Here is a 55797-nt window from a genome sequence, read left to right as displayed (position 1 = left end):
GGGCGACGCCTCTCTGACCGGAAGATGACAAATTCGTCATCTGGCTGCATGGCGGCTGAAGGCATGGATCGCGCACAATGCGGCCCATGAAACTGCTGGTCGTCGAGGACGAGATCAAACTGGCCGAGTACCTGCACAAAGGCCTGACCGAAGAAGGCTTTGTGGTCGATGTGGCCCACAACGGCATCGACGGGCTGCATCTGGCCACCGAGCTGGCCTACGACCTCATCGTGCTCGACGGCATGCTGCCCGGCATCGACGGCCTGGCCGTGCTGGCGGCGCTGCGCCAGTCCCGGCAGACCCCGGTGCTGATGCTGACCGCGCGCGGCCAGGTCGAGGACCGCGTCAAGGGCCTGCAGGGCGGCGCCGACGACTACCTGGTCAAGCCCTTCGCGTTCTCGGAGCTGGTGGCGCGCATCCATGTGCTGCTGCGCCGCGGCGCAGCAGCCCAGGCCGTGCCCGAGGCCACGGTGCTGCGCATGGCCGACCTCGAGCTGGACCTGATACGCCGCCGCGCCACGCGCGCCGGCCAGCGCCTGGACCTGACGGCCAAGGAGTTCAATCTGCTGAGCCTGCTGCTGCGCCGCCAGGGCGAGGTGCTGTCGCGCACCGAGCTGGCCTCCCAGGTCTGGGACATGAACTTCGACAGCGAGACCAATGTGGTCGAAGTGGCCGTGCGGCGCCTGCGCCTCAAGCTCGACCAGCCCTTCGAGCGGCCGCTGCTGCACACCGTGCGCGGCATGGGCTACGTGCTGGAGTCGCGCGCGCCGTGATGCCCTGGCAGTCCGACGTTCCCCACCTGGGCCGGCGCCTGTCGCGCTGGCTGGCGCTGCAGACCATGCTGGGCCTGGGGCTGGTGTGCGTGGCGGTGTACGTGGTGATCGCGCTGGCGCTGGCGCTGCGCCAGCAGGAGGTGCTGGACCACAAGCAGCAGGCCGTGCAGCACCTGCTGGCCGAGGGGCGGGCGGTGCATGGGGCACCCGAGCTGGCGCACATGCTCGACGACTTCCTGACCGGGCACGACGAGCTGTCGCTGCGCATCCTCGACGCCCAGGGCAGCCCGGTGTACGAGCATCCGCGCCACGGCGCCGGGGGCGATGGGCGCCCATTGCACCGGCGCTTCGCGGTGCGGCTGCCCGGCAGCGGGCAGCCGGTGCAGGCCGACCTGCAGCTGGACCGCAGCGATGACGACGCGCTGCTGCGCCACCTGGCCTGGACGCTGGGGCTGGCCGCGGTGATCGGCACGCTGCTGGTGTCGCTGGCCGGCATCTGGCTGGTGCACCGCGGGCTGGCGCCGCTGCATTCGCTGGTGGAGCAGACGCGCCGGCTGTCGGCGCAGGACCTGCAGCGCCGGCTCGACGACAGCGGCCAGCCCCAGGAGCTGCGCCCGCTGATCGCCCAGTTCAACGCGCTGCTCGAGCGCCTGTCCGTGGCCTACCGGCAGATGGAGGCCTTCAACACCGATGTGGCGCACGAGCTGAACACGCCGCTGACCACGCTGATCAGCAGCTGCGAACTGGCGCTGCGCAAGCCGCGCGGCGAGGCCGAGCTGCGCGAGGTCCTGTCCTCCAACCTCGAGGACCTGCAGCGCATGGCCGGCATCGTGGGCGACATGCTCTTCCTCTCCCAGGCCGACCGCGGCCAGGGTGCGCGCCTGAGTGCCGTGGCCAGCCTGGCGGCGCTGGCGCACGAGGTCATCGAATTCCATGAAGCGGCGCTGCAGGAAGCCGGCGTGCAGGTGGTCGTGCGGGGCGATGTCCCGGCGCAGGTCGACGCGCGGCTGCTGCGCCGCGCGCTGTCCAACCTGCTGGGCAATGCCACGCGCTATGCCGCGCCGGGCTCGACGATTGCCGTGCAGATCAGCCACCACCCCTGCGCCCGCCATGAAGGCGCAGGCGATGTGGAGCTGGCCGTCATCAACCAGGGCCCGCCGATTCCTGCGGAGCATCTGCCGCGATTGTTCGACCGCTTCTACCGCGGCGATGCGGCGCGCAGCCAGGCCGACCGCAACCATGGCCTGGGCTTGGCCATCGTGGCAGCCATTGCACGCCTGCACGGCGGCCGCACCTTTGCCGAATCGGCCGGCGGTCAGACGCGCATCGGCCTGCTGCTGCCGCTGCCCGGCGCCATCCCCGCAACATCCTGACACCGGCCTTGCCGGGCGCTCACAACGCGCGGCACCGGTTCACGCAGGTTCCGGAACGCAACAGGGCGCCGGACCACGCCCACAGCAGCGGACAAAGCCAGACGACAGCCGGGCGCTGCCCGGTGCGCCACCATAAGCCATGCCTTGCACGATGAAAGGATGCACCATGCTTCACGCACCCCACAACACGGCCCGTGCGCTGCTGGCATCGGCACTGCTGGCAGCCGCCGCTCCTTTGGCGCTGGCCCAGTCCGAGGCCGGCAGGATGCCGCCCCTGCACGAGGAAGGAAGCCTGCAGTACAGCTGCGGCGGCATCGGCCTTGACGAATCCACGGCCATGCGCGCGGCCATGAAGGACTATCCGCTGTCGCTGCTGTTTGCCGCCCGGGAAGGCGAGTACCTGGCCGACATCACGGTGGAAATCAGGGGCGCCAGGGACAGCTACCGCTTCGTGGCCGGCGGCCCGGTATGCCTGCTCCGGCTGCCCGAGGGCGCCTATACCGTGCAGGCCACGACGCGCAACGGCCGCACCCAGAGCCAGCAGACCCATGTGGGCAAGGGCAGCCACAGCCTGGACTTCAGGTTCTAGCCAGGGAGGCGATACGGCAACGGCCGCGGGCCTATGCACCTGCGAAAACCTGAGATTTGGCGCAATGGCGACAATCGCCCCATGCCCCAAGACAGCACTTCCCCCCACCATCACGCCCAGGACTATGGCGCCCACCTGCAGGCCGGCAATGCGCTGGTAGCCCAGGCGCAGGCCCTGGCCACCAGCGACTTCCAGCAGGCCCGCGCGCTCTGGCAGGCCGCCGGAAAGCAGTTCTATCTTGCACACAAGGCAGACATGGACGCGCCCGAGGCGGCTTTCCGCCTGGCCCAGGCCTGGATGGCCGAAGCCCATGCGCTGCAGAAGGAACACTCGCCCAACGCTGCCGTGATGTGGGCCAATGCCGCCGCCCAGTGCGAGCTGGCCTTCGACCTGCAGCCCGAGGACGGCCGCGTGGCCATGACTGCGGCCAGCTGCCATCTGTTCGCGGGCCAGCACGATGCGGCCAAGGCCTGGCAACAGATCGGCCAGCACCTGCTGCAGCCGGCCGCGCCACAAGGCGGCGAAACCGGCGCATGAAAGCAGGGCCGTCGCCGGCGAAGCACGTCCCCCGGCAATCGCGGGGACGCCTTCAGCTTCCGCAGGCATTGGCCGTGTACGCGCAAGACGGTTGCTATTTTTTCAGGAGCTTGCTGCACCTTCCGTGTCGATGATTCGAAAGCATGGAGCTTGCAGATCATGGCGGAGCAGGCGCCGCAAGCTCTCTTATGCATAGCAGGCATGTTCGGCCGCTCCCCCTGGCACCGGCCCGCCTGGGTCCATTCGCCGCTCAGAAGCGGCTGTTCAGCCCCACCCACAGGCGGCGGCCGTCGCCCACGGTGTTGTAGGTCTCGGCATCCAGGCGCTTGTCGCCCACGTTGTAGAGCGCCACGTTGAGCGTGGTGCTCTTGGTGAGCTGGTAGCTGCCGCCGATGTCCAGGTAGTTGTACGCCGCATATTCGCGCACGCCGTTGGCCACCAGCGCGCCGTTGCTGCCGATGCGGGCGCCCGCATTGATTTCCTTGCCGTGGTGGTTGAACGCCGTCCAGAGCTTGAACCGGGGCGCGGCCTGCCAGTCCGCGCGCAGCGTGAGCTTGTGGCGGGGCGTGCGGGCCAGCGCATGGCCATCGTAGGCGCCGCCTTCCTGGCGCGACTGCGTGTAGGTGTAGTTGCCCTTGAAGCCCAGCGTGCGCGTGGCCTGCCATTTGCCCGACAGCTCCACGCCGCGGATCTTGGCGCGGTCGATGTTGTAGTTGTACCAGAGGCGGTAGTTCGGGTCTTGGGACCAGCGCGCATAGCTGCCGTCCGGGTTCATCACGATGGCATTGGCCACCTTGTCCTTGAAGTCCGTGTAGAACAGCGTGGCGCTGGCCTGCAGGTCGCGCCGGTTGTTCCACAGCGCGGCCACTTCGTAGCTGGTGCTCTTTTCGGCGCCCAGGTGGGGGTCGGCGATGATGACGCCGCAGGTGCCGCCCGGCCCGTAGGTGCAGTTGCCGCCGCCCGTGGTGTAGGCATAGCCGGGCGTGATGGAGCGCACGTCGGGCGCGCGAAAGCCCCGCGAGACGCCGCCCTTGAAAGTCCAGTCGTCGCTGGCATGCCAGACGGAGTACACGCGCGGGCTCCAGTGCTTGCCATAGACCGGATGGTCGTCCAGGCGCAGGCCGCCCGTCACGGCCCAGCGCCCGGTGATGCGCCATTCGTCCTCCAGGAACAGGGCCTTCTGCGTGATGCCGTAGCTGCGCACGATGTTGTCGCGCAAACCGGGGTTCACGTCCTCCAGCTCGGCGCGGTTGACCTGGCCTCCGGCCACCAGCAGGTGGCTGCCCAGCGGCATGGTCAGCTTGGCATCGAGCACGGTGTTGGTGATTTCGGGCGCGCGGGCATTGCGCGTCCACTCCTGCGACTGGCGCGGCAGCGTGAAGTTCTGGCGCCGGGCCTGTTCGCGCGACAGCGACACTTCCGATGTCGCCCAGCCCCAGCGGCCCGTGTGCGAGAGCGCGTAATGGTCGCGGCTGTTCTTGTTGTAGGCCGGCGTGCCGCTGGCCGCCAGCGTCTTGCCGGGGCTGCTGCCGCGCTTGACCTCGGTGGTGCCGGCCTCGAGCAGGATGTCGTGGTATCTGCTGGGCGTGATGGCCAGGCGCGCCGTGATGTCGCGGTCGGAGGCATCGTTGGTGCCGTTCAGCGTCCTGTCCTCGCCGCGGTGGTAGCTGCGGCCCCAGACCTGCAGGCCCGCCAGACCCTGCTTGATCGGCCCGCCCAGGTAGAACTGCTCCTGGTGCGAGTCGCCGAGGTCGCTTTTCTGCAGCGTGTAGTCGGCGCTCAGCGAGCCGCCCCAGGCGGCGGGCACCTTGCGCGTGATGATGTTGATCACGCCGCCCATGGCGTCCGAGCCGTACAGCGAGGACATGGGGCCGCGCACCACCTCGATGCGCTCTATGGCCTCCAGCGGCGGGATGAAGCTCTGCTCGAAGCCCGCATTGCCGTTGGTGCGCGCCTCGCGCGTGCTCTGGCGGCGCCCGTCCACCAGGATCAGCGTATAGGCGCCGGGCAGGCCCCGGATGAAGATGTCCTTTTCATTGTTCACGCCGGTGACCGACACGCCCTCGATGTCGCGGATGGCATCGGTCAGGTCGCGAAACGGCTTGCTCTGCAGCTCCTCGCGGGTGATCACGCTGACGGACGCAGGCGCATCCTCGATGGCCTGCTCGAAGCCCGATGCCGTCACTACCACGGTCTCCATGCTGCGCTCGGGCGCGGCTTGCGCGGCCCGCGCCGCGCCCGGGCCCGCCAGGACGACCAGGCCAGCCAGGCCGGCGACGGCCAGTGCCACGGCTTGGCGCTGCAGGCCGGGCTGCGGCCACCCGGCGGCACCGGCTTGAAGCGGGGAAAAAGAGGGACGGACCTGCGCAGGGCGGTGCGCATGCCTGGGCGTGGATTGGTGATGCATGGGATAGCTCGGAAGACTCGACACATACGGCCACGCGCCGGCCGACGGGAACGCGCAGGGCGCACCGGTGCCGGCCGGCGCAGGGACCGGCAGGACATTCGCGAATGATGTTGTGCGTGAGGCCGCCGCAACGGCCGTGGGAAGGCCGTCCTGGCTATGCCATGCCGGGCTGTGCGGCATGGCGGGCCTGCGCTGCGCGCCAGCTGCATGGAAGCTGGCCGAGGCGGGCCCGGCTGGGGAGAGAGTGCGTGAAGCGCCTATTTATTGCGAATGGTTCTCATTGTAAATATAGATGGCGGCATTGTGCAAATCTGTAAGCCCGACATGCACCTGCCGCCGGCCCTGCGGGCTTCATGCCAGCATCTGCCGCAGGCTGCGCCACAGGCTGCCCGCGTGCGAAAGCAGGAACAGCGCCAGGCCGATGGCACCGCCCACCAGCGTGCCGTTGATGCGGATGTACTGCAGATCCTTGCCGATATGGGTCTCGATCAGCTCGGACAGCTGCTCGGCATCCCAGCGCTTGACGGTGTCCGCGATGTGCTGGCCTATGAACTGCGAGACATCGGGCGCCAGCGCCGTGGCCCAGCGCTTGAGCCGCTCGTTCATGGAGCTGCGCAGCGCCTCGTCGTGCGCCAGCGACTGGCCCAGCCAGCGCCCCATGGCCGTGGCCTTGCGCGCGATCTGCGAGTGCTCGTCGGCCAGGTCTTTCTCGATCTTGACGCGCAGGCCCAGCCACAGCTCGCGCAGATAGCTGGCCAGCTTCTCGTCGTGCAGCAGGTAGTGGCGCAGCTTTTCCACGCGCTGCTCGTATTCGGGGTCGTTCTGCAGGCGTTCGATCAGGCGGCGCACCGAGGCATCGAAGGCCTCGCGCATGCGATGGTCGGGATGGTGGGCAATGTCCTGCAGCAGGCCGTCCAGCGCCGCGGCGATCACGCTGGCCCCCTTTTCGCCCAGCCAGTCGGTGGGCAGCATTTTTTCCTTGAGCGGATGCTCGCGCTTGAGCCAGGCCACGATGGTGTGCGCGATCAGCACATGGGTCTGTTCGTTGCGCAGCACGCTGCCCAGGCGCGCCAGCACATCGTCGAGCACGGCCTGGTGGCGCCCGCCCTGGGTGAGGCCGGTCAGCAGCGAAGCCGCAGCCCCGGTGAGATTGAGCTGGGACAGGATGGCCTTGAGCGACTGGGTGAGGAATTTCTCCACCTGCGTGTCCTGCACCATCTCCAGCGCGGCCAGCGCCAGGCGCGCGACCTGCCTGCCCAGCAGCGTGCTGTTGGCGGGCGTGGTCAGCCAGTCGCTGAGCGCGCGGGCCGGGTCGTGGCGCCCGATCAGCGCCACCAGCGAGGGCGCATCCAGGAACTTGTCGCGCACGAAGACGGCCAGGTTCTCGCCGATGCGGTCCTTGTTGCGCGGAATGATGGCCGTATGCCGGCCCACCCACGGCAGCGGAATCGGCCTGAACAGCGCCGTCACCGCAAACCAGTCGGCCAGCGCGCCGACCATGGCGGCCTCGCAGATGGCGCGCAGGCAGGCCAGCCACAGCGGCACCTCCTGCCCCGCGATCGCCCAGCGCGTGCCGGCCAGCGCCGTGGCGACGAATCCTGCACTCACCAGCAGCAGCAGGACCAGCGGCATGCGCTTGGCCTGCTGCAGTGAGCGGCGTTGTTCAGGCGTGAGCATGCGCTAGAGCATACGGCCTCTTGGCCCGGCCGTCTTCCGCCCGGGCCGCCGCCGGGGCGCGGCATGCGTCAGCCGGCCTTGGCGTTTCCTGCGGTATCGGCCAGCCGGGTGTCCTGGCTCCAGGGCCACCAGCTTTCCTCGAAGCGCACGTCGATGGGCAGGCGGTTGACGCGGTGCTCGGCCGGCAGGGCCTGCAGCGGACGCAGCTTGACGACGACCGCGGCACTCTGCGATTCCATCGGGCCCACGCGCTCGGCCGGGATGCGCTGGGTTTCGGAGAACACCTCGTCCACCTCGGCCGGCACCTTCTGGCCGTCCAGGAAGACCAGCGTGGCCTTCTGGCCCTTGCGCGCGTACTTCAGGGACTGGGGCGTCAGATAGGCCTGGACCCAGGGCGCCTTGCGCGTCTGCAGCACCATCAGCTCGTCTCCGGCCACCACCCATTCACCGGCCTTGACGAAGCTGCGCACCACCTGCGATGGCACGGGCGCCATCAGGTCCGCGACCGGCGTGATGTTGCTGGCCTGCGCCAGCCCCACGGCCTGGCGCGTGGCTGCCGCATCCTTGGCCGCCTGCAGGTACAGGGCGCTCTGCTGCTGGCTGGCCGCCAGGATCTCGCGCTGGGTGCGGCCTATCTCGGCCTGGGCCTGCAGCATCTGCAGGCGCGCGCCGTCCACTTCCTGGCGCGTGGCCGCGCCCTGGCGGAACAGCTCGTCCATCTGGCGCACGCGGTCCTGCATCAGGGACAGGCGGCCCTGCGCGGCCTGCAGGCTGGACTGCAGGGCCTTTTGCTGGCCCTGCAGGTCCTGGCGCTGCATCGCATAGGTATGGTCGGCGGAACTGGCCGCCGCGCCGGCAGCCTGCACCGCGCCGGCGGCAGGCGTGGGCACCTGCTTTTGCACCACGCGCAGCACGCGCGCGCCCTGCTCGGCGGTCTGCCCTTCCTGGGCCACCTGCTCCACCTGGCCCGTGATCGGCGCGCGCACCACCACCTGGTCGACGACCACCATGCCGGGCGAGGCGCGCAGCAGCGTGCTGCTCACGGCCTTGTAGACGAAGTACAGGGGAATCAGCAGCACGATGCCCAGCACCAGATACCAGCGCCAGCGCGGCACCGTGCGCTTGACGTTGTCGTACTTGACGGGAATGCCATTGCTGACCTCCGCCGAAGCCGGCGGGGCATTGAATTGAATCTTCACGGTTGAGCCTCCATATAGTCTTCCCAGGACTGCACGACGATGCCTTTGAAGCCGGGCACCGTCCGCAGCGATTGCGCCACCCCCTGCCAGTGGGCCAGCGCCTGGCGCCGGCCCACGCGGAACAGGCTCTCCTCCGAGGGCAGTTCCTTCTCGATGCTTTGCGCCACGGCCAGGTCCAGCCCCTGCGGCATGGGCGGCAGCTGCTTGATGACGTTCACCGTGCTCTGCGCATTGGCGCTGTAGATCATGGGCACGACTTCCTTGACGCCGGCCTTCTGCAGCGCCTGCAGGAAGCCGGGGTCGCGCAGTTCGCGGTGGTGCGTGGTCAGCGAGATCGGCAGGCGGCTCTGGCCCACGGCCTCCTTCAGGCTGTCGAGCGCATGGCGGTCCCAGTCCTTTTGCTGCGCCTCGGGCAGCTGGCTGCGTTCCAGGTCCAGGTGGACCATGCCGAACGGCATGGACTGCACCTTCTGCAGCAGCGCCAGCATGTTGCCGCGGCCCTGGGGCAGCACCCAGGTCGGCTCGCCCAGCAGCAGCTCCAGCCCGATGCCGCGCTGGCGCGCCCGCTGCGCGAGCTGCTCCAGTCCCTGGCGGGCGTGCCCGTCGGCCGCCAGGCGCTGCAGCTGCTCCTCGGTGAACGACACCAGCAGGCGCTGCGTGCCTTGCGGCAGCTGGTCCACGCGGGCCGGCTGCTGCACCCACTGCCAGCCTTTCCAGGCATACCAGCCGGTGCCCGCAGGCGCGGCCTGCGCGGCGGCTGCAGCGGACTTGGCCGCGCCGGCTTCATCGCCGGGCCCGGCCTTCTGCGCCGCCGCAGCAGGACCGGCTGCAGCCATGGCCGCAGCGGCGCCGGCGGCAGCAGGCGCTGCGGGAACCGCGGCGCCCGTGCGCTGCAGCACGGCGGCCTGCAGCGGATCGTCGTTGCGCGTCTGCAGGCTGCAACCGCGCGTGTAGTACAGCATGTCCATGGCCGCGAGGTCCACTTCTTCGGCGGCGCTGATGTAGCGCACCGCCGCTTCGTAGCGGCCGTTGCCGGCCTTGATGGCCTGCACCAGGCCGTCGCCGTCCAGGCTGGGCGCACGCAGCTGGGCCACGCGCAGCCCTTCGGTGGCCGCCGCATAGCGCTGCGCGCTGCTCCTGAGCTCGTTCTGGTTCAGCTTGTACTGCTCCAGCACGGTCTGCTGCTCCAGCTGCAGCTTGCTCTGGGTCTGCGCGTACTGCTCGGCCGCCTCGTCATACTGGCCCTGCAGCTTGGCCGCCATCGCGTCCTTCTGGCTGCGCCACTGCAAGGGAATGGACACATCCACGGCCACGGCCGTCGCATGGCCGGGGCTGCCCCCGAAATCCTTGCTCAGGCTCTGGCTCAGCTGCACGCCGCCGATCACGCCGCCATAGCGCGTGTGCTGGGCCTGCTCCCGCGTGCCTTCCATCGCATAGCGCGCGGATTCCAGCGCGGGATGCGTGTTGAGCGCATCCTGCAGCACGGCCGGGCTCATGCAGGTCTGCGGCATGGCCAGCGCCGGCACGGGCTGGGGGCGCAGATGGCGGCCGGTGAGGAAACCCATTTGCTGCAAGGCGGCGCGCTGCACTTCCCTCTCCCTGGCCACGCGGTTCTGCGCAGCCTCGTAATAGCCCTGCAGGTCCAGCCCTTCCGAGCGCAGCATGTGGCCGCCGGCCACGCGCTCCTGCAGCTTGGATTCGATCTGGGAACGCGTGGACAGATAGGCCTGCGCCACCTGCTCGCGCTGCTGGCTGCGCAGGTAGCGCACATACAGCCGCCCCAGCTCCGTCACGGCCTGGGCCTGCAGCAGCTGGGTCTGCGCGGTGCTGCTCAGCTGCTCGGTCCTGGCCTCCAGCACGCTGCGCCGGCGTGCTTCCTCGGCGCCCAGAAAGCTCCAGCGCAGGCCGGCCTGGCCCGCCAGGCGGCTGTAGTTGCGGTTCAGGGTGTCCGTCACCGGTTCCTTGGCGCGCGTGAGGCTGGTGGCCGCGACGAGCCGCGCGCCGTTGTCCGACTCGACCAGCTTGAGATTGCTGCTGGCCACATGCTCCTTGAGGCGCGCCAGGCGCACGGCAGGGCCCTGCTCCGCGCTCCAGGCCTGCAGATCGGACCAGCTCCAGGGCTGGCCTGCGTCGGCGGCAGAGGCAGGTGCGGCCGGCGCCGCGGACACCGCCGTCTGCGCGCTCGTGCCCAGCGCGCCGGCCAGCAGGCCCGCGCCGATCAGGCCGCTCAGCGCGCGGACACGGTACGGCCTACCCGACAGGGAATGAAGGAAAAATGGTTTCATGCGTTGGTTTTTAGAATTTGTTCTTGCGCAGCACCCAGCTGGGCGCCATGGACGAATCCAGATGCGAATGGGTCAGTGCCTCCACCAGGATGGCGTAGCCGCTGTGCACCCGCGTCACGAAGGCAAAGAGCGGAAACAGCGGCAGGTACGGCAGGTAGGACAGGTCCAGCCGGACGCGCTCCGACACCGTGGCCAGATAGACCAGGTAATAGGCGAGCAGCAGCACCAGGTAGCCCAGGTACACGAAGGCCAGCGTGCCCAGCACGATGCCCAGCGGCTGGATGAACAGCAGCAGCGCCAGCGAGCCCACGATCAGATAGGGCAGCACCAGCTGCATGAGCAGGCCGTTGACCAGGGTGAACAGGAAGTTCGGCCAGCCCAGCAGCGAAGGCCGCAGGTTGAAGCGGTACTTGCGCACGAACAGGTAGTACATGTCCCCGTCCCAGCGCACGCGCTGCCTGAAGAACACGCGCCAGGATTCCGGCGCGTCGGTATGCCCCATGGCATGCGGTTCGAACTTGATGCGCATGCCGCGGTGGCGGCCGAAGTACTGCTTGATGCGCAGCGTGATGTCCAGGTCCTCCGCCGTTCCCGCATCCCAGCCGCCCAGGTGCCGGACCAGCGAGGTCCGGAACACGCCGAAGGCGCCCGAGATGTTGTTGACGATGTTGAACTCCGACAGCCCGGTCTTGCCGCCGCTGATGGAGAGCATGTATTCCAGCCCCTGCAGCTTGGTCACCAGGTTCTTGCCCTGGTTGCGCACGCGCAGGTTGCCGGCCACGCCCGCCACCCGCGGATCGTCGAAGTGGCGCGTGGCGTTCTCCACCATGTCGTTGTCGAACGAGGTATCGCCATCCAGCGCCATCACCACGTCGCCGGTGGCCAGTGTCAGCCCCGCGTTCAGCGACGAGACCCGGCCGCCGCGCTGCCACTTGGGCAGCACGGCGACTTCGCGCCCCTCGACGCCTTCCCAGCGCCTGGCCTCGGACAGCGCCGCCTGCAGCGTGTCGCTGTTCTTGATGGCTCCGTCGATGATGGGAATGATCTGGATGCGCCCCGCATAGCGCTGGTTCACCAGCGAGCTGATGGTCTTGCGCACATCCTCGCCCTCCGAGTAGCAGGTGATCAGGCAGGACACGGACGGGTACTGCAAACGCCGGGCCGGAGCGCGCCAGTGGCGCAGCCCGTAGCGCAGCATCCCGCCCACGACCAGCGCATAGAACGGCAGCTCCAGCAGGACCACGAACGGGAACAGGTTGAAGGCCAGATCCCATGCGCCCCGCGTGCTGAAGCTGTGCGCCAGCAGCCAGAACGATTCGACAAACTGCTGCCACATGGTCAGGCCTCTTGCAGCGTGCCGGCCTGCATCTTCTGCATCAGATTGCTGGCGGACGGGGCTTCCTTGCCGCCGGTCACGGCCTTGACCTCCATGCTGCGCAGGCGCACGGACAGGGCCAGGTGCTTGGACTCGCCCTCTTCCTGCGCCAGCTTCTCCATGGCTTTTTCGATGCGGCTTTGCAGGCCCTGCGGCATGGTGTAGGGCAGGATCACCCACAGGCTGTGCTCGTCCACGCGGGTGATCAGGTCGGACTCGCGCAGCTGCGCATTCAGGCGCACGGCGAATTCGTCCAGCAGCTCGGTGACCTGCCAGGAGCTGAGCTGCTGGTCCGGCAGGCCGGTGTGCTCGAGCTCCATGCGCATCAGGTGGAAGCTGAACTGGGGATTGCGCGCCTGGATGTCGCTGGCCCAGTCCAGCATGCGCTTGAAGCCCTGCGGGTCCACATAGTTGCGCGCCTTCAGCGGCGGATAGGCCTCGCCCACGCCGCCATTGCGCACGGACTGGCGCCCGCTGGCGCTGAGCATCAGCGTGCCGACCTCGCGCACCTCCAGCTCGTCGGGCGTGCTGGTGCGCGCGCAGTCCAGGCAGCGCGCCTGCACCATGGAGTCGACCGAGGAGCGCTGGCAGCTGCGGCAGTGGTACTGGGCCAGCGGCTTGTCATAGTCCACGCCGATGTGGCGCAGATGCACATGGCATTTGGGGCAGGCCAGCGTGCCGCCCTCGACGAACTGCGATTCGGCGCTGACATGGCCGCAGGCAAAGCAGTGCAGCGTCGGTTCCCGGCGGATGTCCAGGCTCTGGCAATGCGGGCACACGTCCACGAAGTGGATGTGGGCCGAGCCGCAGCCCGAGCACAGCCGGGTGCGGTCCACCAGGCCCTCGGAGCGCAGCAGCCCGCGGCGGCGCAGCTCCTCGAGGGTCTGGGAAACATTCTCCTGCGCGCAGGCCAGCTGCTCCGCCACCGGATAGCGGTAGAGCTGGTCGCTGTCGCGGTCGAGCAGCGGCCGAAAGCCCGCCTGCTGGCCGCGCTCGTAGAGGAAATACAGCAGGCGCTCCTCCAGCCCCAGCACGTCGCCGGGGTCGGGCAGGGTCTGGCGGCGCAGCGCCATGCCTTCGGTGATTTCGCGCGCCCGCTCCACGCTGCACAGCGCATCCACATACAGCTGCGCATCGCGCAGCGCCGGTTCCGCGAAGACCGGCAGGTTCCACCAGTCGCTCTGGCGGATGCGATGAAGCCAGTTGCGCCAGACCTGATGCGGTACGGAGCGCAAGTAAATGCCCTGCGGTTGCACGCCGGAGCGCATCAGCGCGTCCAGATCGGGGTAGGTGACAGACCGCTCTGACTCAGGGGCTGCTGCTGTGGTGAGCGGCCCCAGAAATACCAAGCTGGCCTTGGTGCGGATGGCTGTATCCATCAGACTCTCCTCTGTAGTGTGCGCCGGGCTGTACAAGCCCGGGGCGCGGTTTCGGAGAGGTCATTTTTTCGGCAGTCCGTGACGCTTCGCCTACCGTTTTCATAGGTTTTAAATTTTGAAAACCAAGTTGCCGTTGGCGAACAAACAGGCCCCCTCTCCGTTACCGCTACATCCACATACAGAGTCGAAAAACCGGGGCGTCCGCGGCCCGCCGATCCGGGTTTTCAACCACCCTGCTCCCACTGTGGTCACCATAGTGAGAGCGCGATCCGACACAAAAATCCACCTTCGATACACATGAGCAGCGTTTCGTCGGGAACTGTCGGCCGACATGTAAACATGAACCGCCGTTCTGGCACGCCCGCAGGTAACATTTGCTGCACCCAATAACCCCAGGAATTGCCAAAAGTAGTCCAAGGGCTTGTTTTCATGAAGGAAAAAAGCGCCACCTTCCGGCGCGGGGCTGGCCGGCCAGGCCGCCAAAGCAGGGGACAATAGGCGTTTTTCTGGATTCGCACGACATGACCGACAGCCAACGCCCCGAACTTCCCGACCACCTGTCCATCGACCCGCGCAGCCCCCACCATGTGGCGGCCGTGTTCGAGCACGACATCGGCATCCGCTTCAACGGCAAGGACCGCTTCGACGTGGAGGAATACTGCGTGAGCGAAGGCTGGATCAAGGTGCCGGCCGGCAAGACGCTGGACCGCAAGGGCAAGCCGCTGCTGATCAAGCTCAAGGGCACGGTCGAGGCCTACTACCGCTAGGAGCTCCCCCGGTCTCCGGAGCCCGCGGTACCTTGGCGCGGCAAGGCCGGCGCCGGCCGGGTCCGCGCTCCAACGCCGCGACCGCCCGCTCAGCGCTGCGGCCCGGCCGCCGCATCCGCCGGACCGGCAGTAGCGCGCCGGCTCTGGATTTCCTCCAGGCGCGCGGCGGCCTCCTCGCCCTTCATCTCGCCCACCCTGGCGCGCACGGTGGCATCCATGTACTGGCGGATGAAATCGTCTCCCACGCGCCAGTCCTGGCCTTCCTGCACGAAGTCGAAGCTGCCCTCCAGCATCGCCCACTCGCTGCGCCCCAGGGCGGCCAGCAGGCGGTCGCGGTACTCGGCCTGCAGGCGGCACGACCATCTTCCCTCGCCCAGCGGCCGGCATGCGCCCAGCGGCTGGATGTTGCGCACGGCACCGCGCGCAATGCCTTCGGCCGGCGGCGCGTCCGCGGCATCCTCCCGGCGTTGCCGCTTGTCCATGGGCTGCGCGGGCCGCATCTTCTCGAAGCTTGCCACGCCCTGTTCGAAGGCCTCGGCCAGGCGCCGGGCACCGGCCGGCTGCCCCGCCTCGATGGGGCGGCCGTCGGCATCGACCTGGCTGTAGCGCGCGCGCAGGACGCGCGGATGGCCGCTCTCCACCGCCATCCGCCCTTGCCCGTCCGGCGTGATGGTGTAGGCCATCGTGGAGGATTGCTCGCCGATCTTCACCGTGGCCACGCAGCCGCGCGAACGCTGGGCCTTGAGGTAGCCCAGCTCCTCGACATCCGAGAACGTGGCCGTGAACATGTCCGAGGCGGGCGGCTCGGCGGACAGGAGCTTCTTCATGCGCGCGCGGAACATGCCCATGCGCAGGGCCTGCTGGATGCCGGCGTCGTCGCAGCGCGGCGGCGCGGCCGGCACGAGCACATACCAGGCCACGGCCGCCGCCAGGGCCGCCGCACCGCCCAGGGCCAGCCAGGGCAAGCGCGGGCGCGCCTGCTGCCGAAGCTGCGCGATCTCCTGCTGCATGGCCGCCCGCATTTCCTGCAGCGCCTGCCGGCGCGTGGCATTGCCGGCAAACGTGCCTTGCGACACCGCCAGTTCCTCCATCTCCTCCAGGTCCTGCACCGACAGAATCCGCTCGTGCATCAGCCACAGCAGGAGGCCGCCGAGGCTGCCAGGGGGCTCGCCTTCCAGGTCCTGCAGCCGCGTGCGCGCCTGCGCATGGTGGTCCGGGCGGATCACGCCTTCGGCGAGCAGACGGTCGAGAACGGGAGTGGCGCTGGAATCCATGGGCGAGGAGAAGCAGACAGGCAGGCAGGCCGCAGGCGCGGCTCCGGGACGCGCCATGGTAGCGCCCGCGCATGGGCTGCCATGTAGGCGGGCATGGATGGAATGCCGCAGCTGCCCGGCTCGTTTCGCTTCTTAAAAAAGAGCAGCCTGCGCTGAATCCACAAGGAATCTCTATACAGAATTCTTGAAATTCCTTGCAGGCAGTGCGCAAGCAGCTCTTTTTGCATGAGCAGGCAGCCCCCGCGCCTGCCTGCTTCAGCGCCGGCTCCGCCCACGATCAGGCCAGCGCCTCGGCCGGGCCGAAGAACTCGTAGCGCACCTGCTTGTCGGGCACGCCCACATTCCGCAGCAGGCGGCGCAGCACACGCATGAAGGGACGCGGGCCGAGGAAGTACACATCGGCATCGCGCGAGGCCGGCAGCCATTCGTTGAGCTGCTGCTCGGACAGATAGCCGACGGCATCGGCCTGGTCCTCGGGCACGGCGCGGTCGTAGCAGTAGTAGCGCGTGAGCTGCGGATGCTCGGCGGCCAGCTGGTCGATGCGCTCGCGGAAGGCATGGACCGAGCGCTCGCGCGCGCAGTGGATGAAGGTCACGGGACGCCGGGCCGCCAGCGCCGTGGCCAGCATGGGCAGCGTGGGCGTGATGCCGACGCCGCCGCTGATCAGCACCAGCGGCTTGTCGCTGTCCTGCAGCGTGAAGTGGCCGGCCGGCGGGAACAGCTGCAGCGTGTCGCCCGCCTGCACCTGGTCGTGCAGGAAATTGGACACCTTGCCGCGGGGCTCGCGCTTGACGCTGATGCGCAGGCTCCTGCCGTTGGCCGGTGCCGACAGAGAATAGTTGCGGCGCTGCTCCTGGCCATCCACCATCACGCGCAGGCCGATGTACTGGCCCGGCAGGTGGGCGATGACCTTGCCGCCGTCGGCCGGCACCAGGTAGAAAGACGTGATCTCGGCGCTTTCCTGCACCTTCTTCTCGACGGTGAAGGCGCGCTCGCCGCGCCAGCCGCCTTCGGCCTGGGCCGTGCGGTCGTACACGCTGCGCTCGGCGGCGATCAGGATGTCGGCCAGCTGCTGGTAGGCCGCGCCCCAGGCGGCCAGCACCTCGTCGGTGGCGATCTCGGCGCCCAGCACCTCGCGGATGGCGCGCAGCAGGCAGGCGCCGACGATGGGGTAGTGCTCGGGCTGCACCTGCAGCGCCACGTGCTTGTTGACGATCTGCGCGGGCAGGTCGCCCAGGGCTTCGAGCCGGTCAATGTGCCTGGCATACATCAGCACGCTGTGGGCCAGCGCGCGCGGCTGGGCGCCGCTTTGCTGGTGGGCCTGGTTGAACAGCGGGCGCACCTCGGGGTACTCGCCCAGCATGGTGTTGTAGAAATGGGTGATCAGCGCCTCGCCGCCGGTCTCGAGCAGCGGTACGGTGGATTTGACGATGGCGCGTTGGTTCTCGGTCAGCACGGAAAAACTCCTTGGTCGTGGCCCGCCCGCTGGCGGGATCGGCAAGAACATTGCAATCGCCGTGCCAGCCAATGGCTTCTTCCAGAACAAGGACTTGCGCCATACACAGTCAAATCGACACCATCCAGTTGTAGACTTTATGACATCAATCAGTGTCGTTATGACTACATCCAATATTCTCAACGCCGTCATCCCGCTGGTGGCCGACCTGGCCCAGGACCTGCCCGAGCGCGAACGCCTGCGCCGCCTCCTCGCCGCGCTGCGCACCCTGCTGCCCGCCGATGCCGTGGCCCTGCTGCGCCTGGACGGGGAGTGGCTGCATCCCGTGGCCATCGACGGGCTGGTGCCCGATACCCTGGGCAGGCGCTTCCGGCTGGCCGAGCATCCGCGCTTTGCCCAGCTGCTGGCCGCCGGCCAGGCCATGCGCTTTGCGCCCGACAGCCCGCTGCCCGACCCCTACGACGGCCTGGTGGCCAACCACGGCCAGACCATTGCCCATTTGCATGTGCACGACTGCATGGGCTGCGTGCTGCAGGCCGGCGGCCTGCCCTGGGGCCTGCTCACGCTCGATGCGCTGGAGCCCGGCCGCTTTGCCGACCCGGCTTCGCTCGCGCTGCTGCAGGCCTTCAGCAACCTGGCCGCGGCCACCGTGGCCACGGCCGAGCGCGTGCACCAGCTCGCGCAGCTGGCGCGCTCGGCGCGCGCCCCCGCCTCGGGCCATCCGGCCGCCAGCGGCGAGCGCGAAATGCTGGGCCACAGCCCTGCCATGCGCCAGCTGGCCAAGGATGTGGCCCTGGTCGCGGCCAGCGACCTGAGCGTGCTCATCACCGGCGAGACCGGCACGGGCAAGGAACTGGTGGCCCGCGCCGTCCACGCCCAATCGGGCCGCGCCGGCCAGCCGCTGATCAGCATCAACTGCGCGGCCCTGCCCGACAACCTGGTGGAAAGCGAACTCTTCGGCCATGTGCGCGGCGCCTTCACGGGCGCGCTATCCGAGCGCAGCGGCAAGTTCGAGCAGGCCCACCACGGCACGCTGTTCCTCGACGAGGTGGGCGAGCTGTCGCTGCCCGTGCAGGCCAAGCTGCTGCGCGTGCTGCAAAGCGGGCAGCTGCAGCGCCTGGGCTCGGACCGCGAGCACCATGTGGACGTGCGCGTGATCGCCGCCACCAACCGCGACCTGGCCGAGGACGTGCGCGCCGGCCGCATGCGCGCCGACTTCTACCACCGCCTCAACGTCTATCCGCTCAGCGTGCCGCCGCTGCGCGAGCGCGACAGCGACGTGCTGCTGCTGGCCGGCTACTTCCTGGAGGAAAACCGCTCGCGCCTGCAGCTGGGCGGGCTGCGGCTCGACGCTGGGGCCCAGTCGGCCCTGCTCACGCATGACTGGCCCGGCAATGTGCGCGAGCTGGAGCACCTGATCAGCCGGGCCGTGCTCAAGGCCCTGAGCCGGGGCAACACCGGCAGCGCGCCGGCGCGCGGCGGCTCGCGCCCGCGCATCGTGACGCTGGGCGCCCATGACCTGTGGGATGGGGGAAGCGCGCGGGAGGCGGGCACCGCGCCCGCCGTGGCCGCGTCGCCGGCCCTGCCGGGCCTGGCCGTGACGGACCTGCCTGCCGCAGCGCCAGCCGGCCTGCGCGAGGCGGTGGCCGCCTATGAGCGCGACCTGGTCAGCGCCAGCCTGGCGCGCCACCACGGCAGCTGGGCCGCCGCGGCGCGCGAGCTGCAGATGGACCGCGCCAACCTGCAGCGCCTGGCCAGGCGCCTCGGCATCAGGCGCTGATGCCCGCCGGGCCGGTCAGCGGCTCTTGACGTCCAGTAGCTCCACGTCGAAGTTGAGCGTGGCGTTGGGCGGAATCACGCGGCCCGCGCCGCGGCTGCCGTAGGCGATGGAGGGCGGGCAGGTCAGCTTGGCCTTGCCGCCGACCTTCATCTTCTGCAGGCCCTCGGTCCAGCAGGGAATCACGCCATTGAGCGGAAAGTCGATGGGCTGCTGGCGCGCATAGGAGCTGTCGAACTCCTTGCCCGTTTCGGGAAAGTAGCCGCGGTAGTGCACCTTGACCGTGTCCGTGGCCTTGGGGCTGGCGCCCGTGCCTTCGGTGATGCTTTCGTAGACCAGGCCGCTGGGCGTGGTGACCGGCTGCGCCGCATGCGCGCAGAGGCCGGAAAACAGGGCTGCGGCCGCCAGGGCCCATGCCGCCTGCGATTTCAATGGCAGTTTCTTCATGGAAGTCCTTCTCGTGTTCAGGCCTTGGCCGGTGCAATGCCGATATCGTCCAGCGCCTTGGACAGATGGCCCACGCTGCGGTCCGGCTGGTGCCATTTCTCCAGGCCGAACAGGCCCAGGCGGAAGGTCTGGAAGTCCGGGCCTTCGTCGCACTGCAGGGGCACGCCCGAAGCGGTCTGCAGGCCGACCTTGAGAAAGGCGCGGCCGCTCTGGATCTCGGGGTCCGTGGTATAGCTGACGACCACGCCGGGCGACTTGAAGCCCTCGGCCGCCACGCTCGGGAAGCCCCGGGACTCGAGCAGCGCGCGCACCTTGGCGCCCAGCGCGATCTGCTCCTCGCGCACCTTGGCAAAGCCGTATTCGCGGGTTTCGAGCATCACGTCGCGCAGGCGCACCAGCGCATCGGTGGGCATGGTGGTGTGATAGGCGTGCTGGCCTTTTTCATAGCCCTCGGCGATCTGCATCCACTTCTTGAGGTCGCAGGAAAAGCTGGAGCTCTGGGTATGCTCGATGGCCTCTCGTGCGCGGGCCGAGAGCATGACCATGGCGCAGCAGGGCGAGCTGCTCCAGCCCTTTTGCGGCGCGGAGATCAGCACGTCCACGCCGGTCTTTTCCATGTCCACCCACATGGCGCCCGAGGCCACGCAGTCGAGCACGAACAGCGCGCCGACTTCGTGCGCCGCATCGGCCACGGTGCGCAGGTATTCGTCGGGCAGCAGAATGCCGCTGGCCGTTTCCACATGCGGCGCAAAGACGACCTTGGGCTTTTCGGCGCGGATGGCCGCGGCCACGTCCCCCGCCGGACACGGCGCCCACGGGTCCTGGCTGCCCGGGCCCTGGCGGCGCGCCTTGCACACCACCGAGCCGCCGCCCAGCCCGCCCTCGTCGAAGATCTGCGTCCAGCGGTAGCTGAACCAGCCGTTGCGCACGATCAGCACTTTTTCCTTGTTGGCGAACTGGCGCGCCACGGCCTCCATGCCGAAGGTGCCGCTGCCGGGCACCAGCACCGCGGTATGGGCGTGGTAGACATGCTTGAGCGTGCCCAGGATGTCCTGCATCACGCCGATGAAGCGCTTGGACATGTGGTTGAGCGCGCGGTCGGTATAGACCACCGAGAATTCGAGCAGGCCGTCGGGATCGATATCGGGCAGAAGTCCGGGCATGGGTTATCTCCAGTCACAGGGGCCGCGCTGCGCTTGCCGAAGCCGCGGCCGGGGCCACGCCGGGCGCGGCCGGATATTGAGTCAAGACTTCCAGCTTAGCATGGGAAAGCGGGCGTCCAGCACCAGCAAGCAGCCCCGCGCGCGCGTCGTGGAGGGCGCCCGGCAGCCCCCCAAAACAAGGGCCGCAGCCTCCGGCAAGGCTGCGGCCCTCTTCCAGGGTCCGCCACGGCGGCTACCAGGTATCGACAAACCGCGTGGGCTCGTCGCGCAGGCGCGATCCGGCCAGCCCGCGCGCCAGCCAGGCACGCGTCTCGGCCGGGTCGATCACGGCATCGATTTCCAGCGTGCTGGCCATGTGCATGGCCTCGCCGTGGGCGTATTGCTGGGCCAGCAGCTTCTGGAACAGTACATCGCGCTCGGCGCCTTCGGGCAGGGCTTCGAGTTCCTTGCGGAAACCCAGGCGCACCGCGCCTTCCAGGCCCATGGCGCCGAACTCCCCCGTGGGCCAGGCGACGTTGAAGATGGGCGCATGGAAGCTGCCCGCCGTCATGCCCATGGCGCCCAGGCCGTAGCCCTTGCGCAGCACCACGCTGAAGTACGGCACGCGCAGCTTGGCGGCCGTGACGAACAGGCGGCTGACGTGGCGCACCTGGCCTGTTTTTTCCACCTCGGGTCCGACCATGAAGCCGGGCGTGTCGACCAGGCTGACGATGGCGATGCCGTGCGCATTGCACAGCTGCATGAAGCGCGCGGCCTTGTCGGCGGCATCGGCATCGATGGCGCCGCCCAGGTGCGAGGGATTGTTGGCCAGCAGCCCCACGGGCCGGCCCTCGATGCGCGCCAGCGCCGTGTGGATGCCGGCGCCGAAGCCCGTGCGCAGCATGAGCAGGCTGCCCTGGTCCACCAGGTGCGCCATGGCCGCGCGCGTGTCGTAGGCGCGCAGGCGGTTCTCGGGCACGACATGGCGCAGCAGCCGCGTATCGGGAGCATTCCATTCATGCGTGCGGCCCTGGAAGAACGAGAGATAGTGCCGGGCCGCGGCCACGGCCCCGGCCTCGTCATCGACCAGGATGTCGATCACGCCGTTGGCATGCTGCACGCCGCTGGGGCCGACCTGCTCGGGCTTGAACACGCCCAGGCCGCCGCCTTCGATCATGGCCGGCCCGCCCATGCCGATGGTGCTGGCGCGCGTGGCGATGATGACGTCACTGCAGCCCAGCAGCGCCGCATTGCCCGCGAAGCAGCGCCCGTGCGCGATGCCCACCACGGGCACCTGGCCCGACAGCGCCGCATAGGCAGCGAAGGTGTGCACATGCAGGCCTGCGACCACGGGCGTGTCGGTATCGCCGGGGCGCCCGCCGCCGCCTTCGGCGAACAGCACCACGGGCAGCTTCTGCTGCAGGGCGATGCCCAGCATGCGGTCGGTCTTGGCATGGTTGCGCGAGCCCTGGGTGCCGGCCAGCACGGTGGCGTCATACGCCATGACCACGGCGCGCGCCTTCTCCTCGCCGAACTGCGCGCGATTGATGGAACCCATGCCCGTGACCATGCCGTCGGCCGGCGTGTTGGCCACCAGATCCTCGATGCTGCGCCGGCGCGTCTGCGCGGCGATCGCCAGCGCGCCGTATTCGATGAAGCTGCCCTCGTCGCAGAGGTCGGCGATGTTCTCGCGCGCGCTGCGGCCGCCCTGGGCATGGCGCTTGTCCATGGCCAGGGGCCGCGCCGCGTCCAGCGTGAAGGCGTGGCGGTCCAGGACGCGCTGCAGGTCCGCGCGGATATGGTCCGGGTCCTGCGCCCGCTGCTCGGCCTGGGCATGGGCGGCATCGCCCTCGGCCGGCGCCAGCACCAGCAGCGGCTGGTCCTGCACCACATAGCTGCCGGGCTCGGCCAGCAGCTGGCCCACGGTGCCGGCTCGACTTGCCAGCAGCACATGCTGCATCTTCATGGCCTCGATAATGCCCAGCTCGGCACCGCGCGGCACGCTGTCGCCCTCGGCCACGCTCCATTGCACGACACGCGCCGGCATGGGCGCGAGCACAGCGTTTTCAGGAGCATCCTGCGCTTGGCCCGCGGACATTTCAGATGCATTTCCATTTGGAACCGCATCATGGCTTGCGCTGTCAGCTATTTTTTCGGAAGCACCCACCAGTTCCGGCAGCATCTCCTCCAGCCAGCGCGTATGCACGGCCTGGCTGTCCATCTCGGGGCGCTGCGACAGCGCCCGCAGCAGGGCCAGATTGGTCGCCGGGCCCTGGATTCGGCATTCGTCCAGCGCGCGCTGCGAGCGCCGCAGCACATCGCCGAAGCGCGGCGCGGGGCTGTGCACGACGAGCTTGGCCAGCAGCGTGTCGTAATGCGGCGAAGGGCTGGCGCCCTGCACCGCGTGGGAATCGATGCGTATGCCCGGCCCCTGGGGCCAGCGCAGGCCCGCGATGCGGCCGCTGCCCGGGCGCGAGCGGCCCTGTGCATCCAGCGTCTCGGCGTTGATGCGCCACTGCACGGCATAGCCGCGCGGCTGCGGCGGCGCGGCCGCATCCAGGCCCAGGTCCGTCAGGTGCTCGCCCGCGGCGATGCGGATCTGCGCCTGCACCAGGTCCACGCCGAAGACTTCCTCGGTGATGGTGTGCTCCACCTGCAGGCGCGGGTTGGCCTCGATGAACACATAGGGCAGGCTGGCGGATTTCAGGTCCACCAGGAACTCGAAGGTGCCCAGGCTTTCGTAGCGCAGGCCGCCGGCCATGCGCAGCGCGTCGCGCGTGATGCGCTCGCGCAGCGCCTGCGGCAGGCTGGGGCTGGGCGCGATCTCGACCAGCTTCTGGAAGCGCCGCTGCAGCGTGCATTCGCGCTCGCCCAGCGCCACGGGCCACTCGCTGCCGTCGCCCAGCACCTGGATCTCGATATGGCGCGCGCCCGACATCAGGCGCTCCACGTAGACGCCGTCCACGCCGAAGGCCGCGCGCGCCTCGCTGCGGCAGCGCTCGTAGGCCTCGGCCAGCTCGTGCGCCTGCGTCACCGCGCGCATGCCGCGCCCGCCGCCGCCGCCGATGGCCTTGACCATGATGCCGCTGGCGCCACCGGCCTGCTGCGCCGCGAAGAAGGCCTGGGCCTGCTCCAGCGTCACGGCCTCCTGGCTGCCCGGCATCAGGGGTACGTCGCTTTGCAGCGCCAGCGCGCGGGCCCGGGCCTTGTCGCCCAGCAGCGCCAGCTGCTCTGGCGTGGGGCCGATGAAGCGTACGCCGGCCGCCGCACAGGCCCTGGCGAAGTCCGCGTTCTCGCTCAGAAAGCCATAGCCCGGATGCAGCGCGTCGCATCCGTGCTCCCGCGCAATCCGCAGCAGCCGTTCGCCATCCAGGTAGGCACCCGGGCCGCTGGCCCCAAGGGCCACGGCCTCGTCGGCGGCCGCCACATGCGGCGCCTGGGCATCGTCCTGCGCATACACGGCCAGGCTGGCCACGCCCAGCTCCTGCAGGGCGCGAACAATGCGCAGCGCGATCTCCCCGCGGTTCGCAATCAGTACTTTTTCAAACATTCGATTTCCAGTTCAGGAGTTCTTGCGCAGGCGCGTTCGCTCGGACTTGCATCGGCAGATGTGAGCAGCACGTTTGCTTGAAGGACGGAGGCCGGGGCGGAACCCGGCCTCCGTCCTGAACATCAACATGCGGCTTGACCAGCCAACATGTGCATGCACAACCGAAGACCTCACTCGATATCCCGCAGGAAACGGCGCAGCACCTTGCCCGCGCCCGTCGCCGGCAGCGCATCGATGAAGCGCACCTCGCGCGGCGCCTTGTAAGTGGCCATGTTGTCCCTGGACCAGGCCAGCAGCTCCTCGGCCTCCAGCGCCTGGCCGGGCTTTCTCACGATGAAGGCGCGCACCACCTCGCCCTTTTGCGGATCGGGCACGCCGATCACGGCGGCCTGCGCGATCGCCGGATGCTTGATGAGAATGGTCTCCACCTCCTCGGGGAACACGCTGTAGCCCGAGACCTTGATCATTTCCTTGAAGCGGCCGATGAAGGTGAGGTAGCCGTCGGCGTCGATGCGGCCCATGTCGCCCGTGTGGACCCAGCCATTCTTCAGCGTCTTGGCCGTGGCCTCGGGCTTGTTCCAGTAGCCCTTGAAGTTGCCCGGGCCGCGGATGATGATCTCGCCCACCTCGCCCGTCGGCATCTGCGCGCCGGTCTCTGGGTCGATGATGCGGATCTCGTTGCCCGGCTGGGGCTTGCCGTGCGTGCCCCAGCGGATGGCGTCGCCGGGCATGGAGGTGTCCATGGTGTGGGTTTCGCTCAGACCATATGAGGCCTCGCTGGATATGGCGTTGGGCGTGAAGCGCTTCCACTGCTCGGCCAGCTCCCGGGTATAGGTGATGCCGAAGCTGGTCACGGTATTGCGGCGCAGCGAGCTGAAGTCCATGTTCTCCACGCCGGGCAGCTGCATGACGGCCACGTTCATGGGCGCGATGCTGTACCACCAGGTCACGCGGTAGCGCCCCAGCGCCTGGGCCACGGCCAGCGGATCGAAGCGGTGCAGCAGCACGCAGACCGCGCCCGAGTGCACGGGCATGTTCACGCCCATGGACATGCCGGCGATGTGGTACAGCGGCGCCACGGCCAGCAGCACGTCGGCATCGGTCACGCCGGTGGAGGACGAGGCCGCCGCAGTCTTGCTGGCCGCGTTGCCGTAGCTGAGCATGGCGCCCTTGGGCAGGCCCGTGGTGCCCGAGGTATAGGTCATGAGCGCCACGTCGTCCAGGCAGACGTCCACGGGCGCGGGCCGGGCACCGCCGTGCATGATGTCCCAGACCGACTCCACGCCCTGCGGCAGCGGCTGCACGGGCGCCTGCAGCTCGGCCGGCAGCGGCAGCGTGGCCCGTGCGGGCAGCCAGTCGGCATAGCGCACGGCCAGCACATGCTGCAGCGCCGTGGTGGCGCGCACCTTGTCCACGATGGGCAGCAGCACGTCGGCCGCGATGATGACGCGCGCCTGCAGGTCGACCAGCTGGTATTCGAGCTCGTGCTCCTTGTTCAGCGGCCCGCAGGGGCAGACGATGGCACCTATCTTCTGCACCGCGTAGTGGGCCACGATGTATTGCGGGCAGTTGTTCATGAACAGGGCCACGGGCTCGCCCTTCTTCACGCCCAGCGCCTGCAGGCGCGCGGCCACGGCGTCGCTGGCATCGTCCATCTGGCGCCAGCTGATGTGCTGTCCGTACCAGATGTAGGCATCGCGCCCGGGATGGTTGCGCGCATTGCGCCGCAAGGCCTCATGCAGGGGAATGAGGGACTCAGAATCAGCCATGGTTGTCTCCTGGGTGTCTGGTGGAACGCGAGGCGCGGCGTGCTTTGTAGCGCGCTCTCAGGGATTGCCATAGGCCTTGCCCCGCCTCCATGTCTTGCCAATATATACCCGTCGGTAGAACAATGCTACCTATCGGTATAACTCTAGCGACACACACCAGACGCATGCCCAGCGCCCCCAGAAAAGCTCCGGTCTCGCCGCGCGGCAGGCAGCGCCTGCCCACGGCGGGCTCCGACGAAAAACGCGAACGCATACTCAAGGCCGCCGAAGCCCTGTTCGACCGCAACGGCTATGCCAACACCACGATCGAGCAGATCGTGCAGGCGCTGGGCGTGACCAAGCCCTTCGTCTACTACTACTTCCGCAACAAGCAGGAAATCTTCGAGACCCTGTGCTGGGCTCCCACAGAGGCCTGCTTCACGGTGCTGGACTTCGCGGCCGACGATCCACGCCCCGCGCACGAAAAGGCCATCGACGGGCTGCAGCGCCTGATCGCGGCCACCATCGCCCACTATCCGGCGGGCTTCTTCCCTTACCGGGAGCCCCAGGCCTTCAGCCCGGCCTACCAGAAGGCCTCGCGCACGCTGGCCCGGCAGTTCTACAGGCAGTTCTGCGAACTGCTGGAGCAAGGGCGCGCCAGCGGCCACTTCCATTTCCGCGAGACGCGCATCACCGCCCAGGCCGCCTGCAGCCTGCCCGGCTTTCTCTACAACTGGTACCGCCCCGGCGGACGCCTGGGCGCCGCGGAAATGGTGGCCGAGCTGACCGAGCTGGCCTCGCGCGTGCTGGGTCTGCAAGCCGTGCCCGCCTCTTCCGCCTCTTCCGCCTCTTCCGCCTCCCCGCCGGCGACTTCCGCCAAGCCGGCCCGGGCCAGGAAGAAAGCCGCAGCCAAGCCGCCGGGCAGCCCCGCATAGCCGACCCAGGCGCCATCAACATCCACAGGAGACAAGCCCATGCCCATCCGCATTTCCGCTCTCGCCGCCGCCGCGGCCTGCACCGCCGCGCTGTCGGCGCAGGCTGCCGAGCCGTTCAAGATCGCCTTCATCGATCCGCTGTCCGGCCCCTTCGTCAGCACCGGCGAGCTGATGCGCGACCATGTGCAGTACGCGGTGGATGACGTGAATGCCAAGGGCGGGCTGTACAACGGCGACAAGCTGCAGCTGCTGCAGTTCGACAGCAAGCTCTCGGCCCAGGAAAGCCAGAGCGCGCTGCAGGCTGCCATAGACCAGGGTGCGCGCGTGGTGGTCACGGGCGGATCGGGCTCCTCGGTCGTCGCGGCGCTGGTGCAGGCCGCGTCGCGCTACAACCAGCGCAACCCGGGCAAGGAGGTGCTGGTGCTCAACCACTCCTCCATCGACCCCGACCTCACGGGCAGGTCCTGCAGCTTCTGGCATTTCATGTTCGACGCCAACACGGCCATGCGCATGCAGGCCATTGCCAACTACATCAAGACCCAGCCCGCGATCCAGAAGATCTACCTGCTCAACCAGGACTATGCCCACGGCAAGCAATGGGCCCACTACGGCCGGGACCTGGTGGGCAAGGCGCGGCCCGACATCCAGTTCGTCGGCGAGACCCTGCATCCCATAGGCCGGGTCAAGGATTTCGCGCCCTATGTGGCCAAGATCAAGGAAGCCGGAGCGGATTCGGTCATCACCGGCAACTGGGGCCAGGATCTGGCGCTGCTGCTCAAGTCCGCTGCCGACTCGGGCTACAACCTGCGCTATTTCAACCACAGCGCCGGCGGCTTTCCGGGCACGGTGACCTCCATTTCGCAGACCAGGATAGGCCAGCTGACCTGGGTGGCCGAATGGCATCCGGGCCAGGCCGACCGTCCCCAGGCCGACGCCCGCGCCAGGGACTACAAGGCCCGGACGGGCAAGGACTTTCTCGCCCCCCGCATGGACCTGGTGCCGCGCATGCTGGCCGCAGCCGTCGCACAGGCCCGGTCCACGGAACCTGTGAAGATCGCCAAGGCCCTGGAAGACCTGCAGATAGACACCATCGTCGGCCCCGTGAAAATGCGCGGCAAGGACCACCAGCTGCTGCTGCCCCAGGTGGTCAACACCATCGCGCCCGTGGACGGCAAGCTGGTCAAGACCGGCTGGGAAGGCACAAACTACGGCTTTCGCACCGACGCCGTCTACACGCCGCAGCAGGTGGAGCTGCCGACCGAGTGCCAGATGAAGCGGCCATAAAAATAGAGATAGGCTTTAGTCTCTGCCACTGAAGCTTGCACCGGGCGCGGCCTCACGCCAGAGACAGCAAGCAAGGGCCGCCCCGCAGCGAGGCTGTCGTCCCCCTCCCGCAAAGCGAGAGAGGGGGAAGGCGCGCAGCGCCTCAGGGGGTGGGCGTACCATAGGCGCGCCTTCCAAACACTCCGCTGCCCACCCGCACCATGGTGCTGCCCGCGGCCACGGCGGCCTCCAGGTCGCCCGTCATGCCCATGGACAGGGTGTCGAACTGCGCCAGCCCCGGCAGGCCGCTGGCCTTGATGGCATCGAAAACGGCTGCAGCCTTTTTGTGAACTGCGCATTGCGCTTCGAAACCGGGAGCATCGTCGGGAATGCTCATGATGCCGCGCAGCACCAGGCGCGGCAGCGCCACGACGGCGCGGGCCAGCTCCAGCGCCTGGTCCGGCGCCACGCCGGACTTGGTCTCGCCGCCATCGACATTGACCTGGATGCAGACATTGAGCGGCGCCATGCCCTCGGGGCGCTGGGCCGACAGCCGCTCGGCGATCTTCAGCCGGTCCACGGTCTGCGCCCAGTCGAAGTTCTCGGCCACCAGCCGCGTCTTGTTGCTCTGGATCGGCCCTATGCAATGCCACTGCAGCGCCTCGCCGCCGGGCAGGCCCATGGCACGCACGGCGGCCCTCTTGTCCACGCCTTCCTGGATGTAGTTCTCGCCAAAGCTGCGCTGCCCGGCCAGCACGGCATCGCGCACGGCATCGGCTCCGAAGGTCTTGGAAACCGCCAGCAGTTGCACCGAAGTCACAGCCCGGTTTGCCGTCCCGCAAGCCGCGGCGATGCGGGCGTGAATCTGTCCTAGATTGTTTTCAATCGTCGTCATAATTGCCGCCAGAGTACCAAACAAAAAGGGGGGAGTTCCGTGGACATCACGCAATTGCTGGCTTTCAGCGTCAAGAACAAGGCATCGGACCTGCATCTGTCGGCGGGCCTTCCGCCCATGATCCGCGTGCATGGCGATGTGCGCCGCATCAACGTCGATCCGCTCGACCACAAGACCGTGCATGCCATGGTCTACGACATCATGAGCGATGCCCAGCGCAAGGCCTATGAAGAGTTCCTCGAGGTGGACTTTTCGTTCGAGATCGAAGGCCTGGCGCGCTTCCGTGTCAACGCCTTCAACCAGAACCGCGGCGCGGCCGCCGTGTTCCGTACGATTCCGAGCAAGATCCTGACGCTGGAGCAGCTCAACGCGCCCAAGATCTTCGGCGACCTGGCCCTGAAGCCGCGCGGCCTGGTGCTGGTGACCGGCCCCACGGGCTCGGGCAAGTCCACCACGCTGGCGGCCATGATCAACCACCTCAACGAGACCGAGTACGGCCATATCCTGACGGTCGAGGACCCGATCGAATTCGTGCACGAATCCAAGAAGTGCCTGATCAACCAGCGCGAGGTCGGCCCCATGACGCTGTCGTTCTCGGCAGCGCTCAAGTCCGCGCTGCGCGAGGACCCGGATGCCATCCTGGTGGGTGAAATGCGCGACCTGGAAACCATCCGCCTGGCCATGACGGCGGCCGAGACCGGCCACCTGGTGTTCGGCACGCTGCACACCAGCAGCGCGGCCAAGACCATCGACCGTATCATCGACGTGTTCCCGGCCGAGGAAAAGGAGATGGTGCGCGCCATGCTGTCCGAATCGCTGCAGGCCGTGATCTCGCAGACGCTGTGCAAGACCAAGGACGGCCAGGGCCGCGTGGCGGCCCACGAGATCATGCTGGGCACCAGCGCCATCCGCAACCTGATCCGCGAGGCCAAGGTGGCGCAGATGTACTCCACCATCCAGACCAGCCAGAACGTGGGCATGCAGACGCTGGACCAGAACCTCACCGATCTGGTCCGCCGCAATCTGATCAGCCCGGCCGAGGCCCGCAGCAAGGCCAAGATTCCCGAAAATTTTCCTGGGTAACCCATTACCCCCTGAGCGGCTTTGCCGCTTCCCCCAAGGGGGACGACGCCCTCGCCGCGAGGCGGCTCTTGCTCGGCGTCTCTCACTTGGCTCATGCCAATTTTGACGCCGCGTCAAGGAGTGATCATGGAAAGAGATCAGGCCAGCAAATTCATCAACGATCTGCTCAAGCTCATGGTCAGCCGCAACGGCAGCGACCTGTTCATCACCGCGGATTTCCCTCCGGCCATCAAGATCGACGGCAAGGTGACCAAGGTCTCGCCGCAGCCGCTGACGCCGGTGCACACGCTGACGCTGGCGCGCTCCATCATGAGCGACAAGCAGATCGCGGACTTCGAGCAGACCAAGGAGTGCAACTTCGCCATCTCGCCGGCCGGCGTGGGGCGCTTCCGCGTCAATGCCTTCATGCAGCAGGGCCGCGTGGGCATGGTGCTGCGGACCATTCCGATGACGCTGCCCACCATCGACGGCCTGGGCGTGCCCCAGGTGCTCAAGGAAGTGGCCATGACCAAGCGCGGACTGTGCATTCTGGTCGGCGCCACAGGCTCGGGCAAGTCGACCACGCTGGCCGCCATGGTGGACTGGCGCAACGAGAACTCCTTCGGCCATATCGTGACCGTGGAGGACCCCATCGAATTCGTGCATCCGCACAAGAACTGCGTGGTCACGCAGCGCGAGGTGGGGCTGGACACCGACAGCTGGGAAGCCGCGCTCAAGAATTCGCTGCGCCAGGCGCCCGATGTCATCCTCATGGGCGAAATCCGCGACCGCGAGACCATGGAGCATGCGATCGCCTTCTCGGAAACCGGCCACCTGTGCCTGGCCACGCTGCACGCCAACAGCGCCAACCAGGCGCTGGACCGCATCGTGAACTTCTTCCCCGAGGAGCGCCGTCCCCAGCTGCTGATGGACATCTCGCTGAACCTGCGCGCCCTGGTCTCGCAGCGCCTGGTGCCCAAGCAAAACAGCAAGGGGCGCGTGGCGGCCATCGAGGTCATGCTCAACTCGCCCCTGATCGCGGACCTGATCTTCAAGGGCGAAGTGGCGGAGATCAAGGAGATCATGAAAAAGAGCCGCAACATCGGCATGCAGACCTTCGACCAGGCCTTGTTCGACCTGTTCGAGTCCAACCTCATCACCTATGAGGACGCGCTGCGCAATGCGGACTCGGTCAATGACCTGCGCCTGCAGATCAAGCTCAACAGCCAGCGCGCCAAGTCCCAGGATCTGGCCGCAGGCACCGAGCATCTGACGATTGTTTGATCCTCCGGAAGCGCGGGCGCGCCTTCCCCGGATCAGCCATTGCGGGCAGCCACCGGCATGTGCCGCCCCGGTCTCCATGCACGCGGGCGGTAACATGGCCCGCCTTTTTCGCAACAAGACTTCGAGGATTCCATGAGCACAGCCAGCATCGCCGCCCGCAGCTACGCCGCCACACCCGCGCAATCCGTGGCCTTTCTGGGCCTGGGCGTGATGGGTTATCCCATGGCCGGCCATCTGTCGCGCGCCGGCCACCAGGTCACGGTCTACAACCGAACGCAGGCCCGGGCCCGGGCCTGGACGGCTGAATTTGCGGGCGGCCGCCATGCGCCGACGCCGCGCGAGGCGGCCGCGGGCGCGCATATCGTGTTCTGCTGCGTGGGCAACGATGCGGACCTGCGCTCGGTGGTCCTGGGGCCCGATGGAGCGTTTGCCGGCATGCAGCCCGGCAGCATCTTCGCGGACCACACCACGGCCTCGGCCGAGGTGGCGCGCGAGCTGTATGCCGAGGCGCAAAGACGCGGCCTGCACTTCATCGATGCGCCGATCTCCGGCGGCCAGGCCGGTGCCGCCAACGGTCAGCTGACCGTGATGTGCGGCGGCGACGAAGCGGTGTTTGCACAGGTGGCCCCGGTGGCGCAGGCCTTCTCGCGCGCCTTCACCTATATGGGCGAAAGCGGCTCGGGACAGCTGACCAAGATGGTCAACCAGATCTGCGTGGCCGGCCTGGTGCAGGGCCTGGCCGAGGCCATTGCCTTCGGCCTGCGCGCAGGCCTGGACATGCCCAGGGTGCTGGACGTGATCGGCAAGGGCGCCGCCCAGAGCTGGCAGATGGACAACCGCGGCAAGACCATGGCCGCAGGCCAGTTCGACTTCGGCTTTGCCGTGGACTGGATGCGCAAGGACCTGGGCCTGGTGCTGGCCGAGGCCCGGCGCAACGGCACACGCCTGCCGGTGACGGCCCTGGTCGACCAGTTCTATGGCGACATCCAGGACATGGGCGGCCAGCGCTGGGATATCTCGAGCCTGATCCAGCGACTGCGCTGAACCGGCACGCCCATGAAAAAAGCCGGACTGCTCCGGCTTTTTTCATGCATGCGGCAAACGCCGTGGCCGGGCGCTCAGTTCGCGTCGCTGCCGTCCTGCGTGACGGGCGCCGACTTGGGCTGCATGGCCGCCAGCTCCTCTTCGCTGACCACCTCGAACAGGCGCACCACCTTGCTCACGTCGTTGACGCCGCGTGCGATCTCGGCTGCGCGCTTGGCCTCGCGCGGCGTGACGATGCCCATGAGGTAGACCACGTTGTTCTCGGTCACCACCTTGATGGCCGAGGCCGATATGTCCTTGGCATTCACCAGGCTTGCCTTGACCTGGCCGGTGATCATGGTGTCCTTGGAGCGCTGGCCCAGCGTGGCCGTGAACGGCGCCACCTCGATTTCGTTGTAGACATTGCGCACCGTGGGCTGCTCGCGCACCAGCCGCTCGATGGTCTGCTTGTCCGTGGCATTGCCGGCCTGGCCGGTCAGCAGCACCTGGCGGTTGTAGCTGGTCACCTCCACGCGCGCCTTGTCGCCCATGGTCTCGGCGATGCGGTTGCCCGAACGCAGCTCGATGCCCTGGTCCTCCACCTGGGTCCCCGTGGTGCGCCGGTCTATGGCCGACATGCCGGCCATGGCGGCGCCGCCGCCGACCAGGGCCACGCAGCCGCTGAGCGCTCCGCCCAGTACTGCAGCCAGCAAGGCTGCACAGGCCACACGCTTTTGCAATTTCATAAAGGCATCTCCTGATCACCAAGTAACTGTGCATCCACACCGTCGGCCAGACAGTGCAGTATCAATGTATGGGTCTCCCGCACGCGTGCGGCGCGCTCATGCGGCACGCAGATCAGCACATCGGTCTCGCGCACCATGGCCGCCAGATTGCCGCCCGTATGGCCGCTCAGCACCACCACCATCATGTCGCGCTCGTGGGCGGCATCCACGGCCTCCTGCACGGCCGCATCATTGCCGCTGACCGACATGACCAGCAGCAGGTCGCCGGGCTGGCCCAGGGCGCGCACCTGGCGCGCCAGGTACTGGGTGGCGTTGCCGCCGGAGCCGGTGGCGCCCACCGTGCCCAGCAGGCCGCCGTCCGATACCAGGGCGATGGCCGCCAGCTCGGGCCGGTCGCGCTCGAAGCCGGTCACGCACAGGGAGGCGAACAGTTGCGCATCGCTGGCCGATACCCCGGCCCCGCAGGCCAGCACCTTGCCGCCGCCCGTCACGCAGGCCAGCATGGCCTGCACCGCCGCCGCGATGGGCTGGCTCAGCGCCTGGGCCGCCTGGTATTTGAGGTCGGCGCTGTCGATGAAATGCTGTTGGATTCGTTGCTCTAGCATGGAGGCCCGATGATAACTGCCGGCCGCTATTCCCCTTGTGATCTCTTTGGTAGCCAACCGTTATTTGCGCATCTGTGATTTGCGAGTTGCCGGCCCCGCGGCCGGACGGAACGCCGTGGCTACATGGCGTCGAAGGCCGCCCTGAGCCACTCCACGCCGGCACCGCCGCCGCAAGTGTCCACCAGCACCACGTCGAATCGGCACGGCGGCGGCGCGCCCAGCTTCATCAGATAGTGCCTGGCGGCCAGTACGATGCGCTGCCGCTTGGCGCCGACTATGCTCGCCGCCGCGCCGCCAAAGCGGTCGGTGTTGCGGCTGCGCACTTCGACGAAGACCAGAGACCCGTCGCGGTCGCGCAGGATCAGGTCGATTTCGCCGCCGCCGCGGCCCGGCGTCCGATAATTGCGCTCGACCAGCTTCAGGCCGCGCGCCTGCAGATAGGCCAGCGCCTGCGTCTCCGCAAGCTGCCCGCGCTGCGTTGTGGTTGCCGTAGAAGCTCCAGCCCCGGCAGGCTTTTTTCCAAGGAAATCCATTGACTACCTCTTTCGCCTCCGCACTGACAGCCGCGCGCGATGCGGCCGCGTCCCAGCATTATCCGCAGGGAGCCCTGTATGTGGTGGCGACGCCCATCGGCAATCTGGCCGACATCAGCCTGCGCGCCCTGCATGTGCTGCAGATCGCGGACTGCGTGGCCTGCGAGGACACCCGCCACACCCAGGGCATGCTGCGCAGCTACGGCCTGGACCGCCCGGGCGGCCAGTTGCTGGCCGTGCACCAGCACAACGAGGCCGAAGCCGCCCAGCAGGTGATTGCGCGCCTGCAGCAGGGCGAGCGCATCGCCTATGTCAGCGATGCGGGCACACCGGGCGTGAGCGATCCCGGCGCGCGCCTGTGCGCGGCCGTTCAGGCCGCTGGGCTGCGCGCCATCCCGCTGCCGGGCGCCAGCAGCGTGACCTCGGCCATCAGCGTGGCCGGCGCGGTCACGCCGGCCCAGGGGGAAAACGGCTTCGTGTTCGCTGGCTTTCTGCCCACCAAGAATGCCGAGCGCCTGGCCGCCGTGCAGCAGCTGGCCGGCGAGGCGCGCTGCACGGTGCTGCTGGAGGCGCCGCACCGCATCGTCGATCTGGCGCAGGCCCTCGCACAGCTGGGCCAGCGCCCGGTGACGCTGGCGCGCGAGATCACCAAGCAGTTCGAGGACATTGCCACCATGCCGGCCTCCGAGCTGGCGGCCTGGCTGCAGGCCTCGCCCCAGCGCGTGAAAGGCGAGTTCGCCGTCGTGCTGCACCCCGTGGCCCGGCAGCAGGAATCGGGCGAGGCCGAACGCGTGCTGCAGCTGCTGCTGGCCGAGCTGCCGACCAAGAGCGCGGTCAAGCTGGCCGCCGAAATCACCGGCGCCGGCCGCAACACGCTGTACGAGCGTGCGCTGGAACTCAAGCGTGCGCCCGAAAACGAGTAAAGGCCAAATTCGCATGAAACGCTTGTCCATCAAGCGATTGCAGCTCTTATTTTAGATAAGCATCAGGCGTAGGCCAGCCCTGTGGCCACGCCGCCAAACAGGTCGCCCTCGACCTGCGGCACACCTGGAAACTGCCGCCGCAGGGCATCGCGCAAGGTGCGCAGCGCCGACGAGCCGCCGGTCAGGTAGATGGCATCGGGCGCCGCGACACCGGCCTGCTGCACGCATTCCGCCGCGCAGGCCACGACCTGCTGCAGCAGTCCCTGCAACTGGCGGCCCAGCACTTCGGGCGTGATCTCGGCGGCCAGATCCGGCTCCAGCCAGCCCAGCTCCACCGCTGCGGCCGCATGGCGGCTCGACGCTGCGATCTTGGCCTGCTCCACGGCATTGGCCAGCCGGTGGCCTTCGCGCGCCTCCAGGACCCGCATCAGCCGCTGGTGCAGATGCAGGTCCCGGTAGTCGCTGCGCAGCGCGCGGGCCGAGGCCGGCGCCTTGGGCGAATACAGCCACTGGATCAGATGCCAGGTGGACAGGTCGAAGAACACGCGGCTGGGCACTTCGCGGCCGCTGGGCCCCAGGTGCCGATAGCCCAGCAGCGGCATGAGCTGCTCCACATTGAGCCGGTGGTCGAAGTCCGTGCCACCGATGTGCACGCCCGTGGTGGCCAGGATATCCTGCGTACGGTCGGCATGGCGGGCCTGCTCGGGCCCCAGGCGCACCACGGTGAAGTCCGAGGTGCCGCCGCCGATGTCGACCACCAGCACCACGGACTCGCGCTCCAGGCGCTGCTCGTAGTCCAGCGCGGCCGCGATCGGCTCCAGCTGGAAGCTCACTTCGCCCAGCCCGGCCGTGCGCGCCGCGGCGGCCAGCGACTCCTGCGCCAGGCGATCCCGCTCGGGATGGGCGTCGACGAAGTGCACAGGCCTGCCCAGCACCACGCGCTCGGGCAGACGGCCGTCCAGAGCGTGCCGGGCCTGGTCGGCCACATGCCTGAGGAAGATGCCGATGATGTCCTGGTAGCTCACCAGCCTGCCATGCACCGCGGTCTTTTCCTGCAGCAGGCTGCTGCCCAGCAGGCTCTTGAGCGAGCGCATCAGCCGCCCCTCCTCGCCTTCCAGGTACTGGGCCATGGCATCGCGGCCGAAATGCGTGCGCTGTTCCTCGGTATTGAAGAATAGCGCCGTGGGCATGCCAGTGGCGCCGCCTTCCAGCGGCAGCAGGCGCGCAGCCTGGCCCGGCACCCGGCAGGCTGCGGCCGAGTTGGAAGTTCCGAAATCGATGCCCAGTGTGGCGGCGGAAAAAGCAAACGTCATGGAAGGTGGCGCAGCCCGGGCGGCCGCCATAAAAAATGCCCACCTGCTGTGGGCTGCGCATCGGCAAAGGGACGCTATTCTAGCGTTGCCCCGTTCAGCCCATGCCCGCGCGCTGCATCGGCCCTGCCTGCAAAGGCCCCGGCCCAGGCCTGCGGTGAGGTGCCGGCAGCCCGGCTCAGTTGCCGGGGATGCGGTGGAGCAGCGGCTCGCCGCGCTCGAAGGCGGTGATGCTGCCCAGGGTGGTCGCCATGATCTGGCCTATGGCCTCCACGGTGAAGAAAGCCTGGTGGCCGGTGACGATGACATTGGGGAAGGACACCAGGCGCTGGATCACGTCGTCCGTGATGATGGTGGACGACAGGTCCTGGAAGAACAGGCTGGCCTCCTGCTCGTAGACATCGATGGCCAGGCCGCCGAGCTGGCCGCTCTTGAGCGCCTGCACCGCAGCCTCGGTGTCCACGAGACCGCCGCGGCTGGTGTTGACGAGGATGGTGCCGCGCTTCACCTGCGCCAGCGAGGCTGCATCTACGATGTGATGCGTCTCCTCGGTCAAGGGGCAGTGCAGCGAGATCACGTCCGAGCCGGCCAGCAGCTCGCGCACGGGAACATAGCGTCCGCCCGACTGCTCGAAGGCCGGATCGGTGTGTGTGTCATGGCCCAGCACCGCGCAACCGAAGCCAAGCATGATGCGCGCGAAGATGCTGCCGATCTTGCCCGTGCCGATCACGCCCACGGTCTTGCCGTGCAGATCGAAGCCCATCAGGCCGTCGAGCTCGAAATTTCCCTCGCGCGTGCGCATGCTGGCACGCGCGATCTTGCGGTTGACGGCCAGCAGCAGGCCCACGGCAAACTCGGCCACCGAGTGCGGCGAATAGTCGGTCACGCGCACCACGGCCACGCCCAGCCGTCCGGCCGCAGCTGCATCGATATGGTTGTAGCCCGTGGAGCGCGTGGCCACCAGGCGCGTACCCTGGTCCGCCAGCCGCTGCAGCACCTCGGCATCCACGCAGTCGTTGACGAAGACACAGACGGCCGCACAACCGCGCGCCAGCGCCGCGGTCTCCGCCGTCAGCCTATCCTGGATGAAGAGCAGCTCATGGCCGGCCGCCCGATTGGCTTCGGCCAGCAGGGCCTGGTCGTAGCGGCGTGCGCTGAATACGGCAGTTTTCATACAACGTTCCTCACCACAGGCCCAGCAGCTTCCACCAGCCGCAGCCGACCACGGCGAAAACCAGCAGTTCGAGCATGCACATGGCCGCGCCCACGCGCCACCAGGTGCCCAGCGAGACATAGCCGCTGCCGAAGATGATGGGCGAAGTGCCGGTCGCATAGTGCGTCAGCGTCATCATGATGGCCGAGCCCGCCGCCATCATCAGCATGAACGGGACCACATAGTCCGGCGGTATCAGCTGCGCGCCCACGGTCAGAAAGGCCAGCATCATGGCGCTGATATGGGCCGTGGTGCTGGCAAACAGATAGTGCGAGAACACAAAGACGCCCACCAGGATGGCCGCCACGGACAGCCAGCCAAGGCCGCTGGCGACGATGGCGTTCTTCATGCCCTCGGCGAACCAGGCGACCACGCCCAGCCTGTTGAGCTGCTCGGCCAGCATGACCAGGGCGCCGAACCAGATCAACGTGTCCCAGGCGCTTTTCTCGGACAGCACATCGTCCCAGTCGATGGTGCCCGTGATGATCAGGGTGAACAGGCCCAGGAAGGCCACCACGGTCGGATCCAGCGTGAACGCCGGGCCGAACAGCATCTGCGGCACGTTGGCCCAGAGCAGCAGCATCATGCCGAAGGTGCCCAGCATCACGCGCTCCTTGCCCGACAGCGGCCCCATGCGGGCCATCTCGGCACGTGCATATTCCACGGCATTGGGCGTGGCCCTGAGTTCGGGTGGCGACAGCAGATAGATGGCCAGCGGCATCAGCAGCAGGCACAGCAGGCCTGGCAGCAGCATGTACAGGGCCCAGGTGGTCCAGCTCAGGTGCAGGGACTGGCCTGTGGCCTTGGCCACCAGATCCACGACCAGCGGGTTGGGGGCAGTCGCGGTCAGGAACATGGCCGAGGTGATCGGGTTGGCATGGTAGTTGACCAGCGCCAGGTAGGTGCCGACCTTGCCTTGCGTGCCCTTGGCCGGATCCGACTCGAAGGCATTGGCGATGGATTTCATGATCGGATGCACGATGCCACCGCCGCGCGCCGTATTGCTGGGCGTGAACGGCGCGAGCACCAGCTCGCAGATCGCCAGGCCGTAGCCTATGCCCAGGGTGCGCCGGCCCAGCAGTGCGATGAACATCAGGCCGATGCGATTGCCCAGACCTGTCTTTTTGAGACCCCGCGAGATGAGGACGGCCACCACGATCAGCCAGATCAGCGGATTTGAGAAGCTGCTCAGTGCATCGGCGATCGCGCCCTTGGACGAGCCGGAGGTCACCTGGGACAGCGAAACGATGACGATGGCCATCAAGGCCATCACGCCGATGGGCATGACCTTGAGGATGATGGCCACGATGGTCGTCAGGAAGATGGCGACCAGTTGCCAGGCCTTGGGACTCAGGCCTTCGGGAACGGGCAGCAACAGCAGTCCGACCAGCACCAGGGTTGCCGTCAGGGCGGGCAGCAGGCGAAACGGTACGGCCGACTTGAAGTAGCGGAACAGCGACGCGATATTCCCGATCATGTAAGTCCTTTCTTTGCCGCTGCGGCGCTGGAACCGGCAACTGCCCGAAGCAGAACCCCAAGAGCCTGCACGGGCATTGCGGGCTGCGCCGCATGGCTGACATCATGAGGCAGGCCGCAGGTTCCACGCCCGCCCGCCGGCTTGTGCGCCGCCGAAGGTTGACCCGCATCAAGAGCGCCCCCCCAAAAACCGCTATCGGGTCCTCACGCATGCCAATATCCCGGCACAGGACATGCTGTATCGCATGCCCATGGAGTGAACAGGAGAACCGCCTACATGCCAGCCAACCGCTTCTTGCCCCATGAGTGGGAGAGCCGCCTCGAGGAAATCGACCTGGAGATCGTGCGCCAGGCCGCCATCTGCAAGATTGCACTGCTTGAACCGGGTGCGATTGAGCGCGTGCTGGCCAACGATGCCGGTGTCTGCGGCGCAGAGCACGAGGCATCGTTCCGGACGCTGCGCGGCCTGCTGTATCTGCACTACACCGAAGTGCTGCATATCAGCGAGGGGCTGAGCCCGGAAATCGCCCATGTGATCGCCCAGCGTGTGCGCGAGCACCTGCGTCACCGTGTCGGCACGCAGTTCGGGGGCACGTCTCCCTGAAAGAGGGGCTTCGGCCACCCATGCAATGGGTAAAAAAAAGGTCACGACTCTGTCGTGACCTTTTTCAATTTGGTTGCGCGAGAAGGATTTGAACCTCCGACCTTTGGGTTATGAGCCCAACGAGCTACCAGACTGCTCCATCGCGCGGTAATTCCAAATTATAGCAGGCTTTGGGCCTGCTGCGGCTTATTCAGCCTTGGCTTCAGCTGCTTCTTCAGCGCGCTCGACCAGTTCCACATAGGCCATGGGAGCGTTGTCGCCCACGCGGAAGCCCATCTTCAGGATACGGGTGTAGCCGCCGGGACGCTTGGCGTTGCGGGGACCCAGCACGTTGAACAGCTTGGTCACGCTGTCGCGGTCGCGCAGGCGGTCGAAAGCCAGGCGGCGGTTGGCAACGGTGTCAACCTTGGCCAGGGTGATCATGGGCTCGATGACCTTGCGCAGTTCCTTGGCCTTGGGGACCGTGGTCTTGATCGCTTCGTGTTCGATCAGCGAGTTCATCATGTTCTGCAGCATCGCCTTGCGATGCGAAGAAGTGCGGTTCAGTTTGCGGAGGCCGTGACCGTGACGCATGGTGCTTTTCCTTTGATCTTTCGATCTTTTCTAAATTAAATCGGGCAGCCGTATCAGGTACTGCCCGAGGCACTTGGGCTTCCCGCCAAGACCAAGGATCTCGGCAGAGCCCGCTATTGTAGCAATTAACGCTTTTCCAGGCCAGCAGGCGGCCAGTTCTCGAGCTTCATGCCCAGCGTCAGACCGCGGGAAGCCAGGACTTCCTTGATCTCGTTGAGCGACTTGCGACCCAGATTCGGGGTCTTGAGCAGCTCGTTTTCGGTACGCTGGATAAGGTCGCCGATGTAGTAGATGTTTTCTGCCTTGAGGCAGTTGGCCGAACGCACGGTGAGTTCCAGCTCGTCCACGGGACGCAGCAGGATGGGGTCGAACGAGGTCGCGGCACCGCGGCCACCGGCCGGAGCGTCGAACACGCTGGCGATGTCGCCGCCGTCCAGCTGGGCGAAGACTGCCAGCTGTTCCACCAGGATCTTGGCGGAGGCGCGCACGGCATCTTCAGCGGTGATGGCGCCGTTGGTCTCGATTTCCAGAACCAGCTTGTCCAGGTCGGTACGCTGTTCCACGCGGGCGGATTCGACGGCGTAGCTCACGCGCTTGACGGGCGAGAACGACGCGTCCAGCACGATGCGGCCGATCGACTTGGTCGACTCGTCGCCGTAGCGGCGCACGTTGCCGGGCACATAGCCGCGGCCCTTTTCCACCTTGATCTGCATGTCCAGCTTGCCGCCTTGCGACAGGTTGGCGATCACATGATCAGGGTTGACGATTTCCACGTCGTGGGGCGTCTGGATGTCGCGTGCCGTGACAACGCCTTCGCCGTCCTTGCGCAGGCTCAGCGTGACTTCGTCGCGGTTGTGCAGCTTGAACACCACACCCTTGAGGTTCAGCAGGATGTTGACCACATCTTCCTGGACACCGTCGATCGAGGAGTACTCGTGCAGCACTCCGGCAATCGTTACTTCCGTCGCTGCGTAACCCACCATGGACGAGAGCAGGACACGGCGCAGGGCATTGCCCAGCGTATGGCCGTAGCCGCGCTCAAACGGCTCCAGAACCACCTTGGCACGGTTGTGGCCAAGCTGTTCGACATTGATTGTCTTGGGCTTCAGCAAATTCGTTTGCATGCAGACTTCCTCTCAATACCCCCGGCTCGTTACACCGGTAAGGCTGGTGAAGCACCCACGGCGCGATGCCTCGCGCCGTGGGGACGGTTTACAGAAATGTCGCTGCTAAGGATTAACGCGAGTACAACTCAACGATCAGGGATTCGTTGATGTCAGAGCCGAATTCGTCGCGGTCAGGAGCCTTCTTGAAAGTGCCTTCTGCCTTGTCGGCAGCCACTTCCACCCATGCGGGGAAGCCCACTTGGGAAGCCAGTTGCAGGGCTTCGACCACGCGAGCCTGCTTCTTGGACTTTTCGCGCACGGCAACCACGTCACCCACCTTCACGGAGTAGGAGGGGATGTTCACGGCCTGGCCGTTCACGGTGATGGCCTTGTGCGACACCAGCTGGCGGGCTTCCGAGCGGGTGGAGCCGAAGCCCATGCGGTACACGACGTTGTCCAGGCGCGATTCCAGCAGCGTCAGCAGGTTGGCGCCGGTGTTGCCGCGCTTGCGCTCGGCAGCTTCGAAGTAGCGGCGGAATTGCTTTTCCAGCACGCCGTACATGCGCTTGACCTTCTGCTTTTCACGCAGTTGCAGGCCATAGTCGGAAGTGCGCTGGCCGGAAGTGCGGCCATGCTGACCGGGCTTGGTGTCGAACTTTGCCTTGTCAGCGATGGAGCGACGGGCGCTCTTCAGGAACAGATCGGTGCCTTCGCGGCGGGAGAGCTTGGCCTTGGGGCCGATATAACGTGCCACTTGATTTCCTTTGTTTCATCTGCCGTGCACAAACACGGGAGCCGCCCGCGATGCTGATGCACCTGGGCGGCGGTGGGCTTGGTTGGGATTAGATACGACGACGCTTTTGGGGGCGGCAGCCGTTGTGGGGAACCGGCGTCACGTCCGAGATGGAGGTGATGCGGATGCCCAGGGCGCCCAGGGCGCGGACCGAGGATTCACGGCCGGGGCCGGGACCCTTGATTTCGACGTCCAGGTTCTTGATGCCCTGTTCGATAGCAGCACGACCGGCCACTTCCGAAGCCACCTGGGCAGCAAAGGGAGTCGACTTGCGCGAACCCTTGAAACCCTGGCCACCCGACGAGGCCCACGACAGAGCGTTGCCTTGGCGGTCGGTGATGGTGATGATCGTGTTGTTGAACGAAGCGTGCACGTGTGCAATGCCGTCCGAAATGTTCTTGCGGACCTTCTTGCGAACGCGGGCTGCTGCGTTGTTAGCGGGAGACTTAGCCATAGTGATCTCTCAATCTCTCTTTATTTCTTCAAAGCCGCAGCGCCCTTGCGCGGACCCTTGCGGGTACGGGCATTCGTGCGGGTACGCTGACCGCGCATGGGCAGGCCACGACGATGACGGAAACCGCGGTAGCAGCCGATGTCCATCAGACGCTTGATGTTCATCGTGGTTTCACGACGCAGATCGCCTTCCAGCGTCAGAGGAGCCAGTTGGTCGCGGATCTTTTCCAGATCGGCGTCCGTCAGATCCTTGATCTTCTTGGAATATTCGATGCCGCAGGCTTCGCAGATCTTGCGAGCTGTTGTACGACCGATGCCATAGATGGCGGTCAGGCCGATTTCAGCATGCTTGTGCGGCGGGATGTTAATGCCAGCAATACGTGCCATATTAGTCCTCTAATGCTTTCAATCAACCTTGGCGCTGCTTGTGGCGCTGGTCCGTGCAGATCACGCGCACAACACCTTTGCGACGGATGATCTTGCAGTTACGGCAGATTTTCTTGACCGAAGCCGAAACTCTCATTTCATTCTCCTAAAACTTTCCATCCACTATCGGCCTATCGACCGGGGACTCATTGCCCGCGATAGATCTCGATGGGCGTCTACTAACTTTTGGCAGGCTGCCCACCCGGGCAGCCTTGTCATCAAATACCAGCCTTGAAGTTCGCTTTTTTCAGGAGCGACTCGTATTGCTGCGACATCACGTAGTTCTGAACCTGCGCCATGAAGTCCATGGTCACCACCACAATAATCAGCAGCGATGTACCGCCGAAGTAGAACGGGACGTTGTACTTCAGGATCAGGAATTCGGGCAACAGGCACACGAAGGTAATGTAGATCGCGCCAGCCAGTGTCAGGCGAACCAGAATCTTGTCAATGTAGCGTGCTGTCTGGTCGCCAGGACGGATCCCGGGGATGAAAGCGCCACTCTTCTTCAGGTTGTCGGCTGTTTCCCGGCTGTTGAAGACCAGGGCCGTGTAGAAGAAGCAGAAGAAAATGATCGCGGCAGCATAGAGGATGACATAGATCGGCTGACCAGGGGTCAACGTGCTCGCAATATCCTTTAGCCAGCGCATGGATTCTCCCGCACTGAACCAATTCACCACCGTCGCGGGCAGCAAGATGATCGAGGAAGCGAAGATGGGAGGAATGACCCCGGCCATGTTCAGCTTCAGCGGCAAGTGCGAAGACTGTCCGCCATACACCTTGTTGCCGACCTGACGGCGTGCGTAATTCACCAGGATCTTGCGTTGGCCTCGCTCGACAAACACGACGAAGTACGTCACGCCTGCCACCACGAGAACAATGAAGATCGCAGCCAGGATGCTCATGGCACCGGTGCGCACCAGTTCCAGCAGACCACCGATGGAGTTCGGCAGACCTGCGGCGATACCTGCAAAGATCAGGATCGAGATACCGTTGCCCAGACCACGTTCTGTAATCTGTTCACCGAGCCACATCAGGAACATGGTGCCGGCCGTGAGGCTGACCACCGCCGTGAGGCGGAAGCCGAAGCCCGGGCTCAGAACCAGTCCTGCGGAGCTTTCCAGGGCGACGGCAATACCCAGGGACTGAAAAATCGCCAGGCCCAGAGTGCCGTAGCGGGTGTACTGGGTGATCTTGCGACGACCCGATTCACCTTCCTTTTTCAGCTGTTCGAATGTCGGGACCACATAGGTCATGAGCTGCATGATGATCGATGCCGAGATGTACGGCATGATCCCCAGTGCGAACACCGTGAAGCGCGAGAGCGCTCCACCCGAGAACATGTTGAACAGATTGAGAATGCCGCCCTGCTGGCCATTGAACAGCTGCTGCAGCTGCGCCGGATCGATGCCCGGCACCGGGATATGTGCCCCGATGCGGTAGACGATCAGCGCGAGCAACAGAAAAACCAGTCGACGCTTGAGATCGCCGAATTTTCCGGTTTTTGCAATTTGAGCTGCGCTAGTAGCCACGGATGTCTTCTTTCAGAACTTTAATCAGGCGATGCTGCCGCCGGCAGCTTCGATGGCAGCCTTGGCACCGGCGGTAGCGCCGATGCCATTGAGCTTGACAGCCTTGGTGATTTCACCGCTCTTGATGACCTTGACCACCTTGGCGATTGCACCGACCAGACCGGCTTGCTTCAGGGCAGCCAGATCGACTTCGGCCAGGCCGAGCTGTTCCAGCTCGGACAGCGTCACTTCTGCGTTGAACTTCAGCAGATGCGACTTGAAGCCACGCTTGGGCAGACGGCGCTGCAGAGGCATCTGACCGCCTTCGAAGCCCACCTTGTGGTAGCCACCCGAACGGGACTTCTGGCCCTTGTGGCCACGGCCGGCGGTCTTACCCAGACCCGAACCGATACCACGGCCGACACGGCGCTTGGCGTGCTTGGCACCTGCTGCAGGCTTGATGCTATTGAGTTCCATCATCAATCCTTTCAGAGAACCTTCACCAGATAGGCGATCTTGTTGATCATGCCGCGCACTTCGGGAGTGTCCTTCAGTTCGCTGATGCTGTTCAGCTTGCGCAGACCCAGACCGCGCACGGTAGCGCGGTGATCTTGCTTGGTGCCGATGGGGCTACGCACCAGCTGCACCTTGACGGTTTGTTGCGTTGTCATGTGCTTGACTCCGATCAGGCCGCGAAGAGATCTTCAACGGACTTGCCACGCTTTGCAGCCACTTCCGCGGGGGTCGTGGAGTTCTTCAGAGCGTCGAAAGTCGCGCGGACCATGTTGTAGGGGTTCGACGAGCCATGGCTCTTGGCCACGATGTCGGTGATGCCCAGCACTTCGAAGACGGCGCGCATCGGGCCGCCAGCGATGATGCCGGTACCCTTGGGGGCAGGGTTCAGCATCACGGATGCTGCACCATGGTGACCCATCACGGTGTGATGGATCGTGCCGTCCTTCAGGGACACCTTGATCATGTTGCGACGGGATTCTTCCATCGCCTTTTGCACGGCAGCAGGCACTTCCTTGGACTTGCCCTTGCCCATGCCAACGCGGCCATCGCCGTCGCCGACCACGGTCAGTGCAGCGAAGCCGAGGATACGACCGCCCTTCACGACCTTGGTGACGCGGTTCACCGCGATCATTTTTTCGCGCAGACCGTCGTCACGACCTTCGTCTTGCACCTTGGGGGAAAACTTTGCCATTTCTATCCGCTCCGCTTAGAACTGCAGGCCCGCTTCACGGGCGGCTTCTGCCAAAGCCTTCACGCGGCCGTGGTATGCGAAACCGGCGCGGTCGAAAGCCACTTTCTCAACGCCAGCAGCCTTAGCCTTCTCGGCAATGCGCTTGCCGATCAGCGTAGCGGCAGCCACGTTGCCACCCTTGCCTGCGCCGCCGAGCTGCGAACGCACTTCGGCTTCTGCAGTGGAGGCCGAAGCCAGCACCTTGGTGCCGTCTTCCGAAACCACGGAGGCGTAGATATGGAGGTTGGTACGGTTCACGCTCAGACGCGCCACGCCTTGCTGGGCAATGCGGATGCGAGTCTGACGGGCACGGCGCAGACGCTGCTCTTTCTTGTTCAACATCATGCAGCTCCTTACTTCTTCTTGGTCTCTTTGATCACGACCTTCTCATCCGCATAGCGGATGCCCTTGCCCTTGTAAGGCTCGGGAGGACGAACGGCACGGATCTCAGCAGCCAATTGACCCACCACTTGGCGGTCAGCACCCTTGATCACGATTTCGGTCGGAGTGGGGGTAGCGACGGTGATGCCGGCAGGCATCTCGAAGTTGACGGGGTGCGAGAAGCCCACGGCCAGGTTCAGCTTGGAACCTTGGGCAGCAGCCTTGTAGCCCACGCCGATCAGCGTCAGCTTCTTCTCGAAGCCCTCGGTCACGCCCTTGACCATGTTGTTGACCAGCTGGCGGAAGGTACCGGCCAGAGCGTCAGCTTCACGGGTTTCGTTGGCGGGCGCGAACGACAGCTTGCCGTCGTTGTTGCTGATGACCACTTGGCTGTTCAGGGCCAGCGACAGGTTGCCGCCCTTGCCCTTGACAGAGATGGTTTCAGCATTGAGGGACACATCCACGCCTGCGGGGATGGTCACGTTTGCTTTTGCTACGCGAGACATTTCAGTATTTCTCCTTCAATGTCCGTTAGGCCACATAGCACAGCACTTCGCCGCCGACACCGGTAGCACGTGCTTTGCGATCGGTCATCACGCCCTTGGGAGTGGTGACGATGGCCACGCCCAGGCCGTTCATGACCTGGGGGATTGCGTTACGGCCCTTGTACACGCGCAGGCCGGGACGGCTGACGCGCTCGATACGCTCGATCACGGGGCGACCGGCGTAGTACTTCAGGGTAATTTCGAGTTCGGACTTGCCGCCTTCGGTCTTCACTTCGAAGCCGTCGATGTAGCCTTCATCCTTCAGCACTTGTGCGATGGCAACCTTCACCTTGGAGGAAGGAGCCGACACGGTGGCCTTGGAGACCATTTGTGCGTTGCGGATACGGGTCAGCAAGTCAGCGATGGGATCACTCATGCTCATGTTTAATCTCTCCTGCTTGCTTACCAGCTGGCCTTGGTCACGCCGGGGATGTCACCAGCGAAGGCCATTTCACGGATCTTGGCGCGACCCAGACCGAATTGACGGAAGGTGCCGCGAGGACGACCGGTGATTTCGCAACGGTTGCGCTGGCGGGTGGGGTTCGCGTTACGGGGCAGCTTTTGCAGGCCCAGGCGAGCGGCTTCGCGCTCTTCGTCGGAACGCTTGGCGTCGCCGGCGATTGCCTTCAGTTCAGCATACTTGGCAGCGTACTTGGCAGCCAGTTTTTCGCGCTTCAGTTCGCGCTCGATCAAAGCTTTCTTAGCCATGCGCCACCTCAGTTCTTGAAGGGGAAACGGAAAGCGGCGAGCAGTGCCTTGCACTCGTCGTCGGTCTTAGCCGTAGTCGTGATGCTGATGTTCAGACCACGCAGAGCGTCCACCTTGTCGTATTCGATTTCGGGGAAGATGATCTGTTCCTTGACGCCGACGTTGTAGTTGCCGCGACCGTCGAACGAACGGCCGGAGATACCACGGAAGTCGCGCACGCGGGGCAGTGCCACGGTGACGAAGCGGTCCAGGAATTCATACATCTGAACGCCGCGCAGGGTCACCATGCAGCCGATAGCCTGGCCTTCGCGGATCTTGAAACCGGCGATAGCCTTCTTGGCCTTGGTCACCACGGGCTTCTGACCAGCGATCTTGGTCAGGTCAGCCACGGCGTTGTCCATCACCTTCTTGTCGGCCACGGCTTCGCTCACACCCATGTTCAGGGTGATCTTGGTCAGGCGCGGAACCTCCATGACGGACTTGTAGCCGAACTTTTCCTTCAGTTCAGCCGCGATCTTTTCGCGATAGAGTTTTTGCAGTCGTGCCATGTGTTACTCCTTAGGCGGCCTTGATTTCAGCGCCATTGGACTTGAACACGCGAACACGTGTGCCGTCGGCGTTCACCTTGATGCCCACGCGGTCAGCCTTGCCCGTAGCGGCGTTGAAGATCGCCACGTTGGACTGGTGGATAGGCATGGCCTTTTCCACGATACCGCCGGTCGTGCCCTTCATGGGGTTCGGCTTGGTGTGCTTCTTCACCAGGTTGATGCCTTCGATCAACAGGTGGGAATCGTCCGTGCGAGCCGAGACCACGCCTTGCTTGCCCTTGTCACGGCCGGTCAGCACGATGACTTGGTCGCCCTTGCGAATCTTGTTCATGGTGCTTCCTTTAGAGAACTTCAGGTGCCAGGGACACGATCTTCATGAACTTTTCGGTACGCAGTTCACGAGTCACGGGGCCAAAGATGCGGGTGCCGATAGGCTCCAGCTTGGCGTTCAGCAGCACGGCGGCATTGCCGTCGAACTTCACGAGCGAACCGTCTGCACGACGGATGCCCTTAGCGGTACGCACCACCACAGCACTGTAGACCTCGCCTTTTTTGACGCGGCCACGGGGAGCTGCTTCCTTGATGCTGACCTTGATGATGTCGCCAACACTCGCGTAGCGACGATGAGAGCCGCCCAGCACCTTGATGCACTGAACAGTCTTCGCGCCGGTGTTGTCGGCAACCTCTAACCGAGATTCTGTTTGGATCATTTCAATATTCCCAACTTGCTCCAGCAACGCTCGACAGCCCCAGAGTCTTCTCAAGGGCCGAGCGAGCAGCCAGTCAGTCTTGGGCCCGTCGTCCACGCCACGAACCATTTCGCGGCGCTTCCACTGGGCAGAACACTTCACGCTTTTACACGTGAAGCAGGGGATTGTCGCAGGAATTCCTTTGCGCGTCAAGCGCTTAGCTGTGCAAAAACGAAGTTTTCCCCAGGCGCCGGCACATGCGCACCCAAGTGGCCTGGGCTTTTCCAAAAAACATGGCAAAAAGCGCAAGCAAGTCATTGTCACCAAAGGAAAAATACCCGAACTGCAAGGCACAGCAAGCACCCGATGTTCCGGCATTCATGGCTCCGCCCAGCCATGCGCCGGTGTCGTGTTTTCCACACGCAGCCCTCCCCAGCCCCTGGCCGGCACAGGCGCCGCCGTTTTCCACCCAGGCCATCCCGTGGCCTCGATCCCGCCATGGGAAACGCCCGGTCATGGACATGCCATGCACCGGGCGTTCGGGCGCGGAAGCGCTGCCGCACCCCCTCCGGACCAGGCCGGCCGCTCAGACGGCGGGGAGATACTGCCTGGCCAGCGCCAGGAAGTCGTCGAGATGCACGTCGCGGCCCAGCTCTTCCGCAAGAACGGCCGCCACCCGCGGCGCGATCTCGGCGGCCTTGCGCGCATCGAGGAACAGCAGGCGGCTGCGGCGCGCCAGCACGTCTTCCACGCTGCGCGCATATTCGAAGCGCGCCGCAAAGCGCACCATGGCTTCGGACAGGCCGTCGGCCAGCCAGCTGTCGGCGCCCGGCAACGCAGCGACGGCTGCGGCTTCGGTGCCGTAGGAGTGCAGGCCCTGGGTCTGGTTCATGCGGTGCTGCACGGCCGCTTCGGCAGGCGCGCCCACCAGCGGCAGGTGCACGGTCACGCCCGCCGGACGGCGCGGCAGGCAGCCGGCCTCGAAGCATTCGGCCAGCACGTCCTCGGCCATGGCGCGGTAGGTGGTCCACTTGCCGCCGGTCACGGTGATCAGGCCCGTGCGGCTGGCCATGACCGTGTGTTCGCGGCTGATCTTCTTGGTGTTGGCGCCGTCGTCGTCCTGGGGCTTGACCAGAGGGCGCAGGCCCACCCACATGCTGCGCACATCGGCCAGCGTGGGCTTGCGGCTCAGGTACTTGCCGGCCTCGGAAAGGATGAAGTCCAGCTCCTGCTGGAACGGCATCGGCTCGCGTGCCAGATCGTGGCGCGGCGTGTCGGTCGTGCCCAGGATGACCTTGCCCAGCCAGGGCACGGCGAACAGCACGCGGCCGTCGGCGGTCTTGGGCACCAGCAGCGCATGGTCGGAGGGCAGGAAGTCGCGGTCCACCACCACGTGCACGCCCTGGCTGGGCGCCACCATGGGCTTGACGGGCTTGCCCTGGGCCTCGGCATCCTGCTGGCGGAACAGGTCCACCCAGGGGCCGGTGGCATTGACCACGCATTTGGCGCGCACGTTGAAGCTCTGGCCGGATTCCTCGTCCCTGCAGATCAGGCCGGACACCTTGCCATCCTCGTACAGCAGCTTCTCGGCCGGGCAGTAGTTGACCAGCAGCGCGCCCTTGGCAGCCGCCGTGCGGGCCAGCGCCAGCGCCAGGCGCGCATCGTCGAACTGGCCGTCCCAGTATTTGACGCCGCCCTTGAGGCCGCGCTGCTGCACGGTGGGCAGGTATTGCACGGTCTTGCCGCGCGAGAGGAATTCCGTGGCGCCCAGGCCGGCCTTGCCGGCCAGCGCGTCGTACATCTTGAGGCCGACGCCGTAGAAAGGCGTGTCCAGCAGCCGGTAGGACGGCATGACAAAGGCCAGCGGCTGCGCCAGGTGCGGCGCGTTGTGCAGCAGCGTCGTGCGCTCGTGCAGCGCCTCGCGCACCAGCGAGATATTGCCCTGGGCCAGGTAGCGCACGCCGCCATGCACCAGCTTGGTGGCGCGCGAGGACGTTCCCTTGGCGAAGTCCATGGACTCCAGCAGCACCACCTTGAAGCCGCGCGCCACGGCATCCACGGCCACGCCCAGGCCGGTGGCGCCGCCGCCGATGATGGCCAGGTCATAGGTTTCGGGCTGGGCCAGACGCGCAAGCAGGGCGGCGCGGTCGGTAGTCAGGGGAGTGGCGACTTGGGACATTGATCTTCAACAAAAGAACCGAGGGCGGCATGGCAAGGGCCATACCCGGCCCCTGCGGCGGCGGATACACCACCCATGTTGTGTTCATGGTGGACGCAGGAGATCAATATTTTCACTCGTTTTTGTATTTTTTAATTCGACATTTTTCGTTTTCAAGCGCGAAATGGGGGCATTCAGTGTTTTGCAGCAACGGGCAGAGCGTTTGCCGCGCCCTGCCCGCCGTTTCAGGCGCGGTCAGCGGACCTTGCCGTCCTTCCAGGCCTGCAGCAGGCGGTCGTAGGCAATGGTTTCGCCCTTGGGCTTTTCATTGCCCAGCTTCTTCCAGGGAGCGTGCTGGTCGCTGAGCCATTTGGTCGGGTCGCCCTTGGGGTTGAGCTTGGGCGCGCAGCGCTCCATGCCGGCGCGCTGCAGGCGGGCCATCACCTGATCCATTTCCTCGGCCAGCGTGTCCATCGCGCCTTGGGGCGTCTTCTCCCCGGTCACGGCCTGCGCCACGTTCTTCCACCACAGCTGGGCCAGCTTGGGATAGTCGGGCACGTTGGTGCCGGTGGGCGTCCAGGCCACACGGGCCGGGCTGCGGTAGAACTCGATCAGGCCGCCGTACTTGTTGGCGTTCTTGGTGAAGAAGTCGCTGCGGATGTCGCTGTCGCGGATGAAGGTCAGGCCCTGGATGGACTTCTTGAGCGAGGTGGTCTTGGCCGTCACGAACTGGGCGTAGAGCCAGGCCGCTGCCGTGCGGTTGGCGTCATGGTCCTTGAAGAAGGTCCACGAGCCCACGTCCTGGTAGCCGTTCTGCATGCCGTCCTTCCAGTACGGGCCGTGCGGGCCGGGTGCCATGCGCCACTTGGGCGTGCCGTCGGCATTCACCACGGGCAGGCCGGCCTTGGTCATGTCGGCGGTGAAGGCCGTGTACCAGAAGATCTGCTGCGCGATCTGCCCTTGCGCGGGCACGGGGCCGGATTCGCCGAAGGTCATGCCCATGGCTTCCTTGGGCGCGTATTTCTTCATCCAGTCGACGTACTTGGTGAGCGCGTAGACGGCCGCGGGCGAGTTGGTGGCGCCGCCGCGCGACACGCTGGCGCCCACCGGCGTGCACTTGTCGTCGGCCACGCGGATGCCCCATTCGTCCACCGGCATGCCGTTGGGGATGCCCTTGTCGGCACTGCCCGCCATGGACAGCCACGCGTCGGTGAAGCGCCAGCCCAGCGACGGGTCCTTCTTGCCGTAGTCCATGTGGCCGTAGATGGGCTTGCCGTCGATGGTCTTCACGTCGTTGGTGAAGAACTCGGCGATGTCCTCGTAGGCGCTCCAGTTCTGCGGCACGCCCAGGTCGTAGCCGTACTTGGCCTTGAACTTGTCCTGCAGGTCCTTGCGCGCGAACAGGTCGGCGCGGAACCAGTAGAGGTTGGCGAACTGCTGGTCGGGCAGCTGGTAGAGCTTGCCGTCGGGCGCGGTGGTGAAGCTGGTGCCGATGAAGTCCTTGAGGTCGATGCCGGGGTTGGTGAATTCCTTGCCTGCGCCGGCCATGTAGTCGGTCAGGTTCATGATCTTGCCGTAGCGGTAGTGCGTGCCGATCAGGTCGGAGTCGCTGATCCAGCCGTCATAGATGGACTTGCCCGACTGCATCGAGGTCTGCAGCTTCTCGACCACGTCGCCTTCCTGGATCAGGTCGTGCTTGACCTGGATGCCGGTGATCTCGCTGAACGCCTTGGCCAGGGTCTTGCTCTCGTACTCGTGGGTGGTGATGGTTTCGGAGACCACCGAGATCTCCTTCACGCCCTTGGCCTGCAGCTTCTTGGCGGCGTCGATGAACCATTTCATCTCGGCCATCTGCTGGTCCTTGTTGAGCGTGGAGGGCTGGAACTCGCTGTCGATCCACTTCTTGGCCTCGGCCTCGCCGGCCCACGTGGCCTGCCCCAAAGCCAGGGCCGCGGCGGCGAATGCGATCGCCTTGAACTGCATCTTCATTGCTGTCTCCTCATAGGGAACTCCCCGTCTGCTTGGGAGCGCCGTCCTCGGGGGAGGATCGGGCCGGCGCCGTGATTCACAAAACCATAGCTGCCGACGCTTGTCAGCCGTGGATTTCAAATATCCTCTGCATTAAAACCCTTATCCAACACGCGCTGGCCGCTCTCTTTTTTCAACCCTTGCGCATCACCAGCGCCAGCACCAGCATGGACAGCACGAAGCTGATCCACACCGAGGGCTCGGCCGAAAGCGAGAACCACTGCGCCATCTTCTCGCCCAGGCCCACCCAGGCCAGGTTGATGTAGGCCGCCGTGAGCAGGCCGATGAAGAGCCGGTCGCCGCGCGTGGTGGCGATCGGCAGGAAGCCCTTGCGCATCGCCGTCGGCGACTTGACTTCCCACACCGTCATGCCGACCAGCATCAACACGATGCAGCTGAAGAACACCGCCACCGGCGTGGTCCAGGCCATCCAATCGAACATGTCACACCCTCCCCATCGCGAAGCCCTTCGCGATGTAGTGCCGCACAAACCAGATCACGATCGCGCCGGGCACGATGGTCAGCACGCCGGCCGCGGCCAGCGTCGCCCAGTCCATGCCCGAGGCGCTCACCGTGCGCGTCATCGTCGCCACGATGGGCTTGGCGTTCACGCTGGTCAGCGTGCGCGCCAAGAGCAGCTCGACCCAGCTGAACATGAAGCAGAAGAACGCCGCCACGCCCACGCCGGCCTTGATCAGCGGCAGGAAAATCGTGAGGAAGAAGCGCGGGAACGAGTAGCCGTCGATGTAGGCCGTCTCGTCGATCTCGCGCGGGATGCCGCTCATGAAGCCTTCCAGGATCCACACCGCCAGCGGCACGTTGAACAGCAGGTGCGCCAGCGCCACGGCGATGTGCGTGTCCATCAGCCCCACCGTGGTGTAGAGCTGGAAGAACGGCAGCAGGAACACGGCGGGCGGCGTCATGCGGTTGGTCAGCAGCCAGAAGAACACATGCTTGTCGCCCAGGAACTGGTAGCGGCTGAAGGCATAGGCCGCGGGCAGCGCCACGGTCAGAGAGATCACCGTGTTGATGGCCACGTAGATCAGGCTGTTGATGTAGCCCGAGTACCAGCTCGCGTCGGTGAAGATGGTCTTGTAGTTGTCCCAGGTGAAGTGCTGGGGCCACAGCGAGAAGCTGGAGAGGATCTCGTCGTTGGTCTTGAAGCTCATGTTGACCATCCAGTAGATGGGCAGCACGGCGAAGACCAGGTAGGCGATCAGGAACAGCGTGCGCTTCTGGAAGCGGGGTTCATTCATGGCCAGCGCCCTCCTTGTCTGCGGTGCCGACCCGCTGCATCCAGTTGTAGAGGATGAAGCACAGCAGCAGGATGATGAGGAAATAGATCAGCGAGAACGCGGCGGCCGGCCCCAGGTCGAACTGGCCCACGGCCTTCTGCGTCAGGTACTGGCTGAGGAAGGTGGTCGCGTTGCCCGGCCCGCCGCCGGTGAGCACGAAGGGCTCGGTGTAGATCATGAAGCTGTCCATGAAGCGCAGCAGCACCGCGATCATCAGCACGCCGCGCATCTTGGGCAGCTGGATGTAGCGGAACACCGCGAACTTGCTCGCGCCGTCGATGCGCGCAGCCTGGTAGTAGGCGTCGGGGATGGAGCGCAGGCCCGCGTAGCACAGCAGCGCGACCAGCGGCGTCCAGTGCCACACGTCCATGGCCAGCACCGTGAGCCAGGCATGCGTGGCGTTGCCGGTGTAGCTGTAGTCCACACCCAGCTGGTTCAGCGCCGCGCCCAAGAGGCCGATGTCGGCCCGGCCGTAGATCTGCCAGATGGTGCCGACCACGTTCCACGGGATCAGCAGCGACAGCGCCACCACCACCAGCACGGCGGACGACTTCCAGCCCCTGGCCGGCATGGCGAGGGCCAGCAGGATGCCCAGCGGTATCTCCACCGCCAGCACCGCCAGCGAGAAGCCGATCTGGCGCAGCAGCGCGCCGTGCAGCTCCTCGTCGCGCATCACCTGCGCGAACCATTCGGTGCCGACGAACACGCGGCGCTCGGGCGAGATGATGTCCTGCACCGAGTAGTTCACCACCGTCATCAGCGGCAGGATGGCCGAGAAGGCCACGCACAGGATCACGGGCAGGATCAGGAACCAGGCTTTCTGGTTGACCGGTTTGGTCGTCGCGCTCATGCCAACAACTCCTCGTTCTGATAGAAGCAGGTGTGTTCGCCCAGCACCTGCAGCCACACGGTCTCGCCCACGGCGGGCAGGCGCTGTGCGCTGGCGCAGCGCGCCTTGAGCGTGTGGGCGCCGATGGTGGCGGTCAGCATCTGGTAGGTGCCCACGTCCTGCACGCGCGCCACCGTGCAGGGCAGCGCGCCGCCCTGGCCGGCTTCGGCCAGCGCTAGGTATTCGGGGCGCACGCCCAGCTGCAGCGCGCCCTCGGGCAGGCTGCGCTGCACGGGCAGGGCCTGGCCGGCGACCATCACCTGCCCTGCTCGCGCCTCGCACGGCAGGAAGTTCATGCCCGGCGAGCCGATGAAGTGGCCCACGAAGGCATGCTGCGGGCGCTCGAACAGCGCCCCCGGCGTGCCCACCTGCACGGCGCGGCCGCGCGTCATCACCACCACCTGGTCGGCGAAGGTCAGCGCCTCGACCTGGTCGTGCGTCACGTAGATCAGCGTGAGCTTGAGCTCGTGGTGGATCTGCTTGAGCTTGCGCCGCAGCTGCCACTTGAGGTGCGGGTCGATCACGGTGAGCGGCTCGTCGAACAGCACGGCCGCCACGTCCTCGCGCACCAGGCCGCGGCCCAGCGAGATCTTCTGCTTGGCGTCGGCCGACAGGCCTGCGGCGCGCTGGCCCAGCTGGCCGCTCATCTCCAGCATCTCGGCGATCTGGCCCACGCGCTGGCGGATGCGCTCCTCGGGCAGCTTGCGGTTCTTCAGCGGAAACGCCAGGTTCTCGGCCACGGTCATGGTGTCGTAGATCACCGGGAACTGGAACACCTGGGCGATGTTGCGCTGCTGCGGCGTGGCGCGCGTCACGTCGCG

Annotated in this window: 56 protein-coding genes and 1 tRNA gene (1 of these 57 cut by a window edge); 13 read left to right on the top strand and 44 right to left on the bottom strand. The window is 66.3% G+C overall.

Going from position 1 to position 55797, the window contains the following annotated elements:
• The first annotated feature begins 86 nt into the window (after positions 1 to 86).
• From Cte04_RS09235 to Cte04_RS09220, 4 genes are all read left to right on the top strand, one after another.
• Positions 87 to 773, top strand: a complete 687-nt coding sequence (locus tag Cte04_RS09235) for a heavy metal response regulator transcription factor (RefSeq protein ID WP_066475747.1) — start codon at positions 87 to 89, stop codon at positions 771 to 773.
• A complete protein-coding gene (locus Cte04_RS09230; RefSeq protein WP_066475745.1) occupies positions 773 to 2146 on the top strand; it encodes a heavy metal sensor histidine kinase in 1374 nt (457 codons plus the stop codon). Before Cte04_RS09235 ends, Cte04_RS09230 begins: the two co-directional genes overlap by 1 nt.
• Positions 2147 to 2312: 166 nt before the next feature.
• Positions 2313 to 2735, top strand: coding sequence for a hypothetical protein (locus Cte04_RS09225; RefSeq protein ID WP_066475744.1), 423 nt, complete (start codon positions 2313 to 2315; stop codon positions 2733 to 2735).
• A gap of 81 nt (positions 2736 to 2816) precedes the next feature.
• Complete coding sequence (locus Cte04_RS09220; RefSeq protein ID WP_066475741.1) at positions 2817 to 3272, top strand: hypothetical protein; 456 nt, start codon at positions 2817 to 2819, stop codon at positions 3270 to 3272.
• Positions 3273 to 3522: 250 nt separating this feature from the next.
• On the opposite strand, the gene Cte04_RS09215 is transcribed toward Cte04_RS09220, so the two are convergent.
• From Cte04_RS09215 to Cte04_RS09190, 6 genes are all read right to left on the bottom strand, one after another.
• Positions 3523 to 5679 carry a TonB-dependent receptor domain-containing protein gene (locus Cte04_RS09215; RefSeq protein WP_083526580.1) on the bottom strand — a complete coding sequence of 719 codons (2157 nt, stop codon included), beginning with the start codon at positions 5677 to 5679 and terminating at the stop codon, positions 3523 to 3525.
• Positions 5680 to 6030: 351 nt separating this feature from the next.
• Complete coding sequence (locus Cte04_RS09210; protein ID WP_066475739.1) at positions 6031 to 7356, bottom strand: DUF445 domain-containing protein; 1326 nt, start codon at positions 7354 to 7356, stop codon at positions 6031 to 6033.
• Positions 7357 to 7424: 68 nt separating this feature from the next.
• Complete coding sequence (locus Cte04_RS22135; RefSeq protein WP_066475737.1) at positions 7425 to 8555, bottom strand: HlyD family secretion protein; 1131 nt, start codon at positions 8553 to 8555, stop codon at positions 7425 to 7427.
• Entirely contained in the window at positions 8552 to 10840 is a 2289-nt protein-coding gene (locus Cte04_RS09200; RefSeq protein ID WP_066475735.1) for a TolC family protein, read from the bottom strand. The genes Cte04_RS22135 and Cte04_RS09200 overlap by 4 nt, the downstream gene beginning before the upstream one ends.
• Positions 10841 to 10850: 10 nt before the next feature.
• Positions 10851 to 12176, bottom strand: coding sequence for a glycosyltransferase family 2 protein (locus tag Cte04_RS09195; RefSeq protein WP_066475731.1), 1326 nt, complete (start codon positions 12174 to 12176; stop codon positions 10851 to 10853).
• A 2-nt stretch (positions 12177 to 12178) separates the two neighbouring features.
• The gene (locus Cte04_RS09190; protein WP_066475730.1) at positions 12179 to 13594 is read right to left on the bottom strand and encodes a TackOD1 domain-containing metal-binding protein; all 1416 of its coding nucleotides are present in this window, start codon (positions 13592 to 13594) and stop codon (positions 12179 to 12181) included.
• Positions 13595 to 14115: 521 nt separating this feature from the next.
• Between Cte04_RS09190 and Cte04_RS09185 the strand changes: the two genes are divergently transcribed.
• On the top strand, positions 14116 to 14361 hold the full coding sequence (locus Cte04_RS09185; RefSeq protein ID WP_066475729.1) for a DUF3297 family protein: 246 nt from the start codon (positions 14116 to 14118) through the stop codon (positions 14359 to 14361).
• Positions 14362 to 14450: 89 nt separating this feature from the next.
• On the opposite strand, the gene Cte04_RS09180 is transcribed toward Cte04_RS09185, so the two are convergent.
• Entirely contained in the window at positions 14451 to 15692 is a 1242-nt protein-coding gene (locus Cte04_RS09180; protein ID WP_157081908.1) for a hypothetical protein, read from the bottom strand.
• 220 nt (positions 15693 to 15912) lie between these two features.
• A complete protein-coding gene (hmpA, locus tag Cte04_RS09175; protein WP_174522908.1) occupies positions 15913 to 17091 on the bottom strand; it encodes an NO-inducible flavohemoprotein in 1179 nt (392 codons plus the stop codon).
• A gap of 160 nt (positions 17092 to 17251) precedes the next feature.
• Between hmpA and norR the strand changes: the two genes are divergently transcribed.
• Complete coding sequence (gene norR, locus Cte04_RS09170) at positions 17252 to 18871, top strand: nitric oxide reductase transcriptional regulator NorR (RefSeq protein ID WP_066475721.1); 1620 nt, start codon at positions 17252 to 17254, stop codon at positions 18869 to 18871.
• Positions 18872 to 18886: 15 nt separating this feature from the next.
• On the opposite strand, the gene Cte04_RS09165 is transcribed toward norR, so the two are convergent.
• The 4 genes from Cte04_RS09165 to Cte04_RS09150 form a co-directional block, all read right to left on the bottom strand.
• Positions 18887 to 19315, bottom strand: coding sequence for an FKBP-type peptidyl-prolyl cis-trans isomerase (locus Cte04_RS09165; RefSeq protein WP_066475719.1), 429 nt, complete (start codon positions 19313 to 19315; stop codon positions 18887 to 18889).
• Between the two features lie 17 nt (positions 19316 to 19332).
• Positions 19333 to 20478, bottom strand: coding sequence for an aminotransferase class V-fold PLP-dependent enzyme (locus Cte04_RS09160; protein WP_066475711.1), 1146 nt, complete (start codon positions 20476 to 20478; stop codon positions 19333 to 19335).
• Between the two features lie 232 nt (positions 20479 to 20710).
• Positions 20711 to 24007, bottom strand: coding sequence for an acetyl-CoA carboxylase family protein (locus Cte04_RS09155; RefSeq protein WP_066475709.1), 3297 nt, complete (start codon positions 24005 to 24007; stop codon positions 20711 to 20713).
• A gap of 170 nt (positions 24008 to 24177) precedes the next feature.
• Positions 24178 to 25776: an AMP-binding protein gene (locus Cte04_RS09150; protein ID WP_066475703.1), complete on the bottom strand. Its 1599-nt coding sequence runs from the start codon at positions 25774 to 25776 to the stop codon at positions 24178 to 24180.
• Between the two features lie 164 nt (positions 25777 to 25940).
• Between Cte04_RS09150 and Cte04_RS09145 the strand changes: the two genes are divergently transcribed.
• Together Cte04_RS09145 and Cte04_RS09140 are read left to right on the top strand one after the other, a co-directional pair.
• Positions 25941 to 26690, top strand: coding sequence for a TetR/AcrR family transcriptional regulator (locus tag Cte04_RS09145; protein WP_066475701.1), 750 nt, complete (start codon positions 25941 to 25943; stop codon positions 26688 to 26690).
• 39 nt (positions 26691 to 26729) lie between these two features.
• Positions 26730 to 27974, top strand: coding sequence for a branched-chain amino acid ABC transporter substrate-binding protein (locus Cte04_RS09140; protein WP_066475699.1), 1245 nt, complete (start codon positions 26730 to 26732; stop codon positions 27972 to 27974).
• Between the two features lie 142 nt (positions 27975 to 28116).
• Here the strand turns inward: Cte04_RS09140 and Cte04_RS09135 are convergent, their stop codons facing one another.
• Complete coding sequence (locus tag Cte04_RS09135) at positions 28117 to 28848, bottom strand: YggS family pyridoxal phosphate-dependent enzyme (RefSeq protein ID WP_066475695.1); 732 nt, start codon at positions 28846 to 28848, stop codon at positions 28117 to 28119.
• 39 nt (positions 28849 to 28887) lie between these two features.
• Between Cte04_RS09135 and Cte04_RS09130 the strand changes: the two genes are divergently transcribed.
• The 3 genes from Cte04_RS09130 to Cte04_RS09120 all read left to right on the top strand — a co-directional run bounded on the left by Cte04_RS09130 (position 28888) and on the right by Cte04_RS09120 (position 32238).
• Complete coding sequence (locus tag Cte04_RS09130) at positions 28888 to 29931, top strand: type IV pilus twitching motility protein PilT (RefSeq protein ID WP_066475689.1); 1044 nt, start codon at positions 28888 to 28890, stop codon at positions 29929 to 29931.
• A gap of 126 nt (positions 29932 to 30057) precedes the next feature.
• Positions 30058 to 31194 carry a PilT/PilU family type 4a pilus ATPase gene (locus Cte04_RS09125; protein WP_066476167.1) on the top strand — a complete coding sequence of 379 codons (1137 nt, stop codon included), beginning with the start codon at positions 30058 to 30060 and terminating at the stop codon, positions 31192 to 31194.
• Positions 31195 to 31326: 132 nt separating this feature from the next.
• Entirely contained in the window at positions 31327 to 32238 is a 912-nt protein-coding gene (locus Cte04_RS09120; RefSeq protein ID WP_066475687.1) for an NAD(P)-dependent oxidoreductase, read from the top strand.
• Positions 32239 to 32312: 74 nt separating this feature from the next.
• Here the strand turns inward: Cte04_RS09120 and Cte04_RS09115 are convergent, their stop codons facing one another.
• The 3 genes from Cte04_RS09115 to Cte04_RS09105 form a co-directional block, all read right to left on the bottom strand.
• The gene (locus Cte04_RS09115; RefSeq protein WP_066475680.1) at positions 32313 to 32963 is read right to left on the bottom strand and encodes a BON domain-containing protein; all 651 of its coding nucleotides are present in this window, start codon (positions 32961 to 32963) and stop codon (positions 32313 to 32315) included.
• Entirely contained in the window at positions 32960 to 33568 is a 609-nt protein-coding gene (locus tag Cte04_RS09110; RefSeq protein WP_066475678.1) for an SIS domain-containing protein, read from the bottom strand. The genes Cte04_RS09115 and Cte04_RS09110 overlap by 4 nt, the downstream gene beginning before the upstream one ends.
• A 119-nt stretch (positions 33569 to 33687) precedes the next feature.
• Positions 33688 to 34101, bottom strand: a complete 414-nt coding sequence (locus Cte04_RS09105; RefSeq protein ID WP_066475676.1) for a YraN family protein — start codon at positions 34099 to 34101, stop codon at positions 33688 to 33690.
• Between Cte04_RS09105 and rsmI the strand changes: the two genes are divergently transcribed.
• Positions 34101 to 35024 carry a 16S rRNA (cytidine(1402)-2'-O)-methyltransferase gene (rsmI, locus tag Cte04_RS09100; protein ID WP_066475675.1) on the top strand — a complete coding sequence of 308 codons (924 nt, stop codon included), beginning with the start codon at positions 34101 to 34103 and terminating at the stop codon, positions 35022 to 35024. The two genes, Cte04_RS09105 and rsmI, sit on opposite strands and share 1 nt — an antisense overlap.
• A gap of 62 nt (positions 35025 to 35086) precedes the next feature.
• Here the strand turns inward: rsmI and Cte04_RS09095 are convergent, their stop codons facing one another.
• The 3 genes from Cte04_RS09095 to Cte04_RS09085 all read right to left on the bottom strand — a co-directional run bounded on the left by Cte04_RS09095 (position 35087) and on the right by Cte04_RS09085 (position 39024).
• Entirely contained in the window at positions 35087 to 36337 is a 1251-nt protein-coding gene (locus Cte04_RS09095) for an Hsp70 family protein (protein ID WP_066475671.1), read from the bottom strand.
• Positions 36338 to 36512: 175 nt separating this feature from the next.
• Positions 36513 to 37508, bottom strand: a complete 996-nt coding sequence (locus Cte04_RS09090; protein ID WP_066475666.1) for a 2-hydroxyacid dehydrogenase — start codon at positions 37506 to 37508, stop codon at positions 36513 to 36515.
• 10 nt (positions 37509 to 37518) lie between these two features.
• Positions 37519 to 39024, bottom strand: coding sequence for a DASS family sodium-coupled anion symporter (locus tag Cte04_RS09085; protein WP_066475659.1), 1506 nt, complete (start codon positions 39022 to 39024; stop codon positions 37519 to 37521).
• Positions 39025 to 39300: 276 nt separating this feature from the next.
• Here Cte04_RS09085 and Cte04_RS09080 point away from each other — a divergent pair, with 276 nt between their 5' ends.
• Positions 39301 to 39627 carry a hypothetical protein gene (locus Cte04_RS09080; protein ID WP_066475655.1) on the top strand — a complete coding sequence of 109 codons (327 nt, stop codon included), beginning with the start codon at positions 39301 to 39303 and terminating at the stop codon, positions 39625 to 39627.
• Between the two features lie 70 nt (positions 39628 to 39697).
• Here Cte04_RS09080 and Cte04_RS09075 read toward each other — a convergent pair.
• From Cte04_RS09075 to Cte04_RS08955, 25 genes are all read right to left on the bottom strand, one after another.
• Positions 39698 to 39774: transfer RNA gene (locus Cte04_RS09075), tRNA-Met, on the bottom strand.
• A gap of 39 nt (positions 39775 to 39813) precedes the next feature.
• Positions 39814 to 40200 carry a 50S ribosomal protein L17 gene (gene rplQ / locus Cte04_RS09070; protein ID WP_066475653.1) on the bottom strand — a complete coding sequence of 129 codons (387 nt, stop codon included), beginning with the start codon at positions 40198 to 40200 and terminating at the stop codon, positions 39814 to 39816.
• A 125-nt stretch (positions 40201 to 40325) separates the two neighbouring features.
• Positions 40326 to 41324, bottom strand: a complete 999-nt coding sequence (locus Cte04_RS09065; RefSeq protein WP_066475651.1) for a DNA-directed RNA polymerase subunit alpha — start codon at positions 41322 to 41324, stop codon at positions 40326 to 40328.
• 112 nt (positions 41325 to 41436) lie between these two features.
• Positions 41437 to 42060, bottom strand: coding sequence for a 30S ribosomal protein S4 (rpsD, locus tag Cte04_RS09060; protein WP_066475649.1), 624 nt, complete (start codon positions 42058 to 42060; stop codon positions 41437 to 41439).
• An 88-nt stretch (positions 42061 to 42148) separates the two neighbouring features.
• Positions 42149 to 42553, bottom strand: coding sequence for a 30S ribosomal protein S11 (gene rpsK / locus Cte04_RS09055; RefSeq protein ID WP_066475647.1), 405 nt, complete (start codon positions 42551 to 42553; stop codon positions 42149 to 42151).
• A gap of 20 nt (positions 42554 to 42573) precedes the next feature.
• Complete coding sequence (gene rpsM / locus Cte04_RS09050) at positions 42574 to 42939, bottom strand: 30S ribosomal protein S13 (protein ID WP_066475646.1); 366 nt, start codon at positions 42937 to 42939, stop codon at positions 42574 to 42576.
• A gap of 22 nt (positions 42940 to 42961) precedes the next feature.
• On the bottom strand, positions 42962 to 43075 hold the full coding sequence (gene rpmJ / locus Cte04_RS09045; protein ID WP_003050535.1) for a 50S ribosomal protein L36: 114 nt from the start codon (positions 43073 to 43075) through the stop codon (positions 42962 to 42964).
• Between the two features lie 121 nt (positions 43076 to 43196).
• Entirely contained in the window at positions 43197 to 44510 is a 1314-nt protein-coding gene (gene secY, locus Cte04_RS09040; protein WP_066475643.1) for a preprotein translocase subunit SecY, read from the bottom strand.
• A gap of 24 nt (positions 44511 to 44534) precedes the next feature.
• Positions 44535 to 44966 carry a 50S ribosomal protein L15 gene (gene rplO, locus Cte04_RS09035; RefSeq protein WP_066475641.1) on the bottom strand — a complete coding sequence of 144 codons (432 nt, stop codon included), beginning with the start codon at positions 44964 to 44966 and terminating at the stop codon, positions 44535 to 44537.
• Positions 44967 to 44977: 11 nt separating this feature from the next.
• Positions 44978 to 45160 (bottom strand): 50S ribosomal protein L30, encoded by a 183-nt coding sequence (gene rpmD, locus Cte04_RS09030; RefSeq protein ID WP_066475638.1) that lies wholly within the window; start codon positions 45158 to 45160, stop codon positions 44978 to 44980.
• 14 nt (positions 45161 to 45174) lie between these two features.
• On the bottom strand, positions 45175 to 45696 hold the full coding sequence (gene rpsE, locus Cte04_RS09025; RefSeq protein WP_066475637.1) for a 30S ribosomal protein S5: 522 nt from the start codon (positions 45694 to 45696) through the stop codon (positions 45175 to 45177).
• Between the two features lie 15 nt (positions 45697 to 45711).
• The gene (gene rplR / locus Cte04_RS09020) at positions 45712 to 46077 is read right to left on the bottom strand and encodes a 50S ribosomal protein L18 (RefSeq protein ID WP_066476166.1); all 366 of its coding nucleotides are present in this window, start codon (positions 46075 to 46077) and stop codon (positions 45712 to 45714) included.
• A gap of 11 nt (positions 46078 to 46088) precedes the next feature.
• Entirely contained in the window at positions 46089 to 46622 is a 534-nt protein-coding gene (rplF, locus tag Cte04_RS09015; protein WP_066475634.1) for a 50S ribosomal protein L6, read from the bottom strand.
• 25 nt (positions 46623 to 46647) lie between these two features.
• On the bottom strand, positions 46648 to 47043 hold the full coding sequence (gene rpsH / locus Cte04_RS09010; protein ID WP_066475631.1) for a 30S ribosomal protein S8: 396 nt from the start codon (positions 47041 to 47043) through the stop codon (positions 46648 to 46650).
• A gap of 20 nt (positions 47044 to 47063) precedes the next feature.
• On the bottom strand, positions 47064 to 47369 hold the full coding sequence (gene rpsN, locus Cte04_RS09005) for a 30S ribosomal protein S14 (protein ID WP_066475629.1): 306 nt from the start codon (positions 47367 to 47369) through the stop codon (positions 47064 to 47066).
• A gap of 8 nt (positions 47370 to 47377) precedes the next feature.
• Positions 47378 to 47917, bottom strand: a complete 540-nt coding sequence (gene rplE, locus Cte04_RS09000) for a 50S ribosomal protein L5 (RefSeq protein WP_066475627.1) — start codon at positions 47915 to 47917, stop codon at positions 47378 to 47380.
• 10 nt (positions 47918 to 47927) lie between these two features.
• Positions 47928 to 48248, bottom strand: coding sequence for a 50S ribosomal protein L24 (gene rplX / locus Cte04_RS08995; protein ID WP_066475624.1), 321 nt, complete (start codon positions 48246 to 48248; stop codon positions 47928 to 47930).
• Positions 48249 to 48258: 10 nt separating this feature from the next.
• On the bottom strand, positions 48259 to 48627 hold the full coding sequence (rplN, locus tag Cte04_RS08990) for a 50S ribosomal protein L14 (RefSeq protein ID WP_066475621.1): 369 nt from the start codon (positions 48625 to 48627) through the stop codon (positions 48259 to 48261).
• A gap of 196 nt (positions 48628 to 48823) precedes the next feature.
• Complete coding sequence (locus Cte04_RS08985; RefSeq protein ID WP_157081904.1) at positions 48824 to 49084, bottom strand: hypothetical protein; 261 nt, start codon at positions 49082 to 49084, stop codon at positions 48824 to 48826.
• A gap of 108 nt (positions 49085 to 49192) precedes the next feature.
• Positions 49193 to 50785, bottom strand: a complete 1593-nt coding sequence (locus Cte04_RS08980; RefSeq protein ID WP_066475619.1) for a glycerol-3-phosphate dehydrogenase/oxidase — start codon at positions 50783 to 50785, stop codon at positions 49193 to 49195.
• A 234-nt stretch (positions 50786 to 51019) separates the two neighbouring features.
• Positions 51020 to 52753: an ABC transporter substrate-binding protein gene (locus Cte04_RS08975; RefSeq protein ID WP_066475617.1), complete on the bottom strand. Its 1734-nt coding sequence runs from the start codon at positions 52751 to 52753 to the stop codon at positions 51020 to 51022.
• Between the two features lie 172 nt (positions 52754 to 52925).
• Complete coding sequence (locus Cte04_RS08970) at positions 52926 to 53234, bottom strand: DUF2160 domain-containing protein (protein WP_066475615.1); 309 nt, start codon at positions 53232 to 53234, stop codon at positions 52926 to 52928.
• A 1-nt stretch (position 53235) separates the two neighbouring features.
• Positions 53236 to 54048: a carbohydrate ABC transporter permease gene (locus tag Cte04_RS08965; protein WP_066475614.1), complete on the bottom strand. Its 813-nt coding sequence runs from the start codon at positions 54046 to 54048 to the stop codon at positions 53236 to 53238.
• Complete coding sequence (locus Cte04_RS08960; RefSeq protein WP_066475613.1) at positions 54041 to 54937, bottom strand: carbohydrate ABC transporter permease; 897 nt, start codon at positions 54935 to 54937, stop codon at positions 54041 to 54043. The genes Cte04_RS08965 and Cte04_RS08960 overlap by 8 nt, the downstream gene beginning before the upstream one ends.
• On the bottom strand, positions 54934 to 55797 hold the 3' portion of the coding sequence (locus Cte04_RS08955) for an ABC transporter ATP-binding protein (RefSeq protein ID WP_066475612.1). It continues 207 nt past the right edge of the window; 864 of the gene's 1071 nt are visible here — the last part of the coding sequence; the start codon falls outside the window, past its right edge; the stop codon is at positions 54934 to 54936. The genes Cte04_RS08960 and Cte04_RS08955 overlap by 4 nt, the downstream gene beginning before the upstream one ends.

The sequence above is a fragment of the Comamonas terrae genome (genome assembly GCF_001544075.1).
GTDB lineage: Bacteria > Pseudomonadota > Gammaproteobacteria > Burkholderiales > Burkholderiaceae_C > Comamonas > Comamonas terrae.
The sequence above is the reverse complement of the archived record's forward strand: the minus strand, read 5'-3'. Positions and strand labels throughout refer to the sequence as shown.

Coding starts and splice junctions, on each gene's coding strand:
- Cte04_RS09235 (WP_066475747.1), top strand. CDS start 87: ATGAAACTGCTGGTCGTCGAGGACGAGATCAAACTGGCCGAGTACCTG.
- Cte04_RS09230 (WP_066475745.1), top strand. CDS start 773: ATGCCCTGGCAGTCCGACGTTCCCCACCTGGGCCGGCGCCTGTCGCGC.
- Cte04_RS09225 (WP_066475744.1), top strand. CDS start 2,313: ATGCTTCACGCACCCCACAACACGGCCCGTGCGCTGCTGGCATCGGCA.
- Cte04_RS09220 (WP_066475741.1), top strand. CDS start 2,817: ATGCCCCAAGACAGCACTTCCCCCCACCATCACGCCCAGGACTATGGC.
- Cte04_RS09215 (WP_083526580.1), bottom strand. CDS start 5,679: ATGCATCACCAATCCACGCCCAGGCATGCGCACCGCCCTGCGCAGGTC.
- Cte04_RS09210 (WP_066475739.1), bottom strand. CDS start 7,356: ATGCTCACGCCTGAACAACGCCGCTCACTGCAGCAGGCCAAGCGCATG.
- Cte04_RS09200 (WP_066475735.1), bottom strand. CDS start 10,840: ATGAAACCATTTTTCCTTCATTCCCTGTCGGGTAGGCCGTACCGTGTC.
- Cte04_RS09195 (WP_066475731.1), bottom strand. CDS start 12,176: ATGTGGCAGCAGTTTGTCGAATCGTTCTGGCTGCTGGCGCACAGCTTC.
- Cte04_RS09190 (WP_066475730.1), bottom strand. CDS start 13,594: ATGGATACAGCCATCCGCACCAAGGCCAGCTTGGTATTTCTGGGGCCG.
- Cte04_RS09185 (WP_066475729.1), top strand. CDS start 14,116: ATGACCGACAGCCAACGCCCCGAACTTCCCGACCACCTGTCCATCGAC.
- Cte04_RS09180 (WP_157081908.1), bottom strand. CDS start 15,692: ATGGCGCGTCCCGGAGCCGCGCCTGCGGCCTGCCTGCCTGTCTGCTTC.
- norR (WP_066475721.1), top strand. CDS start 17,252: ATGACTACATCCAATATTCTCAACGCCGTCATCCCGCTGGTGGCCGAC.
- Cte04_RS09165 (WP_066475719.1), bottom strand. CDS start 19,315: ATGAAGAAACTGCCATTGAAATCGCAGGCGGCATGGGCCCTGGCGGCC.
- Cte04_RS09160 (WP_066475711.1), bottom strand. CDS start 20,478: ATGCCCGGACTTCTGCCCGATATCGATCCCGACGGCCTGCTCGAATTC.
- Cte04_RS09155 (WP_066475709.1), bottom strand. CDS start 24,007: ATGTTTGAAAAAGTACTGATTGCGAACCGCGGGGAGATCGCGCTGCGC.
- Cte04_RS09150 (WP_066475703.1), bottom strand. CDS start 25,776: ATGGCTGATTCTGAGTCCCTCATTCCCCTGCATGAGGCCTTGCGGCGC.
- Cte04_RS09145 (WP_066475701.1), top strand. CDS start 25,941: ATGCCCAGCGCCCCCAGAAAAGCTCCGGTCTCGCCGCGCGGCAGGCAG.
- Cte04_RS09140 (WP_066475699.1), top strand. CDS start 26,730: ATGCCCATCCGCATTTCCGCTCTCGCCGCCGCCGCGGCCTGCACCGCC.
- Cte04_RS09135 (WP_066475695.1), bottom strand. CDS start 28,848: ATGACGACGATTGAAAACAATCTAGGACAGATTCACGCCCGCATCGCC.
- Cte04_RS09125 (WP_066476167.1), top strand. CDS start 30,058: ATGGAAAGAGATCAGGCCAGCAAATTCATCAACGATCTGCTCAAGCTC.
- Cte04_RS09120 (WP_066475687.1), top strand. CDS start 31,327: ATGAGCACAGCCAGCATCGCCGCCCGCAGCTACGCCGCCACACCCGCG.
- Cte04_RS09115 (WP_066475680.1), bottom strand. CDS start 32,963: ATGAAATTGCAAAAGCGTGTGGCCTGTGCAGCCTTGCTGGCTGCAGTA.
- Cte04_RS09110 (WP_066475678.1), bottom strand. CDS start 33,568: ATGCTAGAGCAACGAATCCAACAGCATTTCATCGACAGCGCCGACCTC.
- Cte04_RS09105 (WP_066475676.1), bottom strand. CDS start 34,101: ATGGATTTCCTTGGAAAAAAGCCTGCCGGGGCTGGAGCTTCTACGGCA.
- Cte04_RS09095 (WP_066475671.1), bottom strand. CDS start 36,337: ATGACGTTTGCTTTTTCCGCCGCCACACTGGGCATCGATTTCGGAACT.
- Cte04_RS09090 (WP_066475666.1), bottom strand. CDS start 37,508: ATGAAAACTGCCGTATTCAGCGCACGCCGCTACGACCAGGCCCTGCTG.
- Cte04_RS09085 (WP_066475659.1), bottom strand. CDS start 39,024: ATGATCGGGAATATCGCGTCGCTGTTCCGCTACTTCAAGTCGGCCGTA.
- Cte04_RS09080 (WP_066475655.1), top strand. CDS start 39,301: ATGCCAGCCAACCGCTTCTTGCCCCATGAGTGGGAGAGCCGCCTCGAG.
- rplQ (WP_066475653.1), bottom strand. CDS start 40,200: ATGCGTCACGGTCACGGCCTCCGCAAACTGAACCGCACTTCTTCGCAT.
- Cte04_RS09065 (WP_066475651.1), bottom strand. CDS start 41,324: ATGCAAACGAATTTGCTGAAGCCCAAGACAATCAATGTCGAACAGCTT.
- rpsK (WP_066475647.1), bottom strand. CDS start 42,553: ATGGCTAAGTCTCCCGCTAACAACGCAGCAGCCCGCGTTCGCAAGAAG.
- rpsM (WP_066475646.1), bottom strand. CDS start 42,939: ATGGCACGTATTGCTGGCATTAACATCCCGCCGCACAAGCATGCTGAA.
- rpmJ (WP_003050535.1), bottom strand. CDS start 43,075: ATGAGAGTTTCGGCTTCGGTCAAGAAAATCTGCCGTAACTGCAAGATC.
- rplO (WP_066475641.1), bottom strand. CDS start 44,966: ATGGAACTCAATAGCATCAAGCCTGCAGCAGGTGCCAAGCACGCCAAG.
- rpmD (WP_066475638.1), bottom strand. CDS start 45,160: ATGACAACGCAACAAACCGTCAAGGTGCAGCTGGTGCGTAGCCCCATC.
- rpsE (WP_066475637.1), bottom strand. CDS start 45,696: ATGGCAAAGTTTTCCCCCAAGGTGCAAGACGAAGGTCGTGACGACGGT.
- rplR (WP_066476166.1), bottom strand. CDS start 46,077: ATGTTGAACAAGAAAGAGCAGCGTCTGCGCCGTGCCCGTCAGACTCGC.
- rplF (WP_066475634.1), bottom strand. CDS start 46,622: ATGTCTCGCGTAGCAAAAGCAAACGTGACCATCCCCGCAGGCGTGGAT.
- rpsH (WP_066475631.1), bottom strand. CDS start 47,043: ATGAGCATGAGTGATCCCATCGCTGACTTGCTGACCCGTATCCGCAAC.
- rpsN (WP_066475629.1), bottom strand. CDS start 47,369: ATGGCTAAGAAAGCTTTGATCGAGCGCGAACTGAAGCGCGAAAAACTG.
- rplE (WP_066475627.1), bottom strand. CDS start 47,917: ATGGCACGACTGCAAAAACTCTATCGCGAAAAGATCGCGGCTGAACTG.
- rplX (WP_066475624.1), bottom strand. CDS start 48,248: ATGAACAAGATTCGCAAGGGCGACCAAGTCATCGTGCTGACCGGCCGT.
- rplN (WP_066475621.1), bottom strand. CDS start 48,627: ATGATCCAAACAGAATCTCGGTTAGAGGTTGCCGACAACACCGGCGCG.
- Cte04_RS08985 (WP_157081904.1), bottom strand. CDS start 49,084: ATGGCCTGGGTGGAAAACGGCGGCGCCTGTGCCGGCCAGGGGCTGGGG.
- Cte04_RS08980 (WP_066475619.1), bottom strand. CDS start 50,785: ATGTCCCAAGTCGCCACTCCCCTGACTACCGACCGCGCCGCCCTGCTT.
- Cte04_RS08975 (WP_066475617.1), bottom strand. CDS start 52,753: ATGAAGATGCAGTTCAAGGCGATCGCATTCGCCGCCGCGGCCCTGGCT.
- Cte04_RS08970 (WP_066475615.1), bottom strand. CDS start 53,234: ATGTTCGATTGGATGGCCTGGACCACGCCGGTGGCGGTGTTCTTCAGC.
- Cte04_RS08965 (WP_066475614.1), bottom strand. CDS start 54,048: ATGAATGAACCCCGCTTCCAGAAGCGCACGCTGTTCCTGATCGCCTAC.
- Cte04_RS08960 (WP_066475613.1), bottom strand. CDS start 54,937: ATGAGCGCGACGACCAAACCGGTCAACCAGAAAGCCTGGTTCCTGATC.